Below are 57189 nucleotides of genomic sequence, written 5' to 3'. Positions count from 1 at the left end.
TCTCTTCTTTCTTACGTTCTCTTTTCGAAAAAGTTCCATGCTCATCTTTCACATTCTTTGAAGCATAGCAATCAGTCACAGATGCGCCTAAAAAACATAAGATATGGTGAATAGCCCATCAATAAATGTTTGTTCAATGTAAAGGATGTGCCTCTAAAATGCCAGCGATTGTCGGAGCTTTTAAAGTAAATGCCGTCGGTACGAGCGGCGTTGTTCATGTCGGAGACTGCATTACGATTTCTCCTTATGCCGAAGTTAAAACATTTGCGGGCGCCGGAAGCTTCAATACCGGAGACGGATTAAGTGTATACAACCAAAACAGCATTACCAACGTCTATGACAACGATAGCATTGATCAGCCGATCGCAGGTAATCTGTAAGGGGGGCAAGGCATGAACTTTTATATTAATCAAACGATACAAATCAATTATTTAAGGGTCGACGGCATCAGCAATTCTTCCGTTCTGCAGATCGGCAGCGCCGGTTCGATCAAAACGCTTGCCAATCTCTACAATACCGGAAGCTATACGGAACCGGCGCCGCCGGTAACCGGAGCACCTATGGACGAAGCTTTCGGAGAGGGGCAGCCTTCTCAAGTCCTCGTTCCTCTTCATGCTCCATCTGTGACGATTCAATAAATGGGGTGGTTATCATGAAACAGAGCAATCCCTCTTACGGACAAAACTGGTATGCATATTTGCAGCAGCAGGCTGCGCAAATCCAGCAAATTGAAAGGCAGATGATCGCTTTACAAACTGAATTAAACCAGCTGAAAGAAAATCCCGGCACCCGGATCGACCGGATCGAATACAAATTTGATCAGTTGAAAATCGAACGGCTGGACGGAACGCTGAACATCGGACTCAATCCGGCTGACCCCGACAATTTGGAGAATTTTGAGATCAGCAAGCAGTCGCCGGATATCGGAATGGGAATGCTTCAGCAGGAATTACACAGCCAGCTGATGCAGCAAACGAGGCAAATCGTCGACGCCTACTTAAACGAAGAAGCCCCCCTTCTGCTCGAACAGCTTGAAAATCGCTATGAAAGCAAACTGGATGATACAAACCGGCAGCATATCATAGAAGACATACGAAAGCAGATCGACAGCCGCATCCGCTATTATGTGAAACATGTAAAACCGGATGATTCCCTCTCTCCAAAAGAGCATGCCGAGCGGTTGGCTGATTATGTCAAACAAGATGTCACCCGGGCAATCGAGCATTTTCTCAAAACGATACCTGAGAAAGGGGCTGATCACGAATGAATTTTACTGTTGTGAACCGCGATTTTGATGTGGGAAACATTCATATTACCGCGGTTTCAAGTTCCTCTGTTTTTCTGGTGGGAGATACCGAATGCATTTCACTGTCATCCATTTTTGATACGCCGCCGGAATCGCTGATCATCGGGCCTTTCAGGCCGCTGCCTCCTGAAACGTCATGATCAGAACGTCAAAGGTAAAGTTTTTGAAAGCGGAGTCGGTGGGGATCACCAGCACGTTGAAAATCGGAGATGTTGACGAACTGAACCTCAAGACAAAGATTCTCGCTGTTCAAAGATCGTTATCGCTTTTTTTCGGATATGAAGGTTCGTTTCGGCAGGATGACTTTCAGCTGTATCGGCAGCCAATTCCCCATTTGCTGCCTGAAACCGGCGTCCGTACAGCCTTTTTCCATGAAGTTCCGGCCATTCGTGTCAGAGCGGTTAAAATTTGGGGTGTTTCCACTTCTTCTGTTGCTCAGGTGGGCTCGACCCGCCGCATCATGGCCGATTCGAGGGTGAAGCATATTAGAAAGCTCATTCAATAAACTCACAATAGCAGGGCGGCCGACATATACTGTCTGCGAGACTTCTAAAAAGGATGTCGATCAACATGCCAGCCATTGTCGGACCTATTAAGATCAACGAAATCTCAGGAGGAGTAGTGAATTTCGGCGATTCCTTTTATCTTTCTCCAAAAAGCACGTCAAAATCTGCACTCGGTTCTGGTGCTGGTAATACTGGAGATTTCCTTATCGTCAACAGTGGTATAAACGCGACAAATTATATAGACCCCGATGTAAGCGATCAGAATGTTGTCGGAAATGCTTAAAGCAGCCTCTTCGTTAGAGAAGGAGGCTGCTTTTTACCGGCACTCTATCATGAATTTCCGATCTCATTCAAATCATTTCAAGCGATACGGCCGTTCCTTTTCCGCTCGGCTCTGCGGGATGAACGATCAATTTTTTCGGAAGCCTCGCGCGAAGCTCCTGGACATGGCTGATCACGCCGACTGAGAGATTGTCAGACTGAAGCTTTTCCAAAGCTGTGACGACCGTGTCCAGCAATTCCTGGTCAAGCGTGCCGAAGCCTTCATCCAAAAAGAAGAACTGAAGCGGATATTCCCCCCGAAGCTGGATCTGTGCTGACAGAGCGAGGGCAAGGGCCAGCGATGTCAGGAATGTTTCGCCTCCTGACAAGCTTGTGACAGGGCGTTTGACTCCGCCATTGGCGTCGTCCCTCATAACGAATCCGCCTTCTGAATCAACTTCAATCGCATACCTTTGCCTTGTCAGGCCTCCGAGTCGGGCCGATGCGTCTCTTGTCACGCTTTCAAGCTGTTCTTCCGCCAAATATTCAACAAAGCTGTTCCCTTTGAAGACGGCTTGAAGCTTATCAAGACGGTCGATATAAGTCTGCCATTCTGTCAATGATGCTTCAAGTTTTTTAAACCGTTTATGGTTTTCATGAATGACGGCGAGCGCTTTTCCGGCTGCTCCCCTTTCCTCTAATGCCGTGCTGTATGCTTCTTCCGCCTGTTCCTTTAGCTCGGCGGCCTTTTCCCATTCTGCGGGGGAAATCGATCTGGCTCCAAGTTTTTCCGCAATCCGCCTGATATTTGCTTCACACTGCTTCGTTTGATCCCAATAAGATTGAATGTCCTGTCTCAAACGGTCAAGCTCTTCATTGTCCAAAAGATGGTTTTGCACCTCGGCTGCTTCATTAAACATTGTGTTTCGGGCTTTTTCCGCCCACTCGTCCGCCGCTTTTGCAAGCCTTGCAGATGCTTCCCGCAAAGCGAGCTCACAGCCTTTTGTGTGGCCTCGTAAACGGCTGATGCGCGACTCTGTTTCCTTCAGCTGTTCATAAAGTGTTTTTTCCTTGTCGTTCAGCTGATTCAATTGTTGTTTGACGTTCTGCAGCCGTTCTTCGATTGCCGCTGTATCCGGGTAATCCTGAAGCTCTTTTTGGCAGTCGCTTAGTTCTTTTTTCAGGCTTTCAAGCGAATAATGAAGGTCGAGCTTTTCTTTGTCCAATTCATACAGGCGCACTGTCAGCTTTTCTTTCAGCAGTTCCTGCTCTTTTAGAAACGTGACGCTCTTTTCGATCCTTTTCTCATAATCTTCTGCGGCTTGGTCTTTTTCCTCAATTGATGTTTGCCATTCCTGAGCCTGTTCAGGGGTAAGTCCGGCAAAACGTTCGCCAAAGCTTTTCTTATGTTCGCTCAACGAATCATCAAGGTGCCCGACCCGCTGTTTCAGCCGTTCTTGCTCTTTTGTTTCATAAGTGATCTGATCGCGGATCTGTTCGCGTTTTTTGGCCGCTTCTTTATACGCATGAAGCAGTTTGGCCATACGGCTTTTCGCTTCATGGATATCCTGTTTGATTCCCTTCCATTCAAAACGGATTTGCCTGAAGCGTTCGGCGGCCGTTCCTTCTTCCACAGCTGCGGCGGTCTCCTGCATGCCGGAACCGGGTGCGCTTCTGATTAAAAACGGACATTCGCTGATCAAATGGTCTGACTGCTGTTCAAGAGCCACTTTGGCAGAAAGAAATTCCTGCGCCAACGCGGAAGCTTCCGAGATGATCGTTTCCGCTTCCTTTAATTCGGCTTCCGTTTCTTTGAATGAGACGGTTCCGCCGCTTGTGTGTGCAGGGTTTTCATGATGTGTGGAACCGCAGACAGGACACGGCTCACCTTCTTTGAGATGTTTGGACAGTTCTTTTGTAAGCTCCTCGATTTTAGCCTGTTCGCGTTTGGAGAGGATGTCATCCTTTTTCTGAACCGCCTGATGAACCGCTTCGGAGAGAGATCTGTCCGTTTCGCAAACAAGCGCATAAGCGCGTTCAACTGCGGCAAAAACAGATTGAATATGCTCCTCCTCTGTTCTCATCGCACGGTCGAGCTCCTGCTGTTCGCGTTGCAGCTGAGTGACTGCCGCTTTCTGTTTGTCAAGGCGTTCCTGCTCTTGTACCGCCTCATGCTGAAGCTGCCGGATTTGAAAAGCAAGCTGGCCGGCGTCGCGGCAGTTTTTCCGTTCTTCGCTTGTCACCTGAACGGATTTCAGTTCTTTTTTCAGCTGATTCTGCCTGTCGGCGCCCCTTTCCAGAAGGCTTTTTACTTTTTCCAATTCATCGGCAGCACGTTTGATTTCTTCCTCTTTTAATCTCTTCTCTTCCTGTTTCCGATCTAATTCTTTTTGAATGGCGAGCCGCTTCTTTTCAATTTCCTTCAGTGCGGTGAGCTGTTCCTCCTGCTTCAGAAGCTCAGGTTCTTGTTCCTTCTTTAGCGTTCTGAAGCTTTCATAATCCTCTTGCTCCCTCTCTAAACGATTTTCAAATGTCTTCAATTCCTCGCGGGCCTTTTTTTCTTCCTGTTCGGCCCGTTCGGCATCTGTTTGCGCTCCCAGATAGCTATCGGCATACGGTTTCAGCATACGGGCTGTTTCGGCCAGCCGCAAACGGTTTTCTTTTTCGGCAATCGCGTCTTTTTTCTTTAACAGTTCCGCCTCTTCTTTTGCATATCCTTCCTTTTCCTTTTGCAGATTCCAGATTTCCTGGCATTCCGTAAAGTGCTGCACTTTTTGTTCGCGCTCATCCCGTTTATGTTGCAATGCCTGTTCTGCTTCTTCCAGATGCTGTTGTGCTCGTTGAAGCGCTTCTTCACCGGCATCGCCCAGCCCTGCTTGTTCGGCGAGCATTTCATTTTTTTTCGCATACGCTTTTTGCGTCTGTCGTTTGAGTCTTTTCACGAGGCGGTCGCCATACTGTTCAAGGTTGAAGAGGCGCTGAAGCATCTGCCTGCGGTCCGCTCCTTTTAAGGACAGAAATTCAGCGAATTTCCCTTGCGGCAGGACGACCGCTCTTGTGAAATCATCGATCGTAAGACCAAGAAGCTCCTCGACTTTGCGGTTGACTTCATTCGCTTTGTCAGCTAAAACCGTTTGTTCCTCTTTCATTTCAATGAAACGGCAGATAGTGGTTTTCACCTTGACCGGATCTGTCCGTTTGAAAACCCGCTCGACTTTATAAGCCGTTTCATGATTTTTCTGCAGCTTGAAGGTGAAAGAGACAGCAAGCTCATCTTCGGCATGGTTCAAAATGCCGTGCGTGTTGTTTGAAGCCCGTTCGACTTTTCCGTATAAAGCCAGGGTCATGGCATCGAGAATCGATGATTTTCCGCTGCCGGTCGGTCCGAAAATACCGAAGACCCCGGCATCACACAGGCTTTCGAAGTCGATGACCTGCTCTTCCCTGAAGCTGTGCAAACCTTTGATGGACAGGGAAACCGGCTTCATCTTTCATCCCCCTCTTCTAGTTCCTCACCGGAGGCAAGCTCCATAAACAGCTTTACGGTTTCTTCATCGGGAACCGCGCCGCCGGTCTGTCTTTCATAGAATGCTTTGAACCGTTCTTCAATCGGAATACGCCGCGACTGAGCCGTTTTTTTGTCAATCGGAAGGTCTTCAAACACCGGACGGATGTGGATGATTCCCTGATGCGCTTTTCGCAAACGATGGATCTCTTCGATCGAGAGCTGGTCCGTCAGATGGATGTCAAGATCGATCCATGCGTTCTTATCCCGTTCTTCCTCGAGCCAGCTGTACACTTGCGAGATCCCTTCGGTCGCCTTCCATTTCACAAGCGGTTTGCCGCTCGACAGAAACACTTCCTTCCATTCGGCCGGTTTGCCCGGTTCGGCTTCAACGACCGTGACCGATTTGGCGTATCCGGCTTCCGAAAAGCTGTAAGCGAGCGGTGAGCCGGAATATCTGGCAAGCGTACGGGCGCGTTTGATCGTCTGCGGACGGTGAAGGTGGCCGAGCGCCACATATGCGGCTGTTTCAGGGAGGCTTTCGGCCGCAACCGTATATGCGCCCCCGACTTCGATCGGCCGCTCTGAATCCGTCTGGCTGCCGCCCGCCACATAGATGTGGCTTGCCGCAATCTGGACGGCATCCTTTCTGAACTTCTGACACATATGCTGAAAAGTCTGCCTGATTTTCTCGTCATACTGGTCGCGAAGCAACTTTTCATCAAAAGTCTCTGACAGCACTTGATTCAATCTCGATTCTGAAGGATAGGCAAGCGCCGCAACAGACAGGATATCCCCGGAAGACGAGACTTCGATATCAACCGGCTCACTTTGCGGGTATCCGATCAGGTGGATACCGTGATCTGTCGTCAACGGTGAGGCAGCGGAAAGGCGGTCCGGGTTGTCATGGTTTCCGGCAATGACGACGACCGGACGCTTTCCTTTATCAGATAAGGCGGAGAGGCTTTCGTAAAATAGCTGTTCGGCAAGCGCAGGCGGGTTTACTGTGTCAAAAGCATCCCCTGCCATGACAACGGCATCGATTTTCTCGTCTTTTACGATCTCGGCAAGTTCTTCAAGAAAATCCTCCTGCTCCTTCAAGCGGCTTCTTCCTTCAAGCGTCTTTCCCAGATGCCAGTCAGCTGTATGTAAAATTCTCAATATGGGTCCACCTCTCTTTGATCAACACTTCCCCCTGATAAAGGGGGAAGCAGATTGTTAAAACTTGAGTACATGCCCGCCGTCAAAAAAGTACAGGGCGCGGCCTGCAAGCGGGGTCTTGAGCATTGTTTCAACAGCGCGTGAATAAAGTTGAATCTGAGTTTCATAGCGTTTCCTTAAAGCCGGCTCGGCGTCGGCCATGCCGTTTGCGTATTTCCCTTGTATCCGGTCTGTTTTGTAATCGAGCAAATAAAACCCGTCAGCCGTCTCAAACAAACAGTCGATTATTCCCTGAATCAACACGGGTTCGTCCGCTGTCTGCAATTCGGGATAAACCTCTCCGGCCGGAAGCGTCATATTAAAGGGAACTTCACGCTCCACCCGGCGGGCGCCGAGGAGCTTTTCACCGATCTCCGTTTCGAAAAACGCGAGAATATCGTCTTCATCGATTGCAGCGCGCTGCTCTTCTGTTAAAAGCTCATGTTGAACAAGCCTGTCGAGAAAGAGGCTGAGCTCGTCTTGTTCCGGAGCTTTCGAAAGCGGGATGTGCTGCATGACGGTGTGCATCGCCGTTCCGCGTTCGGCCGCGGTTAGTCCCTTCGCCATCATAAAGGATGGCCGTCTGAACAGGTGTGACTCATTTGTCTGGCGGATCAATGAACGGTCACCGTACTCGTCCTCATATTCCTTTTGCCTCTTGATTTCGGAAACAGACTGTTTGGTGCGGATTTTCGCTGCGTCTTGATGTGGATATGACCATGTCAGCCGTTCTCCGACTTCTTTTTGATAGTCAAACCGGGCATTGATCGGCTGTCCCATTTGAATTTGGGCCAGCCTTTCCTGTTTTTCGTCCCCGGCTTGTTTACCGTTTTCGGCTTGAAGGTCAGCGGCGGAGAGCCAGCTGATCTGAAAGCGGGACGGGTGATGCCGGATTTCGTCATCCGCCGAATCGAGGCCAACACCTGCCATATCCCTGTGACGCACTACGGCCGGACCGACAAAATCCAAGTAAGATTTGGCCTGAAAGCGGTCAAAGTCCGGCAGCAGCCATCCCGGCCGCGCAGCCGAAGTTCGCCATTTCGCCAAGAGCTTTTCCTTATCTTTTGCCGATCCGAGTAAATAAAGCTTTTCCTTCGCACGTGTCAGTGCGACGTACAAGACGCGCAGTTCCTCTGACAAAAGTTCGCGGCGCATTTTTTTCTTCATCGCCACAAGAGGCAGCGTCGGATAGCTGATCCGCCATTTTGGATGGATGAATTTCGTGCCGAAGCCGAGCTCTTTATCGAGCAGATACGGTTTGTTCAGATCCATCATATTAAAGCTCCGGCCGATCCCTGCCGTGAACACGACAGGAAATTCCAGCCCTTTGCTTGAATGGATCGTCATCAGCCGCACGACATCCTCCTGTTCGCTGAGAGCTCTTGCCGTTCCGAGGTCATCGCCGCGCTCCTGCATCCGCTCAATAAATCTTAAAAAGCGGAACAGGCCGCGGAATGAAGTCGCTTCATATGATCTCGCCCGGTCGTAAAGCGCGCGCAGGTTGGCCTGCCGCTGTTTTCCGCCCGGCATTCCGCCAACATAATCCAAGTATTTCGTATCGCGGTAAATTTCCCAAATCAGCTCAGCTACCGAGTGGTTTTTCGCAAACACTCTCCATTTTTTCAGAAGCCCTTCAAAGCGGCGGAGCTTATCGTAAAGGCTGTCATTGCGGTCGGCAAGCGCGAGGTAAGCCTTCATCGCTTCGTAGAACGTCGCTTTCTTGTCCTGAATCCTGATCAGGGAAAGCTCATTTTCATCAAGGCCGACGACAGGAGATCTGAGCACAGAGGCGAGCGGGATGTCCTGGTACGCATTGTCAATGACTTTTAATAATGAAAGCGTGACGGAAACTTCAGCCGCTTCAAAATAGCCTGTCGACAAATTCGCATAAACGGGAATCCCCTGCTGTTTGAACTCGTCCATAATCTGCGGCGCCCATGGCATGGACCGCAGCAAAACAACAATATCGCGGTATTGGATATTGCGGGTCGTTTTCGTTTTGCCGTCATAGACCTGAAATTTCTCCGCAATCAGTTTGCGGATCTGTCCGGCCATGGCCCGCGCTTCCAGCTGAACCGTTTCAAGCTCCTCCGCTTCTTCATCGGCGGCTTGTTCCTGTTGTTCGATGATCACAAGCTCTGTTTTTGTTTCTTCATTCGGAGGGTAAGATGCGCCGAGCTTCAATTCGGCTTGTTCGTCATATTCCACTTCACCGACTTTTTCCCCCATCAGCTGCTTAAACAAGAAATTGGTGCTGTCCAATATGTCTGAACGGCTGCGGAAGTTTTTGTTCAAATCGATTTTTTGGCCCGGGCCTGAGCCGTCCTCTGTAAACCGTTTATATTTCGAGAGAAACAAAAGCGGTTCTGCGAGGCGAAAGCGGTAAATCGACTGTTTGACATCGCCCACCATAAACAGGTTCCCCTCATGCTCCTCTTTGGCGACCAGCTTTAAAATCGCTTCCTGCACAAGGTTGGTGTCTTGGTACTCATCGACAAGCACCTCATGGAACTGGTGCCGGTAATGCTTCGCCGCTTCACTCGGCACTGTTTCGCCGGCTTCGTTTTTTTGCGCCAAAATCGCCAGGCAATCGTGCTCAAGATCAGAGAAATCCACGATCGCCTTTTCCTGCTTCGCCGCCTTATAGCGCTTTCCATATTCCAGAACAAGCTTGACAAGCGTATCAATGACAGGCTTCATCGCCTTCAGGTCAGTCAAATGCTGATCAGGGGTCCGGGCAAAATAATCGCTTTTCAGTTTTTCCAGCTGTTTTTTCGCACCGTTGCGGAGCTCTGTCGCTTCATCGATTAATGCGGGCTCAAACTCGTCTCCTTTGCACGGTTTTGCCCTTTTGAACGATACAGCGGGAACAAGCTCATAAAGGGCGGAAAAGTCATCCTTGTGCTCGATCAGCCTATCGATCTGCGCCAAATCGTCCGCGAAGTTTTCGGCGCGGGGAGCGGGTCCGCCCGGCTGTTTGGCCAGCTCCAGCGCACGCGCAAGCTTTTCCCGCGCCCCTTCAAGTACGAGCGCGATATCTTCCTTAATATAAGGATAGAACGGCAGTGACTCCACACCCGTGTCTTGACCGGCGTCATAAAGGTCGGCAAATGTTATAAGCCAGCCTTCCGGATCGGGATGTGACCGTGAAAATTCATAGACGCGCTTCACAAGATACTGCAAATCAAGATCATGGCGGTCTGTCGTATATCGATCCACAAGTTCGAAAAAGGCGGGATCTCCTTTTTTATATTCATCTTCAAACAGCTCATCAAGCACCTCATCGCCAAGCAGTTCGCCTTCGGTCTGATCGGCGATCCGAAAAGCCGGATCGATGTCGATCAGATAATAATATTTGCGAATGACCTGCAGGCAGAATGAATGCAGTGTTGAGATGCTGGCCCTGTTCAATAAAGCGAGCTGTCTGCGCAAGTGAAGGGAGCCGGGGTTTTCGGCAATCTCTTTTTCAAGCGCTTCACCGATCCGATGCTTCATCTCTGCCGCCGATGCATTCGTAAAGGTCACGACAAGCAGCCTGTCCACATCAATCGGGTTTTCCTTTTTCGTAATTTTTCGGATGATCCGTTCGACAAGAACGGCCGTTTTTCCGGACCCCGCCGCTGCGGCAACTAATATGTCCCGGCCGGATGAGACAATCGCCTTCCATTGATCATCTGTCCATGTGCTGCCCTTTGGCTTCGTCATGTCCACTCGTCTCACCCTCCTTTTTCAACCGCTCCAATATCACATTGTCTTTTTCCTGCTTCAGCATACGGTATTCATTCTCCTCAAGCGATTCGTCAAACTGGCAGAACGATTTAAAAGCGCAGTATGTGCACGGTGTTTTGTCTTTTAATTTATACGGTTCAATCGACACGTTGCCGTCTGTGATCTCCTCGCCGGCTTCTTGAAACGTCCGGCGAATGTGGCGCCTCAATAAATGAAAGTCATCCTCTGTGACGACAGCGGAATCCGAACGGAGCGAACCGTCTTTTTTCAGGCCGGCGCTGATGATGTCTGATCGGCCCTGTTCAAGGGTCGTATCCATCAAGCGGATCGCTTCCTGGTCGCCTAAAAGCAGACCTTTCATCTTAAATTGCTTGAAGATTTCCTTTTCAATCTCATCAAGGCCCAGCGGCACGGAAGCCTGAATCATCGGATCATGTACATGAAAATAAAGAACTCCAGCAGGTGTCGCCTTCATCCCGAGCCAGTCCGCCGAATGGGTGATGGACAAATCAAGATATGTCAGCATTTGCAGGGCGAGACCGTAATAGACTTCTGCTAAATCAAGCCCTTTATCACTCGATTTGTAATCAACGATCCGAAGCAGCAGACCTTTTGAACTTTCCGCTTTGTCGACCCTGTCAATTCGGCCGACAAGCTCCATTGTGCATCCGTTTTTCAAGGTAAACCGCATCGGCGGAAGCGGGCCGTTCCCGCCGAATCCAAGCTCGAGACCGACGGGAGCGAAGCCGCTCGCTTTCGCATGTTCGCTTAAAATGCCGGAAACCCTGGAAATGATTTTTTGCAGCTTCTGCTTCACATAATGATGGCGGTTTGAGCTCAGCAGAATCTCTTTTTGCAATTTTGGGGCGAGCCGTTCCACGGCATCGGTGGACAATGTGTCACATTGTTCCTTCGTCAGATCGCGCCACTCCAGTTTCAGCTCATGAAGCCGGTCTGAGATCAGCTTCAACGCCGAGTGGAACAGCTGGCCGATGTCGGGCGCTTCAAGTTTGAAAAACTGCCGTTCCTTCAGCTTTAAGCCGTGTGAAGCAAAGTGTGAAAACGGACACGCTTTGTACGTTTCCATCCGTGAAACGCTCCCCTGAATGTTCTCCCCGTACAAATCGCGGCTCACTTGCTGATTCAGCTTTTGCACTTGATTTCGGAAAAACAAGCTCGACAAAATGTTTCGGGAAAAGAGCCGGTCAGGCTCATTCATCAAAAAGTTGTATGTACTCCACCATACGTCGCTGATCGAATATTGTCTTGTCCAAAGCCTGAGCTGTCCTGCCAAATAGCTTAAAGCCGCGCTTTTATTGACAAGAAATTCAAGCTGCGCTTCATCGCTTACTTGTTCCGGCTCATTGACCAGCATCTTTTCTCCGTGATCGGGAAACAGCTCGTGCAGCTGCTTCACAACCGTTGAAGGCAGGAGTGTCTTTCCTTCGGGATCGGCGATCGGATATGAAACGTAAAGCTTTTCAGACGGGCTTGAAAGCGCCATATAGATCAGAAAGGTCTCATCCAGAAGCTGTTCCCTGCCCGTCGCCGCAAACTCGGCTCCGTTTCGTTTCAGCCATTCTCTGTCGTCATCAGACAAAACCCCGTCATCAGCGGGCCGGGCCGGCAATACGCCATCGTTTGCGCCGATGAGAAATGCGCAGCTCGTCTTATACATTCTGGAAAGGTCCATATTGCCGATAAACACCTGATCGAGTGCTGGCGGAATCAGCGCGAATTTCAAAGACTCCAACCCGGTATCGATCATTTGCTGAAACAGGGAAAAGGAAATATGTTCCTCTCCCATCATCTCGACGAACTCGTCCAATAACTGGATAACGGCGTCCCATACCTGGTCATGCTGCCGCGATTCCGCGATCCGGCCGTCTTCTTCGGCCATCCGCCTTTCCTGTTCAAGCTTCATCGGAACATCGGCTTCTTCAAGGTAAAGGTATAGCGCTTCTGCCATCTCCCTGACTGTTCCGGCTTTTTTCAAGCGCTTTTGCAGCGTGTGAATAGGCGGGACAATCCAGCCTTTCAATTCGTTGAGCATCCGCTCAGTCTCTATTTCCTGATCTGTCTTGGCAAAGTCCTCGTCCAAGGAGGCATATCTTCGATAGGTGAACGGATCCTTGCTTGTCCACCTTTCTCCTTTTATGCCGTAGGCGATGCAGTAGTTCTCGAGCTGGTCAATCTGCTCCCTGAGCCGTTCAGCCGGCTGATCCTGCGGAAATAACAGCTCTGTTTTGATGCAGCGGAAAACCGCTTCATATCTCCAGTTGCCCTTGATGATATCAAGGGTTGAACGGATCAATTCGATCAGCGGATGATTCTGCATCGATTCCTTGCCGTCTATGAAAAAAGGAATATCGTAATCGGTAAAGACTTCTTTTATCGTATCCTTATAGTCTTCGACATTGCGGGCGATGACGGCGATATCTCTCAGTCGATGCGTTCCTTTGCGGACAAGGGAATGAATTTCGCGCGCGATCCCCTCGATTTCGGTTCTTCTGCCGGCCGCCTGCATGATCGAGAGCGCCTCCATTTTTCCTGTATACGCTTTTATCGGCCGTTCATCAAAATGCCGTTCCAAATGCCGGAGTTCCGGAGCGTCCTTATGCCGCTTATCATCTTCAAGACGAACTTCTGTCAGGTCAAGGCCTAACGCCTGCGCTTTTTGATAGAGATCATAATACGCCTTGCCCGTCATCCGAAATAGATGCAGTTCATGGGGAATGTTGTTTGTAAACGGCTTGTCCGCTGTCAAAGAAAACGTCATCTCCCCGGCATGCGCCATCAGCTGTTCAAGCACCTCCATCTCCTGCGGTGTGAATTGATGAAAGCCGTCCACATAGACGGAAGCGTTTTTGATCTCTTCGGCATACGGGATCTGCTCGGCCAGGAGCGTCAAGTAATCTTCCGACTGAACGTACCGGTTCTCGAGATGTTCTTCCAGTTTGCTGTACAAAATATATAAATCGTGCAGCTTATCGGCAAGAATCCGTTCATCCTCATATTCCGACACCCCGCTTCCCTGCATCATCCCGCGGATGGTTTCAGGTGTGAGGCAATGCCGTTTGAATTCGGTCAGCATCCGTTCCACCTGCTCCGTAAATCCGCTCTTATCGCTCGCATTTTGATAGACCTTGAATTCCTCCTTATGCTCTTCGATCAGTTTGCGAAGCAGCATTTGAATCCCTGTTCCCGTCAAAAACGGGCGGTTTGCGCCTCCGGTGTGCTGGAGAATTCGCCAGGCAAGCCTTGAAAAACTGTAGACCTGGGCGCGGATGGTGCCGCCCAAATCATGTGTTTTGCTAAGCTCGTATTCCATTAAAAACGTCATTTGATCCGGGACTAGAAAAATGATCGGTTTTCCGAGCGGTTCATGGCGGAGTTTTTCTCTGATTTCATTTAAAATAAAGGTCGTTTTTCCACTCCCGGACCTGCCTGATAAAAATACTGCTCCCACTTTGTCCGCCTCCTTTTATGTTTTTTCTCATCTCTTTATTCTATCGAATCATTCGTAAAATAACCATTCTCTAAAACTGGCAAAAACCGTATGAGCTCTGCCCCATACGGTTATTTTTGCTTAAACTGCACAAAAAACAGCATCAAAAACGAAATCAACGCAATCGAAGCGACCCACAGCCATGCCAGCGTCATGTTTCCGGAGTCGATCGCCACATAGATCGCCGTCGGGACCGTCTGCGTAACACCCGGTATTATGCCGGCGAACATCAGCGTTGCCCCGAATTCGCCAAGCGCCCTGGCAAAGCTGAGCACACTGCCTGTGATGATTGCATTTGAGGCAAGCGGAATCGTGACGAACAAAAAAACCTGCCATTCGTTTGCCCCGTCAACTCGTGCAGCATCTTCAATTTCCCGGTCAACTCCCAAAAAACCCGACTTGGCCGACTGATACATTAAAGGGAACGCGACGACTGCCGCTGCGATCACCGCGGCCCACCAGGTGAAAATGAGCGGGGCCTGAAAAACGGTTTCAATCATCCGGCCGATCACGCTCTGCCGGCCGAAGATCACGATTAAAAAGAAACCGACAACAGTCGGCGGCAGGACGAGCGGCAGCATCATGACGGTCTCAATGACGGATTTTCCTTTAAACGTTTTTTTGGCCAAGAGCCTGGCCGCAGCCGTTCCAAGGACAACGGCGATGGTGCCGGCCGCAACTGACACTTCAACGGAAATTTTGATGGGAGAAAGAAATTCTTCGAGCATTTCAGCGCTTAGCCTTTCTTAAATCCGTACTTTTCCATCACTTGAATCGCACTGTCACTTTGCAGAAATTTGTAGAAATCCTCAGCCTGCGCTCTGTGCTTCGTATTTTTCACAATCCCGAGCGGATAAATGATCGGAGTGTGCAGGCCGCTATCGGCGGTTTCCACCGTCTTCACCTGATCTGAAGAAAGGGCATCCGTCTTATATACGATGCCTGCAGCAGTATTGCCCGTTTCAACATATGATAGCACTTGCCGAACATCTTTGCCGTAAATGAGTTTAGGACGAACTTTAGACCATAAATGGAGATTCGTCAACGTTTCTTTTCCATATTTTCCGGCCGGAACAGAGTCGGGGGTGCCGATCGCGATATTTTCGACTTTATCTTTCTGTAAATCTTGAAAACTGTTTACTTTCTCGCTTTTCCCTTTCGGTACGATCAGCACAAGGCTGTTTTCCAAAAGCTTGACGGAGTCGCTTTTCGCAATCAATCCTTTATCAACCACTTTATTAAACTTGTCTTCAGCGGCGGAAAAAAACAAATCGGCCGGTGCGCCCTGTTCAATTTGCTGCTGGAGGGCGCCTGATGAGCCAAAGTTAAACTTGACGCTTACATTCGGATGATCTTTTTCATATTCAGCTTTGAGTTCTGTGAGCACGTCTTTGAGGCTTGCAGCCGCGGAGACTGTAAGCTGTACACTTTCAGACTTTCCGCTGCCTGATGCGCCTTTTTCCGCCTGACAGCCGATCAGTAAAAAGGCCGCCAGCAAAACGGTCATCCCCATCAACATGATCTTTTTCATTCGTCTCACTCCAATTTCATCAATATGACATTTATCAGCACTAAAATCCATTTTACGTCAAACTTGATTTTTTTAAAATAGATTCACATGATTGACACATTCTCCGCTCTTTTTCTACAGGCACGCGCTGCCATCGTCATTCATATACTGACAGCGCAAATAAACGATGAAATGTCGAGGTGAAAAAGATGTGGTATGCAGAGCCTTATCCATATGATCACGCCTTCTTTGGCAGGCAAAACACGGAGCTTGTCAAGGATATTGAAAAAGCGGTGAACGGCGAACACAGCGCTGTTGTTTGCTATCAAAAACTCGCGCAAATGGCGCCCGACTCTCGGACTAAAAAACAGATTTTAGAAATCAGACAGGATGAAATTCGCCACTTTAATACCTTCTTACAGATTTACATGTCCCTCGCCGGACAGAAGCCTGTCATCAAAACTACGGAGCCGTGCCCTTCTCAATACCGCGACGGATTGGAATTCGCCCTTAAAGATGAACAGGAAACGGTTGATTTTTATTTGGACATCGCGGACAAAGCCAAATCTCCTGCCATTAAACAGGCCTTCACAAGAGCGGCCGCTGATGAACAAAATCACGCCGTCTGGTTTTTATACTTTCTGACAAAATGACTTAAAGAAACCTCTTTATGCCCGCCAGCAAACTTGATCCATATACCCTTATAGGGTATATTTTTAAAATAGCAATCTTTTATTTTCACTATTTTTTGGTAGTAAAGAGGTGCTAAACACATTGAACGTGCTGCTTATCGATGACGAAATCCGGATGCTGGATCTGCTTGAACTTTATTTGGAAAAGTACTCGTGTACGAAAGCCGCTTCCGGAGAGGAAGCGCTGAGGCTGATTGAAAAACAAACATTTGATTTGGTCATCTTGGACATCATGATGCCGGAAATGGACGGCTGGACCTTATGCGCTGAAATCCGCAAGCTCACGAACGTCCCGATGATCATGCTCACGGCCAAAAATGGGCAGGATGACATCGTCCGCGGGCTGACGCAAGGAGCGGACGATTATTTAACGAAGCCGTTCAGCGAAAAAGTGCTGCTTGCAAGAATAGAAGCCGTCTTGCGCAGGACCGGGGGGCGCTCAGAAATCCGTTTCAACGATTTAATCTGGAATAAACAAAACCATATGGTCTACATCAAAAACAATGAAGCCGGCCTCACACCATGCGAGTTTGAACTGCTCGGCATCCTCTTAAACCATCAGGACCAGGTGCTGACAAGAGACCAATTGATCGAGCGTGTTTGGGGATTCAACTCTGACATCGACCCCCGCACCGTGGATTCACATATGAGAAATTTGCGGAACCGTTTGAAAAAAGCGGGTTTTCCCGTTCAACAATATCTTCAGACCGTCTATGGGATCGGTTATAAATGGACGAGCAAAGGAACTAAACCGAATGCAAAAAATTTCATTTAAGCTTGCAGGATCATTTTTCGTGTTAACCTTGTTCATCGAAGCGATTCTTTTTATCACGCTGTATACGTCGATCGTCAACACAAGAATAAATGAAGAGATCCACGCCCTAAAAGGAAGAGGCAACAGCCACAGAGACGTCTTGGAAAAACATTTTGACAAAAAAACGATCGAACATGTGGCTCTGATGGAAACGGAGGCAGATACAAACGTCATCATCACCGATCATAAACGAAATGTGCTGGCTCAGTCTGTCTCCGGAGATATGACGGCACACCTTCATTTCGAAGAAAAAAACATTCCCGCTTCAGGCACCGTTCTGGAGTCCCATTGGAAAACGTCGAAATACATCTGTACAATCAGTCCGATTATAAAAGGCAGGGATACGATCGGTTATGTTTTCATGTATTTGGATACGTCCTCCATCCAGACGCTGGTAAAGGATATCACCCATCGTTTTTTCATCAGCTTTGGCTTAACCGGCATCTTAACGATCGCCGCCATCTATGTGTTCAGCCGTTTATTGACGAGGCCGATCATCATGATGAAAGCGAAAACCGAAAAAATAGCAGAAGGCCGGGACAATATTTCGCTGAATATTAAACGGAATGATGAGCTGGGAGAGCTTGCCGCTTCGATCGAAAACCTTTCTTCAGATCTGAACCGGCTGCAAAAAGAACGGAACGACTTTCTCTCAAGCGTAGCCCATGAACTGCGGACACCGATCACATACATTAAAGGTTATGCTGACATCGCGATGAGAGATAAGCTTGATCCAGCCGCAAGAAATCATTATTTGTCGATTATTCAAGAAGAATCTGATAACATGACCCGCCTTGTCGATGATCTATTTTTACTGACAAGATTGAAGCAGCCCGGCTTTCAGATCAAGAAGAAACCGATTCACCTTCAAACCTTTGTGGAAAAGGAAGTTCAGAAATCGCAAATCGCCTTTGCGGAAAAGCGAATCGGACTTTTCTCTCACATTCCCGCAGACTTGTATGTTTCGATTGATGAAACGCGGTTTTCCCAAGTGATCACAAACCTGCTGAATAATGCCCGCCATTATTCTGAACATGATACAAATGTGACTGTCACGGCTGCGGTTTCAAATGACCGTATCATGATCACGGTTGCCGATGAAGGCTGCGGAATTCCGGAGGGCGAACGGGACTATATTTTTGACCGCTTTTACCGCATCGATAAATCGAGGTCGAGACAAACAGGCGGCACCGGAATGGGACTTGCCATCGTCAAAGAAATTGTCGAACACCACGGCGGCGAGATTACGGTAAACGGCAGACATCCGAAAGGAAGCGAATTTGTCATTTCCCTGCCTGCTGAAGCTTAATACAATTTCTGCATCAGTTTTGCACATTTTACAGGTATACTATGCGGCAAAACCACGAAGGAGGAAAACACCGTGAAAATGAAATCCGGCTTTCTTTTTGTCATGCTTCTGTTTGTTCTCGTCTTGGCGGCATGCCAAAATTCAGGCTCTAACCAAGGGAATGGACATGATGACCATCAAATGAAAGAGCATTCGGATGCAGAAAAGAAAACAACCGCTTCACTCCCGTCTGATTTCAACAAACAAGCGGCCGAAGGCTTGATCGTCAAAAACACGAAAAACACAACAAGGCTTGATGCCAAAACTCCTGAAGAGCTGAGCATTAAAACCTCGCAAACGATATGGCCAGCCACCCATAAACAAAACAGACCCGGAGCCGTCATTTTGGTTTCCAAAGATTCGTGGCAAACAGCACTGGCCGCAGCGGATCTGATCCATCACCCGAATAACGGACCGGTTTTGTTCACTGATACGGACCAACTCTCTCTTAACGTCCAGAACGAAATCAAGCGCTTAAGTCCATTGGGAACCTCCGACGGCACGCAAATCCTGGCTGTCGGAAATTTTGACAAACAGGCACTCAAGGTCTTGAAATCGTATAAAGTCAAACAGCTGACCGGCGAAAAGCCGGCGGAGATCGCCGAAAAAATAGATGAGGAATATGCAAGCTCAGCGGGTGAATATCCGAAAAGCGTCATCATCGGGTCCTCCGAGGATCGTGCGGAGCTTTACACTTTGCCTAGTGTCAATTGGATCGCACACATGCCTGAGCCACTCCTTTACATCGACAATCAAGGCATTCCCGAAGCAACAGCTCAAGCATTAAAGAAAAGAGACGGCAAAGCGAACATTTATATACTCGGCCCTGCAGCAGCAGTTTCTGAAAAAACGGAAAAAGCTTTAAAGGAATATGGAACCGTCAAAAGAATATCCGGAAACGATCCTGTGACAAACTCGATCGCATTTGCAAAATTCAAAGATCAAGACACCGATTTCGGCTGGGGCGTCACAGATCCGGGACACGGCTTATCCTTTGCATCAACTGCAAAGCCTGAGCTCGCTCTCGCGGGAGCGCCATTTTCCCATTTAGGAAAACACGCGCCTCTGCTTTTGCTGAAAGACGGACAGGCTGACCAAAGCGTGTACTCCTATTTAGCCGATATCGAACCTTTTTTTGAGAAGCATCCGCAGGACGGGCCTTACAATCATGGGTTTATCCTCGGCTCAGAAGATGACATTTCGTTTCAGACGCAAGGCATTCTTGACGATATTCTCGAGATCAAATCGAAAGACGGAGGACATTCCGGTCATTAAGTGAAGAGAGGCTCTGATCAAGAGCCTCTTTCTTATTGCAAGCGCACGAGCAACAGATTCGAACAATCCCAGCTGTATTCAAAGAACAGCTCACCTTTTGAACCAGATGCTCTATAAATTGATCCGCCCTTCATCATTGAGGGCAATCCCCTTTATGGCGCCGCCCGCTTTGACGCGAATTTTATTTTAAAAAGGGGCAGCGCGCAAACCTCTTCTGCTAATTCGGCATCCACCTTACCAAGAAAGCTGATTCTCCTGTCTGCTTCAGCAATCGCGCGCAGGGTTTCTCTCACCCGTACGGCCTTTTCCCTTCCATTTCGGGGATAACTTGTACGTGCAGAAAGCTGTTTTCTGTTAAAAGCAGATGAAGCCAGCTCATCTCTGTTGAATGGCCGAAAGTGGCATTGTCATGAATCAGATCGGCTTTTGCCATAACAGGTTTTTTCATCAGCTCTTCGGCTTCAAACGAACACTTTATAGTACCTGGTACTAGAACAAAGTGCTATAATAAAAACAACATGGCCCCCAGGAGGTAAAAGGCACTATGAAAACATTAAAGAAAGAAACCATCGGTACTTTATTAAAATCAGCCGCTGACAGGTTTCCGCATCATGAAGCGGTTGTGTATGCCGAACTCGGCTTGCGTTATTCGTATCGGGAGCTTGCTGAAGAAACCGCTAAAATAGCAAAAGGCTTAATGGCGCTCGGTATTCAAAAAGGGGAGCATGTGGCCATCTGGGCAACGAACATTCCCGAATGGATCCTGCTTCAGTTCGCAACCGCGAGAATCGGCGCCGTGCTGGTGACCGTCAACACCAGCTATCAGGCGAGAGAGCTTGAATACTTATTGGATCATTCGGATTCCACCACCCTTTTTCTGATGGACGGCTATAAGGGCACATCATATATCGAGATGATTCAGTCGATCAAGAAGGACGGAAAACTGTCAAAGCTGACAAGGCTCGTCTATCTTGGAAAGGGAGAAACGCCGGAACATTTGATGCCGTTTGCCGACATCGCGAAAAAAGGCGAAACCGTTTCTGATGACGCTCTCTGGACCAGAGAACAGTCCCTCACACACGATGATGTCATCAACATGCAATATACGTCAGGAACGACAGGATTTCCAAAAGGTGTCATGCTGACACACCATAACATCGTCAACAATGCGGCGATTGTCGCTGAGAGAATGGGGCTTGGGAGCGAAGATCGATTGTGCATCCCCGTACCGCTCTTTCATTGTTTCGGCTGTGTGCTCAGCACGCTTGCTTGTGTGTCGGTCGGTGCGGCCATGCTGCCGATCATCGAATTTAAGCCTGAAACGGTTTTACAAACGGTCGAACAAGAAAGGTGCACGGGACTGCAGGGCGTGCCGACGATGTTTATCGCAGAGCTCACCCATCCCAACTTTGCAAAATATGACCTTTCTTCACTGCGAACCGGCATCATGGCGGGATCTCCGTGCCCGAAAGAAGTGATGAAAAAAGTGATGAAACAGATGAATATGACAGACATCACGATCGCATACGGACAGACGGAGTCATCGCCTGTGATTACACAGACGACCGTCACCGACACGATCGAACGCCGCGTCGAAACAGTCGGAAAGGTGCACCCGCATGTCGAGATGAAAATCATCGATCCTGATACGGGCGAAACGCTCGGGCCTGATCAGCAAGGCGAATTGTGCACAAGAGGGTATCTTGTCATGAAGGGATACTATAAGATGGATGAGGCGACAAACAAGGCGATTGATGAGGATGGCTGGCTTCACACCGGCGATCTCGCCGAAATGGACCGGGATGGTTATGTCAGAATCACCGGCCGTTTAAAAGATATGATTGTCCGCGGCGGGGAAAATATTTATCCGCGGGAAATTGAAGAGTTCCTTTATGGACACGAAGATATCGTCGATGTTCAGGTCGTCGGCGTCCCCGATGAAAAATACGGAGAAAAAACGGCGGCCTTTATCAAGTGCAAACCGGGCAAAACGCTGACGCTTGAAGACGTGAGGACATTTTGCAAAGGGCAGCTTTCCTATTATAAAATTCCTGAATACGTATTTCTGATTGATGAATATCCGCTGACGGCTTCGGGAAAAGTGCAAAAATACATTTTAAGAGACCGCGCCCAAGCGTTATTGGCAGGGGCGGCAACAATATAGGACATCAAAAAGCCGAACATACCGTGATAAAGGATGTTCGGCTTTTTTACACATGTTTAAAACACTTTTTTGCGATCCCGCTCTTCTTTTAAAATTTCGACTGCTTCACGGAAGCGCTGCGAGTGAACGATTTCCCTTTCTCTTAAAAACGCCAGCCCGTCGTTTAAATCGGGATCATCAGACATATCGATCAGCCACTGATACGTCGCCCTCGCTTTTTCTTCCGCCGCGATGTCTTCATATAAATCGGCAATCGGATCTCCTTTTGCCTGGATATATGTAGCTGTGAACGGAACACCGGCCGCATTGTGATAAAACAGGGCTTTGTCATGATCAGCGTAATGAGCGCCGAGCCCGGCTTCCTTCAGCTGTTCCGGTGTCGCGTCTTTTGTTAATTTGTATACCATTGTCGCGATCATTTCCAAATGGGCGAATTCTTCAGTGCCGATATCTGTGAGGAGGCCGACGACTTTGTCAGGAATGCTGTAGCGCTGGTTCAAATAACGCAGCGCTGCCGCCAATTCACCGTCCGCTCCGCCGTACTGTTCAATTAAATATTTTGCAAGCCTTGGGTTGCATTCCCTCACTCTCACGGGGTATTGCAGTTTTTTCTCATACAGCCACATGAACCTGACTCCCTTCCTTCTTTAAACTTGCCATGGCCAAGGACTTCGTTTCCAGCTCCAATATGATTCCGTCTGATCGGGACTTCCCTGTGTGAGCGGTCCGAACCTTGATTCAAACGCCGCTTTCAGCTTTCTGGCATACCGGGCGTACTGATTGTATTGCTGGATCGCATCCGTATCATCAGGATGTGTGTCAAGGTACAGCATCAACTCGATCAGGACAAAGTCGACGGCCTGAATCTCATGAAGCTTTTGATAGTAGTCTTCCGATAATGAGTTCTTCACCCCCCTGACCTCCCATCTTCATACGGATTCTCATAATGATCATAGAAAACGGGCCAAAGCGTCCCTCTTTTTAAAGCCTCCATCGGCGAAAACTGCGGGAGACCGCGGGGCTGGAAGCCTAAATACAGATTGGGAGGGGTTCTGTAATACCTTTTGCCAAGCGGCGGACACGGGTCAAAAGGGCCGCGGAACGGGACGTATGATTTGACCTTGGTGAATGATTCCTTCGAATGTTTCACATCGGTTCACCTCTATTTGTGATGGAATCTAATTCAATGTATTCAAATCGGCTGTCTGATATGTTTTGCCAAGCTCGGTTTTTCAGTGATCAGCTTTTCTTATCAATCTTTTAAATAAATTCGTATTTTACCAATCACTAAAATTATATTATAGTTATATATAGAAAATACTTTACCTAGTGAACAAAATCATATCGCAGCATACAGGAAGAAGGGTTTTAATTTGAGGGAACAACATGAATTCCTTCGGGATCTTTTATTGATATTGATCAGCGGCCTTGGGGGATTTCTTCTCTCATTGACCGGGATGACGATCGGCTGGATGGTCGGCACGATGGCCGCTGCCTCATGTTTATCCTTACTTCGGCCGGACCCTCTGAAAACAGCGATCAGACCAAATGGAATTGCTAAAGGATGGCTCAATTTAGGGCAAATGCTATTGGGAATAGAGCTTGGCCAAAAAATCAACATGTCTGTGATGTCAATTTTCAAGGAAAATTGGCTGATCGTCAGTGTCATGCTGCTCCTTTCCGTTGTTTTCGCAATGCTTTCCGGATTTGTCTTATGGAGATTCAGCAAGGCGGATATGCTGACGAGTTTTGTAGGGACGGCTCCGGGCGGCCTTTCCGCCATGCCCGGAATCGCCCAGGAAGTGGGAGCGAATACGGCAATCGTCAGCCTCGTCCAGATGATACGGGTGCTTTTGGTTGTGATGACGATCCCCTTTTTCGTTTTTTTCATTAATTCAAAACAGCCCGCGTCTCAGGGCACCGTTCATCAGATTGCCGCAGGCGGAACCTCGGCATTTGCACCATCCCACATCATCTGGACGGCGCTTTTGGTTCTGGCCGCGTTTTGGGCATGCAAAGCATTAAGAGTGTTAAGGTTTCCGGCGCCCTGGCTGCTCGGAAGCATGATTTCCGCAGCCGTGGTGCAGATCGCCTGTGGTCCATTGACCGGATTCACCCCGACGGCATGGTGGCCCCACGGTTTTTCTGTGCTGTCACAAGTTTGCCTCGGAGCAACGATCGGGTCCAAGATCAAAAAAGAGATGTTTATCGGCGCCAGGCAGACGCTCATCGTTGCGCTTGCCGGCTCTGTCGGCCTGATCATCGCCATGATCTTAAGCGCCGCCGTGACCGCAAAGGCTGCGGGCATTTCCCTAACGACAGCCATCTTGGCGTTTGCTCCGGGAGGAATCGCGGAGATGGCGACGACTTCCGTTTCCCTCCATGCCGATTCGACTTTTGTTGTGGCCGTCCAAGTGTTAAGAGTCGTGCTCGTTATTGCGATGCTGCCGCCGTTTTTTCGCCTTTTGCACCAAAGATCGGAAAAATCGGCGCATCCGCATATGAAAAAAGCCAGAGCCGAAGGCTGATCCTTCTGCTCTGGCTTTTTTATTCCCCTATTGAAATGCAGGGAGCCATTCGCCATGTGCTTCTATCAGTTCATCACACATCTTGACGATGTCATCCATCGACAATTCCGCCGATGTATGCGGATCAAGCAATGCAGCTTGGTATATGTGCTCTTTCTTTTTCGTGATGGCTGCTTCTATCGTCAAAAGCTGTGTATTGATATTGGTCCGGTTTAAAGCGGCCAGCTGTTCGGGCAGTTCTCCGGCAATACATGGGGTAATTCGGTTCCGCTCGGCCACACAGGTGACTTCAACAACGGCTTTTTCCGGAAGGTTTGTGATCAGCCCCCGATTCAGCACATTTCCGCCGAATGTGAAAGGCTGATTCGTTTCCATCGCTTCGATGATTCGCGATCCGTATTCCTTTGACCGATCATGCGTCAAATGCTGGTTGCCAACGATTTCATCGCGCATGTCTTCCCAGTTTTGGATCTGCTCTTCACACCTTCTCAAATACTCATCAATCGGAATATTCAGCCCCTCGATCAGTTCGGGATACCGGCTTTTAATGAAATAAGGGTGGTATTCAGCGTTGTGTTCGGAGGATTCGGTCACATAGTAGCCGAATTTATCCATCAGTTCAAACCTGACCATATCATGATGCTTTGTTTTCTGCTTTTCTTTCGCCCTTTTTTTAATTTCCGGATATAAATCTCTGCCATCCCTTTTCACTTCCAACAACCAGGCCATATGATTGATGCCGGCGATTTTTTCCTCGATTCCTTGATGTTCCATACCGAGCGTCTCAAAGAGGTCTTGCGTGCACACCTGGACACTGTGGCAAAGGCCGACCGTTTTCACACCGGTATAGCGAAGCAACGCCCCTGTCAAAGAAGCCATCGGATTTGAGTAATTTAAAAACCATGCGTCGCCTGCAACGCTTTCGATATCCTTTGCCATATCCAATAAAACGGGAATTGTGCGAAGCGCTCTGAAAATCCCGCCGATTCCGACCGTATCTCCGATCGTCTGCTTGAGCCCGTATTTCTTCGGAATCGCAAAATCGATAACCGTGCTCGGTTTATACCCGCCGACCTGAATCGCATTGATGATATATTTCGCTCCCTGCAAGGCTTTTTTCCGATCATCATACGCGCGGGTCGAAATGCTTTCATTATAGCGATTTTTCAAGTGTTCAAGCATCTCCTTCGATTCTTTCAGACGCTTCGGATCGATGTCGTATAAAGCAAATTCAAATCCTTCAAGCGCCGGAACCATCAGACAGTCCCCCAATACATTTTTCGCAAAAATGGTGCTCCCCGCTCCGATAAAAGCGATTTTAGACATTCACATCTTCCTTCCTGTCTTCAATTTTGCTCAGCCTTTCAGTGCTCCTGATGACAATCCCTTGATAAAGTATTTTTGCAGAAACAAAAATAGAATGGTCATTGGCAGCATCGCCATCAGTGAAGCAGCGGCCACCAGATGCAGATTGTTCGCGTTTTGCCCAAAGAAGCCGGCGATCGCCACCGTCAGCGTCTGCACTTCTTTATCCTGCAGGAAAAAAATCGAAAATTGATAATCGTTCCAAATGAAAACACACGCAATAATGCAGATTGTCGCCGTCACCGGCTTCAGCAAAGGAAAAACGATTTTGAAGAAGATCCCGGCTGTGCTCGCTCCGTCCATCCTGGCCGCTTCTTCAAGCTCCTGCGGGATGGTAGAGCGGATAAAACCGGCGTATAAAAAAATCGTCAAAGGCATGTAGGCAGCGGTATTATTCAATATCGCAATCTCATACGTGTTCAGCATGCCGAGCTCAACCACCATCTTGTATAAAGGAACCATGGAGGTCAGCGGCGGGATAATCATGATCGCAATAAATAAGAAATAAACGGCCTGGTTCAGTTTCGTCCGGCGCCTTGCAAGCGGGTAGGCGGCCAGTGAACCGAGCAAGACCAATAGAACAGCGGAGACACATGTAATCACAGCGGTGTTGTAGAATGCATTGGCCAGACCGGCTTTTTCCCAAGCCTCCGTAAAATTGGCAAGGCTGAATTCGCCGGGAAACTTCCATTTCGAGCTGAAATCCCCCTTTTCCTTAAGCGCTGTCGTCAGCAGAATATAGAAAGGAACAAGGTGAAAAACGGTAATGATAACAGAGAGCCCCGTCCATACAGCCCGTCTCTTTTTGTACGAACAATTCACCTATGCTTCCACCTCCTTGCGTTTAAAATAAATAAGGGCGCTGAAGCTGATCAACAGAATCATCGCCGCCATCAGCACGCCTTGTGCGGCTGCATACCCGGCATCCTGTCTCTTAAAATACAAATCATACATAAACGTCGACATCGATTGTGATGCATTTCCCGGCCCCCCGCCGGTGAGCGCCAAAATGACATCAAACAGCTTTAACCCGCCGATGATGTTGATCACCATGTTAATCGTCACAGACGGCATCAACAGCGGCAGCGTAATTTTCCAAAACTGCTGAAAAGCGCTTGCTCCGTCGATCTGCGCCGCTTCATAACAATCTTTTGGAATGCTTCCAAGCCCTGCTAAATAGATGACCATCGCAATTCCGACAAATTGATAGGAATTGACGAAAACAATAATCCAGGGGTTGATCTCCGGACTGCTCAAAACATTGACAGGTCCTGTGCCAAACAGCTTGAGCAGATCATTCAATGCCCCGCCTTCATAAGAGAAGAAAAAATACCAGATGTATCCCATAATCAGCGGGCTGATGATGACCGGCAGATAAACAACCGTTCTTGTCACCGCTTTCATTTTAATGCTTTGAAACAGAAGAAGAGCGTAGAGAAGTCCGATGACGTTTTGCAAAATCGTGCTGCCCAAGCCGTACAGCAGTGTATTTCTGACGACAAGCCATGTTGCGGGGTCGAAAAGCATCCGTTTATATTGGCCAAAACCGATCCAGTCATAGGTTTGCGAAAAGCCGTTCCAGTTCGTAAATGTGATTTTGATTCCGTTTAGAAACGGGTAGATCATAAAGACTGACACAAGCAGCAAAGCGGGAAGATACATCCACCATAACGGGATGCTGACTTTTAATAAAGATTTCCTCTTCCTTTTTGCCATCGCAAGGTTTTTTTCTTTAGCTAATTCGCTCATCATGTCCCCCCTTCTATTTTTCACTGTTTCTTCAATCTGCTGTATTCCTCTTTCATTTTTTCCGACACTTGCTTCGGTGTCAGCGTGCCGGCCAGCAGCTCCTGTCCGGTCGTCCCCATCACGTCCCACATTCCGCTCGGCAGATAGACACGGTCAAAATAGGGCTCGGTTTTAATATCCCGATACTGCTCATAATACTTGGCATAGTCGTTTTCAGCTTGTGTGTTGGTTAAAGCTTGAGGAAATGAAGTGGCTTCAGCGATCATTTTCACATATTTGGGCTGTGCGGCAAATTCGATAAACCGCTTCGCTTCATCGAGATGTTCAGAATCTTTCCAGGCGGCAACCGTGTGGCGTTCTCCTCCGATCCAGCTCGGTTTGTCACCTTCATGTACGGCCGGTGTCGGGATGACGCCCAATTGGATATCTGGATTCACCTCTTTCGTATCAGCCCCGATCGATGTCACCGACAGTGTAAAGGCGATTTTTCCCTGCGCCATCAATTCAACCAGCTGTGAGGATTTTGCCGTCAAAATATCTTGATTGATCAGTTGTTTGTCCTGCATTTTTTTGAATGTATCCGCCAGCAGGGTGTATTTCGACCAGTCGAATGTCCCTTCCAGCAGGGCTTTTTCTTCATTGTGGTGTTGATCTGTGATGAGCAGTGGTGTAGCAAGCTGATCATAAAACTGGGCCAGGGCACCTTTATCAGAACCGGCGAACCAAAAAGGAATGACATCGCCGCCGCTTTTTTCTTTGACTGCCTCCAGCGCCTTCAACAGTTCGTCAAGTGTCTCCGGAGGCTTGATATTGTATTTCTTGAGAAGGTCTGCGTTATAGACGATACCGTCTTTCGCCTGATTAAATGGATAGGCGTATACTTTGCCGTCCTCGTCCTTTAAAATCGGATCAAGGTTGGGATCAAGCTGTTTGACCCAGTCCATATCCTTTAAGTCGGCCGTATATTCGCCGTAGCGGATTTTCGCCCATCCATGGGTGTCGAACAAGTCGGGCATATCATTCGCCGCCATTTTGACGCGCAGCATATTTTCGTAGTCGGCCCCCGGGAAATTGATATCAACCTTAACCCCCTTGTTCTCTTTTTCAAAATCATCGGCAAGTCTTCTGAGGGCCTTTTTTTCACTGTCATTTGTCATTGTTGAAAACATGGTCAAGGTGATGTCGCCGTCTTGCTTCCCAGCGGTTTTTCCGGAACAGCCGGCTGCCAAAGAGGCCAATAAAAAAAGGAGAGTAAAAGAGAAAATCAACTTTTTCATCATTTCACCTCAGCTTATGATTTTTGAATGCCGCAAAACATATCTTCACTAAAGTTTAGTGAACAAATTGGAATCACCTCCTTTTAGGCTTATTCAACTTAGTCAATCTCTTCTGCCGGATCCGCAGCTCTCACGGATGATGAGCTCTGAGGGGACCGTCACTTGCAGCGGCAGACTTCTGCCGCTGATCCGGTCCAGCAGCAGTTTGACACCGGTTCGCCCCATTTCTTCCGTATGGACCTTCACGGTCGAAAGAGGCGGATTTGCAAATTCGGCTGCTTCAATGCCGTTAAAGCTGACGAGCGCGACATCCTCCGGAACCTTGATACCTGATTCCCGCAAGGCTCTTAATGCGCCGATCGCCATCGAATCGCTGGCGATAAAGAAAGCTTCAGGCACATGTTTTGCAAGAAGCGCCTGTTTCATCAGCTCGTAGCCTTGCTGCATCGTATATTCTCCGATATAGACATTGTCCGCATTCTCCGCACCCGCCATCTCCAAAAATGTTGTCAGCCGCTTGTCTTCAATTTCAACCGTTTCTGTCTTTTGATCGCTGATTCTAAAATGTTCCTTCTCCCGTCCGCCGATATAGCCTATCCGCTTGCAGCCGAGCGATTTCAGATGATTTACCGCCCTGGCCGCCGCTTTCTGAAAATCGACGACGACGGAGTCGTGCTGTTCTTCACTGTCAGTATGATTAATATAAACGACCTTTGCCGCCTCACCGACGATTTGCCTCAATCCGGCAAAATTGATTCTGCCGATCACGATCAAGCCGTCGACATCGCCGACAGGCTGGCTGGAGCGGATGCTGCTGAGTTGAATGAACTTCGTAATAAAGACTCCTTTTTCAAAACACTCGCTTTCAATCCCCTGTCTGATCGAATAAAAATACGGATCATTCAATTCCTCTTCCTGCGTCTGGCAGACGACGATGCCGATCCGCGGGCTTCCTCCTTCGGCTGCTGGATCCTGCTCATCGCGGCGTTTCCTGGAGTTCTTGTATCCGAGCTGATGGGCAATATCCAAAATCCGCTGCCTTGTTTCAGGTGCTACCGACAGTGTTTGATCATGATTCAGCACTCTGGAAACGGTTGTGCTTGATACTTTTGCTTGAAGCGCTATATCCTTAATGGTTGCCATGTTCATCCCCGCCTGTCTATAGAATCCATATTCACTAAAAGTTTACTGAAAATATCGTAACAGATCGAGAAAATGTTTTCAATATTAAAAATATTTAGATTTTAATTAGCAGTAAAATACACCCGGCTTAACCGGGTGCTTTTACTGAATATAACGGCCGATGAGTGACAGAAGGTTTTTTTTGCTGTTCCATCCGCAATGATCCTTCTCCCATTTTCACCGGCCGCTGATTCGTTATGTTCAGCCACGCGTAAAATACAGTAAACATGCAAAAAATCCGCCTTGATCTCCAAGACGGATTTTCCCCCGCGCTTTTATCCGACCATCTTTTCGGCAACATGCATGCCTCCTGCTTCAGCATGATGTTCAGCCATAAACCATCCTGAACATAGAGCAACACCGATTGCGGTCACAATGAAAAGCTTTTTCATGACATTCCCTCCACTTTTTTCATCTCTTCTTCTGCTTTAATGGCTTCCAAAAAGAAATAGGCGGCCTCTTTATAAAGAGACTTTTGCCTGTAGACATTGGCCGTTAAGAGTGAAAGTTCGCGCACACTGTCATACTGCTTTGATTTGAATAAGACCTCGAGACAGTTTTTGCAGTCATCGATCGCCTTCTCACCACCTCCTGCATAGGTTGCATAGAGAATATCGATTTTCGCGTCAAATATATCATTCTGCATGCCTTTCGACCTTTCCTTCCCCTCTTCGTAAAAAGCGACGGCCCGGTCATGCTCCCCTATTTTAAACAGTTCCTTAATCATTAAAAATACAGCGTTGAAATAATAGTCTGAAGCGGCATATGCGCGATCGGCCAATACGGTTTCCAGAAAGCTGATGCTCTTTTCTGACTGATCCATCGCTGCATATAGAAGACCGAAATTATGCAAAAGCTGCATTTCTTTGAAATGGTCACCGGCGGCTCTTGCCGTATTGATGGCCTCGGTTAAATATTCTTCCGCTTCTTTATACTTTCCCATTTCCGTATAATTGCCCGCCATCGTGATATATGTAGAGACAAGATTCAAATGATGGTCTTCATAACATCTAAATATCTCCATCGCTTGCCGTGTATGATTTAATGAAACGATATTCTGCCCCAGGTAATAGTAAAGTTTTCCGACTTTGTCGTGGAATTGCGCCACTTCGATTTGATCATGGACATTGGCAAGCTTTTTTTCAGCGATCTTGTAAAAACTGATCGCCTCTTCGTAATTTTTTTTATACACTTCGTATGCTCCCGAAAACAGGTAGTAGTAATACGAAGTCATATGTGATGCAGCGCTGTCGCCGTTTGTTAAATCCTCTTGCTGCTCAATCTTTTCTCCCCTCGTATCATACAGCATGATTTTATGTCTCAGCTCCAGCAAGGAATAGTAGATTAAAACCTCCTGATCCTCCGCCATCTCTGCCAGCATCGGTTTGATTTCTTCAAATAAGCGGATCGACTGTTCCGTATCATTTCTTCTGATGGCGCGGTACCATGAGTTGAGGGTATTGGCGACTTCTTCCGCGGCGATCTTGTTCATTTGGAGCTCCTTTCTTCCAGTCTTCTATTTTTTTGTATTTTTCTTTATTCATATCATACTATAATTTCCCCTTTAGTATTAGTTCATTTTTCACACTTTGCCAATTTCACCTCTCTATTCTCAATTCATTTCTGTTACTTTCAGGTCTTTTGACTCTAACCAACATGAAAATAAGGGTCTGTTGACGCATCAAAAAACACCCTTGCCTTCAGGTATCCAAAAGAGCTTATGCAGGCATAGTTAAGGCGCCTGTTGATGTATGATAGTGTTTCCCCATTCCATAGATGTGCACATCTCCGTTTCCTCCGGCTGAACTGGAGCCTCAAGTTTTTTCCCTGCGCTCCCAGCTCTAAGTGCACAGCCTTATCAAGCGTAATTTTGCCTCATCCCGCTTTGCGCTTTTTTCATCCTTTTATTTTAGAAATGCGCGCTTTCTTAGCTTTGAAAAATCAAAAATGCTCCGATATATAAAGAAAACGCCGCACAAATCAGGAGGAGAGCTGAATGAAAAAGATTGGAAAAACCGCGCTTTCCGGCGTATTGTTTTTTAGCTTCTTCGCGATGACACCGCATGTTCAAGCAGAAGGCCGTGACAAAGAAAAAGAGGTTATCGTCGTCTATAAAAACAACAGCGGCAAAGAAGCGGTCATGGAGCAGGCCGATTCAGTCGAACACGTTTACCGCAAGCTTCCCGCAGCAGCCGTCACCGCTGATGAAAAAACGGTGCGCAAATTGGAACATGACCCGGATGTGCTGTATGTCGAAAACAATGCTCCGGTTAAGGCTGCCGACGCTACAGCATTCAAAGCCGTTTCCAGCGGAACAGAGCAAAACACCGGCTCATTTGCGCAATGGAATATCAAGCCGATTCAAGCTGACCTTGCCTGGCACAAAGGTTTAACCGGAAAACATGTGAGAACCGCAGTTCTAGACAGCGGCATTTCACCTCATGATGAGCTGTCAATCGCCGGCGGAGTCTCAATGGTGGACTATACCGCTTCATACCGTGATGACAACGGCCATGGCACACATGTTGCCGGAATTATCGGTGCGAAGCATAACGGCTTTGGAATCGACGGCATCGCCCCCGGCGCTGAGCTGTATGCGGTAAAAGTGCTTGATAAAACCGGCTCAGGCGATCTTAAAAGCATATTAAAAGCCATCGACTGGTCGATCCAGCACAACATCGACATCATCAATATGAGCCTTGTCGTATCAGGTGACAGCCAAATTTTGCACGATGCCGCAGACCGGGCCTACAAAAAAGGCATCCTTCTTGTGGCGGCCAGCGGCAATGACGGAAACAAAACATCCGTCTATTATCCGGCGGCCTACAGCAGTGTGATTGCCGTTTCAGCTACAAATGAAAAGAATCAGCTCGCATCGTTTTCCAATACAGGTACGGCCGTCGAGTTTTCCGCTCCGGGAACATCCATTATCAGCACATATGTAAACCGCAAATACGCGAGCTCAAGTGGAACTTCCCAAGCCGTTCCGCACGTTGCGGGCATGTTCGCTCTGTTAAAACAGATGTATCCGGCGAGTACAAATAGCGAGCTCCGCAGAAAAATGCAGTTTTTCACGAGCGATTTAGGCGCACCGGGTCGCGATTCGCTGTTTGGCTACGGGCTGATCCGTTTTAAAGAGGCGGACGCTCAATTGGAAAAAGCGCAGAAAGCCGTCGCAAAAGCGGAAAAGAGCAAGAAAAGAGCCGACATCGACAAGGCGCAAAACACGATCAATCCGCTCCCTGCGAACGTTGACAAAACCAATTTGCGCAAAAGGCTGAACAGCGTGGAAAATCAGCTCAAAAAAACGGCCGAAAACAAAGTAAAGCTCGCTGAAAAACAGAAAAAGAAAGCCCATGCCGACGCCGCCCAAACAGCGGTCAATGAGCTCGTCAAAGGGCCTGTCAAAACAAACTTGCAAAAACGGATCAATGCGGTCCGCTCAAACTTGCTTACAACCGCCCGGAATGCCGTTGCCAGAGCGGAAAAAACAGCGAGCGACACAAAGATCAGCAAAGCGCAAAAAGCGATCAATGAACTGCTTGCTGGGAATGATAAAACAAAGCTGCAAAAACGGCTGGACAACGTAAAAAAGAAAGCCGCCGCATACACACAAAAAGTGAAAACAGCAAAAGCCAAAGTCAAAACGGCTGAACAAAGAAGAACGAAAAAAACAAAATCAGCCGCACAATCAGCGGTCAACAAGCTGAAAGCATCGGCTGAAAAAACGAAACTGCAAAAACGGCTGAACGCGATTAAGCTGAAGTAAGACGAAAAAACCTTTAAGGAGCCGCCTTAAAGGTTTTTCATCTGTCTGAATTTTCACTTCTCATCGATTTTTTCCGCGACAATACCGACAATGTCCTTATCTGATACAAAGCCGAAATGGCGGCTGTCATTGCTGTGGATTCTGTTGTCTCCGAGCACGAAGTAATGGTTTGCCGGAATTTTCTCCTCTCCCGTCACTTCCTTGAGCGTAAAATCCCCGGTCAGGTCTCCGCCTGCCGTAACAGCTTTCAAGTCGTCCAGATAGGGCTCTTTGATCTTTTTTTCATTAATGTAAAGCTGATCATCTTCATATCTGAGCGTTTCTCCGGGAAGTCCGATGACCCGTTTGATGAATATATCTTTTTCAGGTCCTTTAAACAGCACGATATCAAACCTGCCGATCGTTTGAAAATGATGGGCGAACCGGTTGATCAAAAGCTTGTTGCCCTCCTGAAACGTTGGGTTCATGCTGACTCCCTCGACCTTATACTCAATAAAGACGGCATTTTTCACCTGAATTCCAATGATGATGAAAAGGACTCCGGCTATGACCCAAAAACGTTTTTTCAATACTATGTCCCCCTAGTCATTCTCTCTCTGGCTGAATTTCACATTCAGACGATGTTCAATCCGTTTTCCGGCGTACCATAAAATCAAAATCACGATCATGACCCCGGCTGTTCTTAAAGGCTGTGTAAACAGCGCCTTCAGGTCATGCCCAACGAAGCTCACCATAAAAATCATCACGGACTTTCCGCACAGCACCGCAAGCGAAAAGGGCAGCAGGCTGATTCTCGAAAGCCCGGCCACAACATTCACCGCGGCAGAAGGTGTGAACGGAAAACAGAGCAGCAGAAACAAAGGACCGAAGCCCCGTTTTTCCACCCAGATCATCAGCTTTTTCACAGACGGATGCCTGCGGATAAATCCAAGAGCTTTTTGCTGGCCGAAATGGCGGATGAAGAGGAAAACGGCGATCGAGCCCGCAGATGCTCCGATCCAAGTCAAGATGAATCCCTGCCATAAACCGAACGAATTGACATTGGCAACCACAAACACAATCAGCGGCAAAAACGGAAGAAGCGCTTCAATGAACGGCAGCAGTATGGCAACAAAAGGACCAAAAGCCCGATAGCTCTGAAAAAAGTCTGCTAAATTCTCTTCTGTAAAATAACTAAAAAATTGCTCCACCATTTATTCTCCTCGAGACGGTTGTCTACTTCTATTCTACACGTTAACAGAAAAACTTTAAATCATCTGTCTTCAGCAGTTTCTGTATTAGTCTGATTCAACCATAACATTTTAGTCATTTTTTCCCGTTCTTGAAAAAAGAACAGCTTTTCGTGTAAAATAAAAACAAGAACAAACGTTCCTAACACAAGAAAGAGGAGAAATGCCATGACAAGAATTCCCGCCGACATCAGGGACACGATTGAAAAGGCGATTTACCTTCCGATGGCCATCAGCATATTAAATCGGGATTTCAGCATCATCCAGCAGGGGCCGTTCAAGCTGAAAGATCCTTATCTGCGCCTGATTGAGCAGGCGCTGAAGCTGGCTCAGCGCGATTTACACGATGTCAAAAACGATTTGCGAAAACGAAACGTCAAAGTTCATGAAGTGTCCCGGGACGAAGCGTTTACGATGTATTCCTTCATCTATGAAGGATACGAGGAGGAGCACAATTACTTCAACCCCCGCATTCGCAATCAGGTCGCCGCGCTTTTGGAGCACTATTTATTCGCGGCTGAACCCGGTCAGTAGCGCTTTTTCAGCTCTCTGAGGATGAACTCGTAGATCAGCTGGTTTCGGTCTTCTTTCGGATAAAGCATAAATTCCTGCTTTTTCTGCATGGCTCCGCCTTCAATCCTGTCCTGAAATTTGGTTCTCAGCCATGCCGTTCGGTAAACCTGATTCTCGAAAGATGTGATGGACACGGGCAGCTCCAACGTTTCCCCGTTCACAAACGTGACGCATGTATTGTCATATTTCGCCGCGCAAAATTCGTGAACATGTGCATGGGAAAGCCACCCGCACTGAGGCCTCGTTGAGGAGAATGTGGGAAAAAGAAAAATGTTGTTTGAATGGTCCACCATGATCGGCGGCTTGTGGGAAACCTTAATCACTTCATACGTGCCGGCTTTTCTTCCGGCATAGCTTGAGCCGAAATAACGGCAGCTTCTTTCTATGATTTGAAAAGGTCTCATATTGACCCTGAATGTCCTTTCGGTTTCAAGTACTTTTGAAGCGGGTATTTCCCCCTCTCCCAGAGGCAGAACGGCCATTGTCGAACGGTTTACTTCATACGAATCCATTGTCATATCCTCTGTGCTCATCAGCATGATCCTCCTAAACATTAGTAAATTTATACTATTAATCTAACATTATCCTCTAAAAAACGACAGGATTTTTTCCAATTAATTTGAAAATATGTTTTTACAATTCCATTTTTATTTTTTATTCTGCCAAACTTGCTTTTTTGTGTCCGAATTTACAAACTTTTATTATCATAAAACATGCTTTCTCAAATAATTTTCTAAAAATTATAAATACTTATTGATTTTTTGATGTGTAATCCATATACTATAAAAAAGGCATCAGGGGGAATCTTTATGAAAGAGAAAAAATCGTACGCTGAGCTCATGAAGTCCCGCAACACCCAAAAGGTAAAAGAACTTGATGTAACCATCATGGATATCTACATCCAAATGGTCCTTGATGAATCGTTGTTTAAACGTCGGTTGAACATGCTGAAAGAGAAGATCGACGAGGCATTAGACAAAGGAGACGAACAATCTTTCCTTGAACTTTCAAGAGAATATACAGCGTTGACATTACACGCATAACAGCCAATCCCGCCAGGATTGGCTTTTTTATGGAAAAAAGGTCAAGTGCGTCCGCATTGACCTTTTTATCCGTTTATAATGGTTCCGCCGTTGACATGAAGAACCTGACCGGTCATGTAAGAGGAATCATCACTGGCCAAAAACAGATAGCTCGGCGCTACCTCAACCGGCTGTCCCGGGCGCCCCATCGGCGTCGTCGAACCGAACACCTCGACTTCCCTTTCGGTAAATGTCGACGGAATGAGCGGCGTCCAAATCGGTCCCGGAGCAACCCCGTTGACGCGGATGCCCCGATCAACGAGCGACAATGCGAGAGAACGGGTAAATGATGTAATCGCCCCTTTTGTCGACGAATAATCGATCAGCCTTTCATTTCCGGCATACGCCGTAATAGACGTCGTATTGATAATCGAGCTGCCTTTTTTCAAATGGGGCAGGACGGCTTTTGTCAAATAAAACATCGAAAAAATATTCGTTTGAAACGTCCTGATCAGCTGATGGCTTGTGATTTTGTCGATTCCCTTCTGCGGATGCTGTTCAGCCGCATTATTGACCAAAATATCGATCGTCGGAAACGCTTCTTTCGCATGACGGACGACCTCATTGCAAAAGGCTTCGTCCCCGATGTCTCCGGCAATCAGTAAACACCCGACACCTTCTTGTTCGACATAGCCTTTTGTTTCCTCTGCATCACGGTGCTCATTGAAATAAACGATGACCACATTTGCGCCTTCCTTTGCAAACAAAACGGACACCGCCCGGCCGATTCCGCTGTCTCCCCCAGTAATGATCGCGGTTTTCCCAGCAAGTTTTTTGGCCGGTTTCGGGCGGTCAAAAACAGGGCGGGGATTCATCAAATACTCCAGCCCGGGCTGCTGGGTCTGGTGCTGGGGAGGCAGTACTTTTTTCGGCTGTTTACTCAAAACAATTCCTCCTTCACATCAATGTAACCTTACTATTTTATGAACTATATCATGTTTTATCCAATTCATTTTCATGCATGAATGTTTTGTAATTGGAAAATTTAAGAACAACTTAAATTTTGGAGGGACCCCTTGTGAATCAAGAAAAACTGCCGGACTCACCCGAATCGTTTTGGAGAGACAGCACAGTGTTTCCCGAATTTCCGTGCCTCTCAGAAGATGTGAAAACAGATGTCGCAATCATCGGGGGCGGGATGACCGGAATCACAACGGCTTATATGCTGACAAAAAAAGGGTATAGCGTCGTTTTGATTGATGCAGACCGCATATTGAATGGAACGACGGGACATACGACGGCGAAAATCACCGCCCAGCACGACCTGATTTATGATGAGCTGATCAACCATATCGGAATGCCGAATGCCAGGGTCTATTATGAAGCAAATCTCCAGGCGCTTTCATACATTAAAAACCTTGTGCTTGAGCAGAACATCCCCTGTGATTTTGAAGAACAAGACGCCTGCATTTATACGACGGAAGAGCAATCGGCAGAAAAAATCAAAAAAGAGTATGAGGCTTACAAAAAGCTCGGAATCGACCGCGATTTCATCAAAGACCTTCCCGTCGCCATCGATATTAAGGCCGGTCTTGTCATGAAAAATCAAGCCCAGTTTCATCCGCTTTATTACTTAAAACATCTTGTCGAGAACATCCAGCAAGCCGGGGGAAAAATTTTTGAAAACACGGCCGCCAAGGAAATCAAAGAAGGCGACCGCCCAAAAGTGCTGACCAGAAGCGGACAGCAGATCTTCAGCGACTATGTCGTGTGCTGCACGCATTTTCCGTTTCATGATAAAAAAGGCTTCTATTTTGCAAGGCTTGAGCCGAGCCGCTCCTACGTCCTGGCTGTCAAACCTAAACAACCGTACCCGGGCGGCATGTATTTAAGCATTGACCAGCCTTCCCGCTCCCTGCGTTCGGTTGTGATCGGCGGCGAGAAAATGGTTCTCGTCGGCGGCGAAAGCCATAAAACCGGCCAGGGAAAAGACACAATCGAACATTATCAGGCATTGGAATCATTTGCAGAAGGTGTTCTCGGCATCGAAGACATCCCCTACCGCTGGTCGACACAGGATTTAATCAGCCTTGATAAAATCCCTTATATCGGGCCGATTTATCCGAAGGAAAAGCGGATTCTTGTCGCAACAGGATTTAAGAAGTGGGGCATGACGTCAAGCACGCTCGCCGCGCAAATCATGACCGACCATATCACAAACGAAAGCAATCCTTATCAGGAGGTCTTTACACCTGCCCGTTTTCATCCTGATCCGGGCATAAAAAAAGCGATGTCCTACAACGCGGATGTCGCAAAGCATTTTGTTGAAGGAAAGCTCGAACAGCCGATCCGGAAGCCGGAAGACCTCGCCCCCGGAGAAGGAGCGGTCGTGGCGATCGGCGGCAAGCGGGCCGGCGCCTATCGCGATGACGACGGACAGCTTCATACGGTCGATACGACCTGCACCCACATGGGCTGCGAGGTCGAATGGAATGACGGGGAACGGACATGGGACTGCCCGTGCCACGGGTCAAGGTTTTCCATCAGCGGCGATGTCATTGAAGGACCGGCTGTTCTGCCGTTAAAGCCCTCTGAAAGCAATACCTAAGCTTAAAAAACGGAAAAAAAAGCCGATAAGAAAATAAAGCGGGATATTTTCAAAAAACCGGTAATTTCATTGCCGTTTACAGGGGGATACGATTGTGTTATTCAAAAAGGACAGAAAAACGGAAGGATCATTATTTGCTGGTACAAGCGATGATCAAACGAGTCGCATCAGGCTTAAACAGCACGCGGAATTTAAAAAACAGCTGGCCATGGTTAATTTAACAGATGAAGACCTTTGGGTGCTGAGCAAGCTGAAACCCTTGATTTCAGAACATATAGAGACGATCGTCAGCCGGTTCTATCAAAACCTTGAACATGAAAGCTCACTGATGGAGATCATTCATGAAAACAGCTCTGTCGACCGCTTAAAAAAGACATTATCCATTCATATACAGGAAATGTTTTCAGGCGTGATTGACGAGGCATTTTTAGAAAAAAGAATTCGGATCGCACATGTTCATTTGAAGATCGGTCTTTTGCCAAAGTGGTATTTGGCCGCTTTCCAAGACATTCTTTTATCACTGCTCAAGATATTTGAAAACGGCTTAAACAATGAAGACTATCAACGGGCCGTCACGGCGGCGACAAAGATTCTCAACATTGAACAGCAGATCGTTCTGGAAGCCTTTGAAGATGAGCACGCGAGACTCCGCGCACAGGAAGAAAACAGAAAAACCGAACTTCACAAGCAAATCAAAGAGACCTCCGGCTCATTAGCCGCCTTATTTGCAGAAACGACAGGCGCGGTGCAGGAACTGGTCGATAAATCAGCAGAAATCGTCGAGACGTCCAGAGCGGGTACGAAGACGGCCGTATCTGTGGAGGAAAAATCGATCGGCGGCAAAAAAGAGCTCGAGGAGCAGGAACAGCAGCTGAATCAAATGGGGAGCAGCATGACCCAAATTGAGTGTGAAATCAAAAAACTGGAAGAAATCGCCCGGCAAATCGAAAAGATTTTTGGGATTGTGACAGGCATCGCCGAACAAACGAATTTGCTGTCTCTCAACGCCTCGATCGAATCGGCGAGAGCCGGGGAGCATGGCAAAGGATTCGCGGTTGTCGCAAACGAAGTCAGAAAGCTTTCCGACGACACGAAAAAAACGGTCTCAACCGTCTCCGAGCTCGTCAATAATACAAACGCCCAAATCGGCATCGTGACCAAACACATTACAGATGTGAATCAGCTTGTTAATGAAAGCAAGAATAAAATGTCAGAGATCAATCACCTGTTCGACGATATTGTCAGCAGTATGAAAACTAGCAAAAACCATAGCGGGCAAATCGAAGGCGATTTGCAGGCCTTTTTAAGCGGACTAGAGGAAGTCAATGGAGCCGTATCCCAAGTCGCTTCTTCAGTTGACGCTCTCGTTGAACTGACAAAAAAATAACCCTTTACACTACACAGGTCATGACATGATCTGTGTTTTTTCCGCCCCTTTATGTAAACCTATATAAAATTATAGTTGACATTACAAAAGTCTCAATGATAATTTGATTCTATTCATATATTTGAAAGGAATCGAAGTCTACTATGCATGTAAAAGATATGGTTTTCATTTCACTTAGCACGGCGATTATGGCGGTTCTCGGTTTTCTTCCCCCGGTCGTGCTGCCGTTTACACCCGTCCCGATCACAATGCAGACGATCGGTGTCATGCTTAGCGGCGGCATCAACAAACCGAAAAACGCCGGGCTCAGTCTCATCGTCTTTTTGCTGCTTGTTGCAAGCGGTATGCCGATTCTTGCGGGAGGCCGGGGCGGAATCGGTGTCTTTACAAGTCCGAGCGCAGGCTTCCTGCTGGCCTATCCCGCCGCAGCTTTCTTCATCGCTTTAGCCGTCGGGAGGCTGTCTGTTCTGCATTTCAGACACCTTTTTTTGATTCACCTTTTATTTGGCATTCTCTTTATCTATGCAGTTGGTGTACCTGTTCAGGCCTTTCTGATGAACATTTCTCTTCAAAAAGCGCTGACGTTCTGCCTGGTCTATGTTCCCGGTGATCTGTTAAAGTCGGCCATTGCGGCTTATCTCGTGCTAAAATTAAGAAAAGCGATGCAGATCAAGAGACAAGGAATATAGTTTGGAGGAATTTCACCATGCCGATCACCGAAACCTATCAACGCCACGCACAGCAGCACCCTGAAAAAACGGCCATCCAGACCGGAACGGAATCAATCCAATACAAAGACTGGCATCGGCTCGTCTGCCGGACGGCCGCCTGGCTGAACAGCCAAAAACGGACAAATAAAAGGATCGCGTTCATGCTGCCGAACGGCCTTCCTTTTTTGCAGCTGTTCGCCGGGGCTGCAGCAGCCGGCTGGACGGCCGTTCCCTTTGATCCGAGGTGGAGCCGCGCCGAGTGCATCGAAAGGCTGTTACTTTGCAAGCCCGACCTTTTCATCACAGAGCGGCCCTTTCCTGAATATGAAGATGCTCTTGCTTTGGAAGAATGCCTCGCGGACATCAGGAAGAGACCGGTTGCTGATGAACCAGACATCGATGATGAAGAACCCTTTTACATCGGGTTCACATCAGGTTCAACAGGCGCGCCGAAAGCATTCATCAGATCTCAACGTTCCTGGATTGAGAGCTTCCGCATCAGCAGCAGAGACTTTCAATTATCCGCTGAAGACAGGGCTGTCATTCCAGGTCCGCTCTTTTTTTCTCACTTTTTATATGGCGCAATGAACACATTATTTCTTGGGGGAACAGTCGACCTTTTGCACAAATTTTCAACGCACCGGCTCGAAAAAACGATCGACAGCCTGCCTGTCACAGCGTTATATACAGTGCCGACAATGACGGAAGCGATGTCGTCGGAAAACAGGCGGATCGAAAGACCCCTTAAAATTATTTCTTCCGGCGCCAATTGGAGCCAACACGCCAAAAACGCGTTCCAAAAAGCCTATCCTAATCTTTTGTTATATGATTTCTACGGGACATCAGAATTAAGCTTCGTCTCCGTTTCCGCTCCCCGCGATTTTCAGGTGAAGCCCGCTTCAGTCGGACGCCCCTTTCAAAACGTTGACGTCTCCATCCGCCGGAACTCAGGGGATATTGCCGATACCGGCGAGGTCGGCAAAATCTATGTGAAAAGCCCGATGGTGTTTTCAGGCTATTTGCAGGAACAAGCCGGCTTCCCCCGCCCTGACGAAAGCGGGTGGATGACGGTCGGTGACATGGGCTGGATGGATGATGACGGATACTTGTACATCTCCGGAAGAGAGAACAGCATGATCGTCTACGGAGGCATTAATATTTTCCCTGAAGAGATCGAAGCTGTCCTCACCTCGCATCCTGAGGTCGAAGAAGCGGCGGTCGTCGGTATCGCCGATGATTATTGGGGAGAAAAAGCGGCAGCCGTCATTAAGGGCGGAGCCTCCGTCAAAGAGCTGAAAGCGTTATGCAGACGCAGGCTCGCCCCCTACAAAATCCCGAGAAGCTGGCATGTTGTCGAAGAGCTTCCGCATACTGCCGGAGGAAAAATCGCCCGCAGCCTCGTGAGAAAACAGCTGAAGGAGCTGATCAAATGAGAGCGGTCATCACAGCCGCCAAACGAACGGTCATCGCAAGACAAAACGGCTCTTTGAAAACAGCAGAGCCGCACGAATTGGCCGCCGCCCTCATTCAATATTTAGAGAAACCGCTGAACGGCCATTTAAATGAAGTCATTCTCGGAAATGTCGTCGGACCCGGAGGCAATATTGCCCGTTTAGCGGCGCTTTCCGCCGGGCTTCCCGCTTCTGTAACCGGAATGACGATCGACCGCCAATGCAGCGCAGGTCTTGAAGCGATCCGCACCGCCTGCTGTTTCGTCCAGGCCGGGGCAGGAAGCTGCTACATCGCCGGAGGAACGGAAAGTGCGAGCCTCTCCCCTTTTCCGCAAAGAGCGCGCTTTTCTCCAGATGAATGGGGGGATCCGGATATGGGCGAAGCGGCAGAAATGACGGCGCAAGCTTATTACATCACCCGCCAAATGCAGGACGATTATACACTGTTAAGCTATCAAAGAAGCATAAGGGCGTTTGAAAACGGTTATTATGAAGATGAAATCCTGCCGTTTCAAGATTTGACGGCTGATGAAAGTATGCTCAGCAAGCGGCAGATCGAAAAAATCGTCCAAAGGGCTCAGCCGGCTTTTAAAAAGCAAGGCACCGTGACAGCCGCCAACAGCTGCGGAATTCACGACGGCGCAAGCGCCGTCGTCGTCATGGACGAACAAAAAGCAATAGCGCTCGGCTTAAAGCCCGTTCTGCGATTCGTCGACAGTGAAGTCAGCGGCGTCAATCCAAATTTCCCGCAAATCTCGCCCGTGCCCGCGATTCAAAAACTGTTACGGAGAAGAGGTCTGTCCGTTCAAGATATCGATCTGTTTGAAATCAATGAAGCATTCGCCGTCAAAATCGCGGCGTGCGCCCAAGAACTTGGAATCGGCTATCATAAACTGAATGTCAGGGGAGGCGCCTTGGCACTCGGTCATCCCTACGGCGCTTCTGGGGCCATTTTGGTGACCCGTTTATTTCATGAGACGAAGAGAAGACCTGATCTGAAGTATGTCATCGCAGCGATCGGCAGCGGGGGCGGCATCGGAACAGCCGTGTTGTTCGAAACCGTATCCGGTCATCATGCGTGAGTTCTCGTTTTGACATTAGTATAATGACCTTATCACCAAAAAACGTGCACTCGTGCTCGAAAGGAGATTTTTGCAAAATGACTGCGATTTGTTTAATCCGGCACGGAGAAACCGACTGGAATGCTTTTGGAAAACTGCAGGGACGAACAGATATCCCTTTAAATGAAACCGGAAAAAGACAGGCGAAAGAAACCGGAGAATTTTTAAAAGATACAGACTGGGACGTCATCATTACAAGTCCTTTAAAAAGAGCTCGGGAAACAGCGGACATCATCAATCAATATTTAGGGCTTGATATTGTGGAAATGGAGGATTTCATCGAAAGAAATTACGGAGATGCCGAGGGAATGCCATTTGAAGAAAGAATGAGGCTCTATCCTGATAAAAACTATCCGAATCAAGAATCGAAAGAAGCATTGGCTGAACGCCTGATGGCCGGTGTTCAAAAGGTCAATGAACAATATCCCGATCAAAAGGTGCTCATCGTCGCGCACGGAGCAGCGATCCATACGCTGTTGTCCAAGATTTCAAACGGAGACATCAATCTTGAAAACACGAAGCTTGTCAACGCCTGTCTGAGCAATATCAGCTTTCAGGACAACAAATGGCATGTCAACGACTATAATCTGCGCGATCATTTGTCAGTATGATATGAATAACGGACGGCCCGAATGGATGCCGTCCGTTGTCGTTTTACTTCCTGCCCCGTTTTGCCTCACGGCGCAGCAAATAGATAAAATAAGGCCCGCCGACAACTGCGGCGATCAAGCCCGCCGGAATTTCCAGCGGCGGGATCAGCCCCCTTCCGACAGCATCGGCCGCAAGCAGGATGATCCCCCCGATCAAGCCGGAAGCAGGAAGCAAAATCCGCGATTCATGGCCCGCCAGCTTTCTTCCGATATGCGGTGCCATCAAGCCGATAAAACCGATCGTCCCCACGGCCGTCACAGCCGCCGCTGTCAGCGTGACGGCTGCGGCGAGCAAAAGCCCCCTTGTTCTTTCAAGGGAAATGCCGAGGCTTGCGGCTACCCCGTCCCCGGATTTCATAATATCAAGCGGTTTTGCCGCCAGCCAAACGGGCGGAATCAAAAGACAGCACCAAATGAAAAGAGCCAGCACATGATCCCAGCTTCTCCCCCATAAACTGCCGTTCAGCCATATTAATGCACTGCTCACATTCGGACTGGATCTTGAAATCAACAGCTGAATCCCCGAATGGCAAAAAGCGTTGACAGCGATGCCGACCAATGCCAGCCTTACCGGGGCGATTCCGTTTCGGTAAGCCAATACATAAACGAGAACGGCGGCCAGGATGCTGCCAAGGAAAGCGGCGCCTGTCAAAAAAAGCGGTGTTTGCTGGGCAAACAGCACGGTGACGATCACCGCGCCGAGCCCCGCTCCCCCGATAATGCCAAGCGTGTCTGATGCTGCGAGCGGGTTTCTCAGCAGCGACTGAACGATCGCTCCGGCAATGGCTAAAGCGGCGCCTGCCAGGACGGCCAGGATGATTCTCGGCATTCTGAATTCCATTACCATAAACCGAACGCCGGGATCGCCTTGCCCAACCAATGCTTTAAGCACGGCGAAAAGCGGGATGTTCTCATCGCCGATCGCCAAATTCAACACAGTGAGCACAACCAGACAAATCAAAAGGAAGAGCAGGACCGCCGCCGGTTTCCCCCGGTGTTTTTTTGTGTGGTCTGTCCTTTTGTTCATGAAGCCGCCCCCTTTTTTCTTCTTCGCGCCAAATAGATGAAAAAGGGCGTTCCGATCAATGCCGTGACAACGCCGACCGGTGTTTGGTACGGATAATAAACAAAGCGTGACGCGATATCAGCCAGCTGAAGCAGGATGGCTCCTAATACGGCTGAATACGGAATCACAGCGCGGTAGTCGGCGCCCGCGACATACCGGATCATATGAGGAACCATCAAACCGATGAAACCGATCGGACCGGCTGCTGCTACAGAAGCACCGGCTAACGCGACAACGGTGACGGCAATGAGCACCCGGACCACCCAGACTTTTTGTCCCAAGCCTTGGGAAATGTCGTCACCGAGACTGAGAACGGAAGCCGCTCTTCCCAGGGCCGCCGCAATCAATAAACCGATGATGCTGACCGGAAGCAACAAATGCAGCTTTTCCCACGAACTTCCGGCCAGAGAGCCGGAAAGCCAAAATAAGATGGTTTCCGTCGATTCTTCATTGAAAATCAGCATCATCTGTGTCAGTGAAGCAAGGATCGCCTGAATGACAACGCCGATTAAAGCAAAACTGATATCCTTGTCATGCTCGCTGAAAACCGATGCGGTCACATAAACGATCATGGCGGCAAAAGCGCCCCCCGTAAATGCGGCGCCCATCGTCATTTGAGGAGCCGCGGCTGCCGGCAGCATCACCGTCAGAAAGACAACAGCCGCGGAAGCGCCCGCATTTATGCCGAAAATCCCCGGCGATGCCAGCGGATTTCTTGTCACCGCCTGCATGAGCGCACCGGCTGCGCCCAGATTCGCTCCGATCAATGCCCCTTCCAGAGCGCGCGGTATGCGAATCGTCTGAATGACTGCGTGCAGCTTCGAACCGTCACCTGAAAAAATGGCCGCCCAAATATCGGAAAGCGCGATATTTGTTGAACCGATCGAAATCGAAAGCGTAAAGCTCGCAAGCAAAAGAATGAAAAATAAGAGCGGAACGAACCGGTTCACCTTCATCAAAGCAGCTCACCTCCCAAAGAAAAAACAAGCGCATGCTTTTTTGACAAAAAGCATGCGTTGAATAGATAAGCCGGCATCAGGATTTCTTTTGAACAGCCGGAAGAATATGTTGATCAATTTCGTCAATCACGGCATTCGCCCCGTCTATGCTGCGGCGAAGCGACCATGCGAATCTGTCAACCTCATACACATTGCCGGTTTTGACGGCATTGAGCTTTTTCCAGAGCGGATCTTTTTCAATCGGCCTTTTTCCATCTTGATCGACTTGATCCTTTTCTCCTGTCATCAGGATCATGACATCAGGATCTTTTTCCAGAAGCTGTTCAAGCGTCATTTTAATATTGACGGACTCACCGTTGTCAGCATCGCTTTTTTGGCTGTCTCCCACACCGTATGTGTAGCCGATTTTTGCTAAAAGCTGAGAGGTGAAGAAGTTTTCGTCACGGACGGTGACAGCCTCATTTGTATTCCCGATTAAGAGGATGCTTTGCTTTTGACCAGCAAATTTCTTTTGCAGCTGATCTAGTTTTTCTTGATGTTCGGTCAGTTTTTTCTCCATTTCGTCTTCTTTGCCGACCGCTTTTGCGATCGTCTTTGAGACGTCAAGTGTATCCTCGTAATCAGCGTTTAAATTTTTCAAAGCGATCGTCGGCGCGATTTTTGACAGTTTATCGTAAACACCGCTGTGTCTGCTTGAATCGGCAATGATTAAATCGGGCTTTAACGCGGCAATTTTTTCAAAACTTGGCTGGGCGCGTGTCCCTACCGATGTGTAGCCTTTGATTTCTTCCCTGACTTTTTCATTGATAAATTTCGGTTTTCCGTCATCTGTGACACCGACAGGCTTGATTCCGACGTCAACGAGCGCATCGATGAAGCCAAGCTCAAGGACAACGACCTTTTTCGGATGCTTCGGCACCTTTGTTTCGCCAAGGTCATGTTTGACTGTCACAGTATCCTGTGCGGACGTTTTTTCGCTTTCGCCTGCCCCCGAGCAGGCCGCTAAGACTGAAATAAGCAGACATAGAATGACAAAAGATTTAAGCTTCATATGTATCTCCTTTTTTCTTAATAGACGAAACTATTATAGCAACAGCAGAAACAAATGACAACGATAATCATTATCATTATCAAAAAGGAGATTCGAAATCTGTGATGTCCGTTTTTGTTTTGCCTTCTCTGCTTAAAGAAAGCCAGATGACCGTCATGATGATCATGATCGTGCCCGCTCCTTGAACCGCATTGAACGGAACATCCAGCCAAACCGCCGATGACAGAACAGCCGCAAGCGGTTCGGCACAGCTCAGGCAGCTCGTTTCCTTCGGCGATAGATAAGAAAGGCTGCCAATATAGAGGGCAAATGCAAGGGCAGTGCCGCATAAAACGACAAACAAAACAGCCATCCCCTCCCCGATGCCGATTGCAGACGGATCAAACTGAAACGGGGGGAACACGACGGAAATGCCGAGACCTCCGATCAGCATCCCCCACCCCGTGACCGTCAGTGCACCGAACGCTTGAATTAAAGCTCCGGCATAAACCGTATAAAAGGCAAGCGCTGCGCCTGACAGCACACCCCAGATGACCGATGGCAGCGGCACATACAGGCTGTCGGGCCTGCCTCCGGTCAACAGCAAAAACACGCCCGCCAGCGCAGCAAACGCGAGCATTACATCTTTCAGCTTAGGTGAAGCCTCTTTTTTGATATAGATGTAAATCAGCACAAAAAAAGGCGCTAAATACTGAAGAACGGCAGCGGCCGCCGCATTTCCCCCTTCTATCGAAGAAAAGAATGTATATTGGACGGCGAGCATCCCAAAGATTGAAAAGATGAGAATCGAGGAGGCCGACGATTTTTTCTTCCAAATCCGAAAGACATGCGAGCTTGAGTTTTTCACAGCAACATATAATAAAAGAATCACGCCTGATGCGAGAAGCCTCACCGAAACGAGAGCCCCGGCACCTACTGCTCCCTGCTCAAATAAATACTGGGCCGCACTGCCCGACAATCCCCACAATGTCGCGCCGGCAAGGACCATCATGATTCCTTTGAAATGCTTTGCTTTCATATCATCCACTCTCTCCCATATGCGATATATTGCATATTCTAATGCAAGAAACATTGATCTGCAACCCCCCCCTCTAAAAAATATTATGTTATGAAATGATCGATTGGTATTTTCATAAAATGAAGTAACGGTCGGAGCTATTGGCGCCGTTGAAGGGCGGGACGTCTTTCACACGTAGAAACGGCGGGAACTATATACTGAAGGTATTGGTTATTTTTCTAAAACAGTCATTTATGACCAAAAAATGGTTATATATTTTCGGGAAATTTGGTCCTACCCGACAATTCATTTTTTTTCTATAATAAATTAACAGAATAATTCGAATAGAATATATTATCCATCTATTTCAATTATTCTGAATAAAAAAGAGGAGAGTGAGTAACGATGAGAAAAAGAAGTCTATGGCTTAGTGTGCTGACGGCCCTTCTGCTCATTTTTTCAATGGCTTTCAGCGGGTCGGCTTCTGCTGCCCAGCCGGCGAAAAATGTAGAAAAGGACTATATTGTCGGATTTAAGTCAAGAGCAAAAACAGCAGCCGTCAAAAAAGATATCATCAAAGAAAGCGGCGGAAAAGTGGACAAGCAGTTTAAAATCATCAACGCCGCAAAAGCATCGCTTGATCAAAAAGCGCTGAAGAAAGTGAAAAACGACCCGAGCGTCGCTTATGTCGAAGAGGACCATGTCGCACATGCACTGGCACAAACCGTCCCTTACGGCATTCCGCTCATCAAAGCTGATAAAGTGCAGGCTCAAGGCTTTAAGGGAGCCAATGTCAAAGTCGGTGTCATTGATACCGGAATCCAATCCTCTCATTCAGATTTAAATGTTTCCGGCGGAGCGAGCTTTGTATCCGGTGATTCCAATCCTTTTATTGACGGAAATGGACACGGTACACATGTTGCCGGTACAGTAGCAGCGCTCGATAATTCAATCGGCGTTTTAGGCGTGGCACCAAATGTGTCCCTCTACGCCATTAAAGTGTTGAATTCAAGCGGAAGCGGAACTTACAGCGCGATCGTAAGCGGAATCGAGTGGGCGACGTCAAATGGAATGGATGTCATCAACATGAGCCTTGGCGGATCATCGGGTTCAACCGCCTTGAAACAGGCTGTTGACAATGCGTATGCAAGAGGAGTTGTCGTTGTGGCAGCAGCGGGAAACAGCGGATCATCAGGAAGCAGCAATACAATCGGCTATCCTGCCAAATATGATTCGGTTATCGCTGTCGGTGCAGTGGACTCTAACAGCAACAGAGCTTCTTACTCAAGCGTCGGCTCAGAGCTTGAAGTCATGGCTCCAGGCTCAGGCGTGTACAGCACATATCCTTCCAACACTTATGCGACATTGAACGGCACTTCAATGGCGTCACCTCATGTTGCAGGAGCAGCAGCTTTGATCTTGTCAAAATACCCAACGCTTTCAGCTTCACAAGTCCGCAACCGTCTCTCCAGTACGGCGACTTATTTGGGAAGCTCCTTCTACTACGGCAATGGGCTGATCAATGTCGAAGCTGCCGCCCAATAACATATTTTAGCAAAACCTCGATAGAAAAAGCTAGTGTTTTATCACATTAGCTTTTTCTTCGTTATTTGGAGCCCTGTTCAACGTTTTGAATCCGCTCCATGATGGTCGGGTGACCGTATTTAAAAATTTTGACGAGAAACGGCGGATTCGCTTCACTCAATCCCGCCTTTGACAGCTCTTGGAAAGTGGAAACAGCAGCCTTTTTGTTTTTCGTCAATTCAATCGCATACTGGTCGGCGGCTTTTTCCTGATGTCTTGATACCGCATTTGTAAAAGGGGAAGAAGCGAATGAAACGACGCCGATCAAGAGCAGCAAAAGCGGGAGCGCTGCAAGATCCGCTTTGCTTTTGATGTTGAACCTTCTTCCATGGCGGCGGATGATCCATTTATATATTTTGTCGATCACAAACAAGCCGGCGAGGGACAAAAGCAAATAACCGCCGAGGCCGATGTAGACATGCTTCATGACATAGTGCCCCATTTCATGCGCCATGATGAATAAAATTTCAGGCTCGTCAAGCTTGTTCAGCGTCGTATCCCATAAAACGATCCTTTTATTAGCACCGATCCCTGTCACATAGGCGTTTAACGCATTCGTTTTTTCAGACATGTTGACTTCATACACGTGGTTCGCGGGTATGTCGGCCTGATCGGCAAGCTTCAAAATGTGGTGTTCCAGCTCTTTATTTTTCAGCGGGTAAAAGTCGTTATATAAAGGATCGATCACAACAGGCTGAAGAAAAAACAAAAACAGTGTAACCGGGACAGTCAAACACCATGCATAAAACCACCACCGTTTTTCATGCTTTTTGATCAGCCAGAAAAACACCAGCACCGCTCCGAGCGTCAAAGGAAAGCTGATCCAAAAATCGATCACCTGATCCTTGATCCAGCTCGCAGTCGTCTGGGTTGAAATGCCGTAGTCAAGCGAGTATTGGTAGCTGATCCAGTCAAGCGGCAAAGAAGCGAGCGCAACGATCAGAAACAGGCAAAAAACATAAGCCGCAATCTGAATAAACCTGCGCCTTGACGTCTGCTCCGCCCAATCCTTCATTTTCTTGGATAAGCCGGCTGTCAAAAGAATAAAAAACAAAAACCATTCAAACGGAATCCGGAAAAAAAACAGAAAATCTTTGATTTTCGAATACTCTTCCGACAGGATAAGCTCCCGTTGATTCATAAATGTCGCCGGATCGGCACTTGTCCCTTTCAGCGCCTCGGGAACGGAAGACTCGCCGGTCATAAAGAGGTACCAGTAGAAAAAAAGGCCGTACAGTACATATAAGAGACCGGCGCCTGCGATCCATTTCCCCATCAACAATCACTTCCTCTCACTAAACGGTTACTCCTATTGTAAGCTTTTTAGCAAAAAGTTAGAACCAAGCCTTACAATGAGAGGAACAATCCCGTTCCGGCAAGCGTCAAAATCGTACCTGTGACGACAATGATGACGCTCGCTCCCAAATAGGCGAATAAAAAAGCGATGAGAGCGCCGGCAAGTCCGTAAAGCATGCCGCTTTGGACAAAAAAAACGCCCGGAAAAATCAATGCGCCGAGCACCGCATACGGCACGTTCTTGAGGACGCGCTCTAAAAATCCGGGAAGCTTCAGATTTTCAAGTGCGACTAAAGGGATCATCCGCGGCACATATGTAACAAGAGCCATCCCGAGAATCATCCAGATGATGTGATGACTAGACATATTTTCTCTTCCCCTCTGTTCTCATTTGATCAAGCCATTCAATCAGAACGGCCGATAAAAGCGTAGCACATACAATCGACCAGCCCGAGGACAATAAGCCGTTCAACTGGATAGCGGTGTTGAGCACCCCTGCCGAACCGGCCAAAAAAAGCACTTTTCTCTGTTTTTTTAATGCGGGCACAAGAAGCCCGATGAACATCGCATAAAGGGCAATGCTCATGCTCTCCTGCAATACTGCCGGCATGGCCGCGCCAAGTGCATGGCCGGCGGCACTCCAAACAACCCAGCTTACATAGCCGATCGAACCAAGCCCCATCATGTATGACGTCGTCAGTCTTTCATTTCTTAAAGCAGCGACCGTAAACGATTCGTCCGTCACCGCAAAAAAGGCGTAGAACGCTTTTTTCCAGGATGAATCCTTTTCCACGAGCTGGTTTAAAGAAGCGGAGAATAAAAAGTGCCTAATGTTGACAATAAAAGTCGTCATGATAATTTCAATGATTCCGGTTTGAACGGCGAGCATGCTCAGTGACATGTACTGGGACGCCCCGCCGAAAACAAGCGCGCTCATTAAAAACGTCTCGAAAATCGACAAGCCCGTTGTTTTTGCCAAAAGCCCGAATGTCAGGGCAACCGGAATGTAGCCGACTGCAAGCGAAACCCCTGATCGCAGTCCGTCCATAAATGTGAGTGAACGCTTTGTTCCCATCTTGACACCTCTTACGGATAATAAATTAATGTATAGCATGATGCGGTCTGTTCCGTATGGTTCTGATAGCTGTGGACAGTATTGGCGGTAAAATGCATGGCATCGCCTTCATGTAATTCACAGCTGTAGCCTCCCGCATCCACGGCGACCGTCCCTTTGGAGACGAGCACATATTCTTCGATTCCTCCGTGATGAGGCTCAGACTCATGCATGCAGCCCGGCAGCAGTTCAATGTAAAAGATTTCGAATTTCTTTTTTTGATCGAACGGAAAATGCGGGTAAGCCGCATATTTGTCTTCACCGGCCATCACAGGCGTTTTCTCGAGCCTGCGAACGATTGTCGGTTCCCCGGCCGGTTTTTCGGCCAACGACGTAAAAGAAACTTGCAGGCCGTTGGCGATTTTCCACAGCGTGGTGATCGTCGGGCTTGAAGCGCCTTTTTCGATTTGCGCGAGCATTCCTTTGCTGACACCGGTTAGATTTGATAATTGATCAAGGCTGTAGTTGCGGATTTTTCGAAGCCTTTTGATATTTTCGGCAACCTGCTGTTCGATGGAATTCATCTTTCATCTCCTTATAATAAATTGAACATTTGTATAATTTAATGAACATTATAGCATAATTTTTCAGGATGAAAAGATATGTGCGCGGAAAAACTTGAGACATGAGGTGATCATTCTGAAAAAAATAATGGGCATCGTGCTTTTTTTCGGTATTTTATCACTTAGTGTTTTTTATATATTCAGCCTGATGGCAGATCCTTTTGATGCAAGAAATGCCGAAGAAATCACGCTCGTGCCGGCAGAAAAAAACGGAAAAACGATCAGGATTGAAGAAAGGCGAGAAATAAATGAGATGCTGGATGTGTTCAACAAAGGGAAAAGAATGAAGAAAACCACGGCTCATGAACTGTCCGCCCCGGATTACCGCGGCGATATCAAAATGAACGATACCCACAGGGTGCGTTTCACGGTCTGGCTGAAGGAAGATGAAGCTGTGATTTTGAAGAACGAAGATGCAACTTACTTTCACCTCAATAGGAAAGACAAAGCCGTTCTCATCAAAAGATTGCAAAAAGGGACGCAGGCTCGCGTCCCTTTTTCTGCTAAGATTGCTTTGTCAGCATGTCCTTTAAAGCGCGTCTTAAAATTTTCCCCGTCGAATTTTTCGGAATTTCTTCCATGAAAACGATTGCTGACGGCCGTTTGTATTTGGCAAGATGCTTCTTGCAATGTAAAAAAACCTCATCTTCTGTCAGCGTCTTCGTTCTAGGAACGACATAGCATTGCACGGCTTCCCCTGTATTCGGGTCAGGAACGCCGATGACCACCGCTTCCGCAACTTCCGGATGCCGGTAAAGCACTTCTTCGACTTCCCGCGGATAAACATTGTAGCCGCCGACGATAATCATGTCTTTTTTTCGGTCGACAATATAGAAATAGCCGTCCTCATCCCGTTTAGCCAAATCTCCCGTATACAGCCAACCGTCTTTAATCGTATGCGCCGTTTCTTCCGGCATTTTGTAGTAGCCTTTCATGACGTTCGGCCCCTTGACGATCAGTTCGCCGACCTGGCCTGGTGGAAGCTCCTCTCCCAGCTCATTGACCACCTTGTTTCTCACATTCAGAATGTTGGTGCCGATCGAGCCGGGTTTGCGGCCTGTGCTGAACGGATTAAAACATGTTACAGGCGATGCTTCAGAGAGCCCGTAGCCTTCCAAAACGAGGACGTTGAACTTCTCCTCAAAGCTTTTCAAAAGGGCTACAGGCATGGCCGCACCTCCGGAAATGCAAAGCCTGACAGAGGCAAACCCGTTCCCATCGGCCTCCTCATACTGATACAGATAGTTGTACATCGTCGGAACACCGGAGAATATTGTTGCCTGATGCTTCTTGACTAGTTTAAAAACAGCCGCCGGACTGAACTTCGGTACGATTAAAATCGCGGCGCCGTTCATCAGCGGCGCATTCATGCAGACCGTCAAACAGAACACGTGGAACATCGGCAGAGCGGCGACGACAAGATCGGCTTCATTCATCGTCAAGTATTGCGCCGTATCATTCGCATTTGAAAACAGATTTTGATGGGACAGCATCGCGCCCTTCGGTTTCCCCGTCGTTCCAGACGTATAGAGAATCGCGGCTGTATCTTCACTTTGGATGTCAGGAAAAGACTTTTCGGATGGCTTCATCATATTTGCAAACGATTTCAATTTCATGCGGACTTCTATGTTGGCCGATTCTTGAAGAGGCTCTCCCGTTTCACACAGTACGACATGCTCGACCTTTTGGAGGGATTCGTGCATCTTTTCATACAATGGAAGAAGCTGCCCTGCAGCCACAATCACTTTTGCATCACCATTGGTGAGCATATAGCCGATTTCCGTCGGCGTATAGGCCGGATTAATCGGAATGACAACGGCTCCGGCTTTCAGCGCTCCATAAAATGAAATCACAAAGTGCGGTGTATTGCCGAGAAGCAGTGCGACATGATCTCCTTTTTCAACCCCTATTTCCTGCAAACCCCCTGCGAAACAATCGATCTTTTGCTGCAATCCTCCGTAGGTTTCCGTCTGTTCCCCAAAAATATAAGCGGTTCGGTCAGGCTTTGACCGGGCTGTTTCCCCTAGCTTTGAAACTAAATTCATTCTCCCACCCCTTAAAAATGAATGAATAACCATTCATTTTGTGATAATCAAAATCTATTCCCATTATAGTAAATGACGAGAAAACACTCAAGAGCCGAAGGGAAATATCTTCCATAACTCCTGTGTTTAAAAGAAGGAAGCATGCCCAAGGGTATGGGCGCGCTCCCTCTAGTATACGAGATCGAAAAATTCTTCTTTTTGAATGTTTCCGAAGTAATGTTGAATATCAACACCCTGCAGGGCTTCTTCAATCGCTTTTCTTTCATATTGAATGCCTGTCAGCTTGTCTTCGATTTCTCCGACATCGCCGACACCGAAAAAGTCGCCGTAAATGTTGCATTCATGGATGACGCCTTTGTGCACTTCAAGGCGGATGTCAATCGATCCGGCTGTAAAACGCTTTGAATGCTGGAGGTTGAACTTCGGCGATTTTCCGTAGTTCCAATCCCAGTTTTGATAGCGTTCTTTTGAGATTTGCTGAATGATTTCCCAATCTTTTTCCGTCAACTTGTACTCCGGAATTTCATCCTCCGTATCGAAAATGTAGCGAAGCAGGAGGCTCCTGAATTCCTCTGTCGTCATCTTCTGCTCGAGAAACTCGCTGATGTTGGCCACGCGGCTTCTAATCGATTTAATGCCCTTTGATTCGATTTTATCTTTCTTTACCTTCAATGCGGAGACAACGTTCTCTATTTCTGAATCAAATAAAAGCGTGCCATGGCTGAACATTCTGCCTTTCGTTGAAAATTGCGCATTGCCGGAAATTTTCCGGCCGTTTGCCATCAGATCGTTCCGCCCGCTCAGCTCAGCGTCGACGCCAAGGCGCTTTAAGGCTGCGACAACGGGCTCGGTGAACTTTTTGAAGTTATGAAAGCTGTTGCCGTCATCCTTCGTAATAAAGCTGAAGTTCAAGTTTCCGAGATCATGGTAGACGGCTCCGCCGCCTGAAAGTCTGCGGACAACGATGATCCCGTTTTCATCGACATACTTCGTATTGATTTCCTCGATTGTATTTTGATTTTTGCCGATGATGATCGACGGCTGATTGATATAAAACAGCAGATAAGTCTCTTCCGGATCAAGATGCTTTAAGCAATATTCCTCAATGGCCAGATTGATCCGCGGATCTGTGATATGTTGATTATCGATAAACAGCATGTTTTCCTTCCTCCTTCTCATCTCCCCACACATAGCCGGTGTGTGCCAGATCAACGCCGCCCTTGTATACGGTTTTGGCCTCTTCCACAAGCATCCGATGCTCACCGAAATGCGGAAGGTGTGTCAACAAAAGATGCCCCGCTCCGGCTTCCGCTGCGATCCGGCCCGCTTCAAGGCTGTTCATATGCCCGGCTGATGCGCCATCCTGTCCGGCATAAAAATTGCACTCGCTGATGACGAGATCCGCCCCTTCGCTAAAAGGAATGAACGCTTCCTGAAAGCTCGAATCCGCGGTATAAACGACCGAGTGGACACCGTCGGTAATCCGCATCGCAAAACAGTCGACAGGATGGACCGTTTTCAAAAATGTGAATGTAAACGGACCGATTGTCAAGGGCTGATCGGGATCATATGACAAGCCCGCAGTATGCGTTTTATATGTAAGCCTTGAAAACTGTTCTTCATCAAAAGGATGTCCGTAAATCGGAAGCGCATTCTCCCCTTTTCCAAGGAATGAACCGACGAGTTTGGCAAATTGCAATGGCCCGATGTCTGCAATATGGTCGTGGTGATAATGGGATAACACAACGGAATCAAGCTTTTCAACAGGCAAAAACTGCTGCAGCTTCGATAACACCGCGCTGCCGCAATCGATTAAGACCGAACGATTCCCTGATTGAAGCAAATAACCTGAAGTCGCTTCATTTGCGGCCGGAAACCCTCCATAGCACCCGATAACAGTGATCTTCATCCTGCTTACACCTCATTGTTTATGAGTTTAGTCCCCCTATTCAATATACCCATTTTTCTTAAAAATTGCATGTTTTATGTTTTGTCATAAAACAGACATTGATTTTTCGCACACTGTTATAATACAATGTAATCAACAAACGAATTGGAGGAATTGAAATGCTGGG

The 57189-nt window shown here is 47.9% G+C and carries 56 protein-coding genes and 1 pseudogene (1 of these 57 running past the window's edge); 25 read left to right on the top strand and 32 right to left on the bottom strand.

Translation table 11 applies throughout. The features are described from left to right. Positions 1–158: 158 nt before the first annotated feature. The 6 genes from ACINLD_RS01235 to ACINLD_RS01210 all read left to right on the top strand — a co-directional run bounded on the left by ACINLD_RS01235 (position 159) and on the right by ACINLD_RS01210 (position 2095). The gene (locus tag ACINLD_RS01235; protein ID WP_026586336.1) at positions 159–380 is read left to right on the top strand and encodes a spore germination protein; all 222 of its coding nucleotides are present in this window, start codon (positions 159–161) and stop codon (positions 378–380) included. Positions 381–392: 12 nt separating this feature from the next. Then, complete coding sequence (locus ACINLD_RS01230) at positions 393–638, top strand: spore germination protein GerPB (RefSeq protein WP_026586335.1); 246 nt, start codon at positions 393–395, stop codon at positions 636–638. A gap of 14 nt (positions 639–652) precedes the next feature. After that, positions 653–1267 (top strand): spore germination protein GerPC, encoded by a 615-nt coding sequence (locus ACINLD_RS01225; RefSeq protein ID WP_026586334.1) that lies wholly within the window; start codon positions 653–655, stop codon positions 1265–1267. Further along, a complete protein-coding gene (locus tag ACINLD_RS01220) occupies positions 1264–1446 on the top strand; it encodes a hypothetical protein (RefSeq protein ID WP_026586333.1) in 183 nt (60 codons plus the stop codon). Before ACINLD_RS01225 ends, ACINLD_RS01220 begins: the two co-directional genes overlap by 4 nt. Further along, a complete protein-coding gene (locus ACINLD_RS01215; protein ID WP_026586332.1) occupies positions 1443–1811 on the top strand; it encodes a spore germination protein GerPE in 369 nt (122 codons plus the stop codon). Before ACINLD_RS01220 ends, ACINLD_RS01215 begins: the two co-directional genes overlap by 4 nt. Positions 1812–1876: 65 nt before the next feature. Beyond that, positions 1877–2095, top strand: a complete 219-nt coding sequence (locus tag ACINLD_RS01210; protein ID WP_026586331.1) for a spore germination protein — start codon at positions 1877–1879, stop codon at positions 2093–2095. Positions 2096–2162: 67 nt separating this feature from the next. On the opposite strand, the gene sbcC is transcribed toward ACINLD_RS01210, so the two are convergent. From sbcC to modA, 6 genes are all read right to left on the bottom strand, one after another. After that, the gene (gene sbcC, locus ACINLD_RS01205; RefSeq protein ID WP_077737080.1) at positions 2163–5561 is read right to left on the bottom strand and encodes an exonuclease subunit SbcC; all 3399 of its coding nucleotides are present in this window, start codon (positions 5559–5561) and stop codon (positions 2163–2165) included. Then, positions 5558–6739: an exonuclease subunit SbcD gene (gene sbcD / locus ACINLD_RS01200; protein WP_077737081.1), complete on the bottom strand. Its 1182-nt coding sequence runs from the start codon at positions 6737–6739 to the stop codon at positions 5558–5560. The genes sbcC and sbcD overlap by 4 nt, the downstream gene beginning before the upstream one ends. 57 nt (positions 6740–6796) lie before the next feature. Beyond that, a complete protein-coding gene (gene addA, locus ACINLD_RS01195) occupies positions 6797–10489 on the bottom strand; it encodes a helicase-exonuclease AddAB subunit AddA (RefSeq protein ID WP_077737082.1) in 3693 nt (1230 codons plus the stop codon). Beyond that, positions 10449–13976, bottom strand: coding sequence for a helicase-exonuclease AddAB subunit AddB (gene addB / locus ACINLD_RS01190; protein ID WP_410206876.1), 3528 nt, complete (start codon positions 13974–13976; stop codon positions 10449–10451). The genes addA and addB overlap by 41 nt, the downstream gene beginning before the upstream one ends. A 110-nt stretch (positions 13977–14086) precedes the next feature. Beyond that, the gene (gene modB, locus ACINLD_RS01185; protein ID WP_026586327.1) at positions 14087–14743 is read right to left on the bottom strand and encodes a molybdate ABC transporter permease subunit; all 657 of its coding nucleotides are present in this window, start codon (positions 14741–14743) and stop codon (positions 14087–14089) included. An 8-nt stretch (positions 14744–14751) separates the two neighbouring features. Beyond that, positions 14752–15546 carry a molybdate ABC transporter substrate-binding protein gene (gene modA / locus ACINLD_RS01180; protein WP_026586326.1) on the bottom strand — a complete coding sequence of 265 codons (795 nt, stop codon included), beginning with the start codon at positions 15544–15546 and terminating at the stop codon, positions 14752–14754. A gap of 188 nt (positions 15547–15734) precedes the next feature. On the opposite strand from modA, the gene ACINLD_RS01175 reads away from it, so the two are divergent. The 4 genes from ACINLD_RS01175 (at position 15735) to ACINLD_RS01160 (ending at position 19654) form a co-directional block, all read left to right on the top strand. Further along, positions 15735–16178 carry a ferritin-like domain-containing protein gene (locus tag ACINLD_RS01175; RefSeq protein ID WP_026586325.1) on the top strand — a complete coding sequence of 148 codons (444 nt, stop codon included), beginning with the start codon at positions 15735–15737 and terminating at the stop codon, positions 16176–16178. A 121-nt stretch (positions 16179–16299) separates the two neighbouring features. Next, a complete protein-coding gene (locus tag ACINLD_RS01170) occupies positions 16300–16992 on the top strand; it encodes a response regulator transcription factor (protein ID WP_077737083.1) in 693 nt (230 codons plus the stop codon). After that, the gene (locus ACINLD_RS01165) at positions 16973–18340 is read left to right on the top strand and encodes a sensor histidine kinase (RefSeq protein WP_026586323.1); all 1368 of its coding nucleotides are present in this window, start codon (positions 16973–16975) and stop codon (positions 18338–18340) included. Before ACINLD_RS01170 ends, ACINLD_RS01165 begins: the two co-directional genes overlap by 20 nt. Before the next feature lie 72 nt (positions 18341–18412). After that, positions 18413–19654 (top strand): hypothetical protein, encoded by a 1242-nt coding sequence (locus tag ACINLD_RS01160; RefSeq protein WP_026586322.1) that lies wholly within the window; start codon positions 18413–18415, stop codon positions 19652–19654. Positions 19655–19943: 289 nt separating this feature from the next. On the opposite strand, the gene ACINLD_RS01155 is transcribed toward ACINLD_RS01160, so the two are convergent. Beyond that, entirely contained in the window at positions 19944–20102 is a 159-nt protein-coding gene (locus ACINLD_RS01155) for a hypothetical protein (RefSeq protein ID WP_163170554.1), read from the bottom strand. 96 nt (positions 20103–20198) lie between these two features. Between ACINLD_RS01155 and ACINLD_RS01150 the strand changes: the two genes are divergently transcribed. Further along, positions 20199–21818, top strand: a complete 1620-nt coding sequence (locus ACINLD_RS01150) for an AMP-binding protein (RefSeq protein WP_409444904.1) — start codon at positions 20199–20201, stop codon at positions 21816–21818. Between the two features lie 56 nt (positions 21819–21874). On the opposite strand, the gene ACINLD_RS01145 is transcribed toward ACINLD_RS01150, so the two are convergent. The 3 genes from ACINLD_RS01145 to ACINLD_RS01135 are packed head-to-tail and all read right to left on the bottom strand — an operon-like array spanning position 21875 to position 22968. Then, positions 21875–22444, bottom strand: coding sequence for a manganese catalase family protein (locus ACINLD_RS01145; protein WP_026586320.1), 570 nt, complete (start codon positions 22442–22444; stop codon positions 21875–21877). A gap of 21 nt (positions 22445–22465) precedes the next feature. Beyond that, positions 22466–22729 carry a spore coat protein CotJB gene (locus ACINLD_RS01140; protein WP_026586319.1) on the bottom strand — a complete coding sequence of 88 codons (264 nt, stop codon included), beginning with the start codon at positions 22727–22729 and terminating at the stop codon, positions 22466–22468. Further along, positions 22726–22968: a spore coat associated protein CotJA gene (locus ACINLD_RS01135; RefSeq protein ID WP_026586318.1), complete on the bottom strand. Its 243-nt coding sequence runs from the start codon at positions 22966–22968 to the stop codon at positions 22726–22728. Before ACINLD_RS01135 ends, ACINLD_RS01140 begins: the two co-directional genes overlap by 4 nt. Positions 22969–23191: 223 nt before the next feature. Here ACINLD_RS01135 and ACINLD_RS01130 point away from each other — a divergent pair, with 223 nt between their 5' ends. Further along, a complete protein-coding gene (locus ACINLD_RS01130; RefSeq protein ID WP_409444905.1) occupies positions 23192–24346 on the top strand; it encodes an AbrB family transcriptional regulator in 1155 nt (384 codons plus the stop codon). Between the two features lie 27 nt (positions 24347–24373). On the opposite strand, the gene ACINLD_RS01125 is transcribed toward ACINLD_RS01130, so the two are convergent. The 7 genes from ACINLD_RS01125 to ACINLD_RS01095 form a co-directional block, all read right to left on the bottom strand. Beyond that, positions 24374–25672: an alpha-glucosidase/alpha-galactosidase gene (locus ACINLD_RS01125; RefSeq protein WP_409444906.1), complete on the bottom strand. Its 1299-nt coding sequence runs from the start codon at positions 25670–25672 to the stop codon at positions 24374–24376. Between the two features lie 30 nt (positions 25673–25702). Then, positions 25703–26482 (bottom strand): carbohydrate ABC transporter permease, encoded by a 780-nt coding sequence (locus ACINLD_RS01120; protein ID WP_409445083.1) that lies wholly within the window; start codon positions 26480–26482, stop codon positions 25703–25705. A 51-nt stretch (positions 26483–26533) separates the two neighbouring features. Continuing rightward, entirely contained in the window at positions 26534–27460 is a 927-nt protein-coding gene (locus ACINLD_RS01115; protein ID WP_026586314.1) for a carbohydrate ABC transporter permease, read from the bottom strand. A gap of 20 nt (positions 27461–27480) precedes the next feature. Further along, positions 27481–28737, bottom strand: coding sequence for an ABC transporter substrate-binding protein (locus ACINLD_RS01110; RefSeq protein ID WP_026586313.1), 1257 nt, complete (start codon positions 28735–28737; stop codon positions 27481–27483). Positions 28738–28839: 102 nt separating this feature from the next. Beyond that, a complete protein-coding gene (locus ACINLD_RS01105; protein ID WP_409444907.1) occupies positions 28840–29880 on the bottom strand; it encodes a LacI family DNA-binding transcriptional regulator in 1041 nt (346 codons plus the stop codon). A gap of 314 nt (positions 29881–30194) precedes the next feature. After that, the gene (locus ACINLD_RS01100) at positions 30195–30311 is read right to left on the bottom strand and encodes a hypothetical protein (protein ID WP_026586310.1); all 117 of its coding nucleotides are present in this window, start codon (positions 30309–30311) and stop codon (positions 30195–30197) included. After that, positions 30308–31411, bottom strand: coding sequence for a Rap family tetratricopeptide repeat protein (locus ACINLD_RS01095; RefSeq protein ID WP_026586309.1), 1104 nt, complete (start codon positions 31409–31411; stop codon positions 30308–30310). The genes ACINLD_RS01100 and ACINLD_RS01095 overlap by 4 nt, the downstream gene beginning before the upstream one ends. A gap of 504 nt (positions 31412–31915) precedes the next feature. Here ACINLD_RS01095 and ACINLD_RS01090 point away from each other — a divergent pair. Then, on the top strand, positions 31916–33688 hold the full coding sequence (locus tag ACINLD_RS01090; protein ID WP_077737089.1) for a S8 family peptidase: 1773 nt from the start codon (positions 31916–31918) through the stop codon (positions 33686–33688). A 53-nt stretch (positions 33689–33741) separates the two neighbouring features. On the opposite strand, the gene lepB is transcribed toward ACINLD_RS01090, so the two are convergent. Continuing rightward, positions 33742–34257 carry a signal peptidase I gene (gene lepB / locus ACINLD_RS01085; RefSeq protein ID WP_026586307.1) on the bottom strand — a complete coding sequence of 172 codons (516 nt, stop codon included), beginning with the start codon at positions 34255–34257 and terminating at the stop codon, positions 33742–33744. Between the two features lie 12 nt (positions 34258–34269). Then, a complete protein-coding gene (locus ACINLD_RS01080; protein WP_077737090.1) occupies positions 34270–34881 on the bottom strand; it encodes a TVP38/TMEM64 family protein in 612 nt (203 codons plus the stop codon). A gap of 204 nt (positions 34882–35085) precedes the next feature. Between ACINLD_RS01080 and ACINLD_RS01075 the strand changes: the two genes are divergently transcribed. Further along, positions 35086–35451 carry a hypothetical protein gene (locus tag ACINLD_RS01075; RefSeq protein WP_026586305.1) on the top strand — a complete coding sequence of 122 codons (366 nt, stop codon included), beginning with the start codon at positions 35086–35088 and terminating at the stop codon, positions 35449–35451. On the opposite strand, the gene ACINLD_RS01070 is transcribed toward ACINLD_RS01075, so the two are convergent. Beyond that, the gene (locus tag ACINLD_RS01070) at positions 35445–36023 is read right to left on the bottom strand and encodes a competence protein ComK (protein WP_026586304.1); all 579 of its coding nucleotides are present in this window, start codon (positions 36021–36023) and stop codon (positions 35445–35447) included. The two genes, ACINLD_RS01075 and ACINLD_RS01070, sit on opposite strands and share 7 nt — an antisense overlap. A gap of 276 nt (positions 36024–36299) precedes the next feature. On the opposite strand from ACINLD_RS01070, the gene ACINLD_RS01065 reads away from it, so the two are divergent. Beyond that, positions 36300–36533, top strand: a complete 234-nt coding sequence (locus ACINLD_RS01065; protein ID WP_026586303.1) for an IDEAL domain-containing protein — start codon at positions 36300–36302, stop codon at positions 36531–36533. Between the two features lie 65 nt (positions 36534–36598). Here ACINLD_RS01065 and ACINLD_RS01060 read toward each other — a convergent pair whose 3' ends face one another. Beyond that, positions 36599–37456 carry an SDR family oxidoreductase gene (locus ACINLD_RS01060; RefSeq protein ID WP_410206875.1) on the bottom strand — a complete coding sequence of 286 codons (858 nt, stop codon included), beginning with the start codon at positions 37454–37456 and terminating at the stop codon, positions 36599–36601. Positions 37457–37590: 134 nt separating this feature from the next. On the opposite strand from ACINLD_RS01060, the gene ACINLD_RS01055 reads away from it, so the two are divergent. From ACINLD_RS01055 to ACINLD_RS01025, 7 genes and pseudogenes are all read left to right on the top strand, one after another. Next, complete coding sequence (locus ACINLD_RS01055; protein ID WP_409444909.1) at positions 37591–39120, top strand: FAD-dependent oxidoreductase; 1530 nt, start codon at positions 37591–37593, stop codon at positions 39118–39120. A gap of 94 nt (positions 39121–39214) precedes the next feature. Continuing rightward, a pseudogene (locus ACINLD_RS01050) lies at positions 39215–39748 on the top strand (protoglobin family protein); the annotation flags it as partial. Positions 39749–40000: 252 nt separating this feature from the next. Continuing rightward, positions 40001–40507, top strand: a complete 507-nt coding sequence (locus tag ACINLD_RS01045) for a methyl-accepting chemotaxis protein (RefSeq protein ID WP_409446677.1) — start codon at positions 40001–40003, stop codon at positions 40505–40507. Between the two features lie 143 nt (positions 40508–40650). After that, positions 40651–41196: a biotin transporter BioY gene (locus ACINLD_RS01040; RefSeq protein WP_026586299.1), complete on the top strand. Its 546-nt coding sequence runs from the start codon at positions 40651–40653 to the stop codon at positions 41194–41196. A 17-nt stretch (positions 41197–41213) separates the two neighbouring features. Further along, entirely contained in the window at positions 41214–42650 is a 1437-nt protein-coding gene (locus tag ACINLD_RS01035; protein WP_409444910.1) for an AMP-binding protein, read from the top strand. After that, positions 42647–43750: an acetyl-CoA C-acyltransferase gene (locus ACINLD_RS01030; RefSeq protein ID WP_026586297.1), complete on the top strand. Its 1104-nt coding sequence runs from the start codon at positions 42647–42649 to the stop codon at positions 43748–43750. The genes ACINLD_RS01035 and ACINLD_RS01030 overlap by 4 nt, the downstream gene beginning before the upstream one ends. 77 nt (positions 43751–43827) lie before the next feature. Further along, on the top strand, positions 43828–44400 hold the full coding sequence (locus tag ACINLD_RS01025) for a histidine phosphatase family protein (RefSeq protein WP_026586296.1): 573 nt from the start codon (positions 43828–43830) through the stop codon (positions 44398–44400). A 43-nt stretch (positions 44401–44443) separates the two neighbouring features. Here the strand turns inward: ACINLD_RS01025 and ACINLD_RS01020 are convergent, their stop codons facing one another. From ACINLD_RS01020 to ACINLD_RS01005, 4 genes are all read right to left on the bottom strand, one after another. Then, positions 44444–45466, bottom strand: coding sequence for a FecCD family ABC transporter permease (locus tag ACINLD_RS01020; RefSeq protein ID WP_409444912.1), 1023 nt, complete (start codon positions 45464–45466; stop codon positions 44444–44446). Then, complete coding sequence (locus tag ACINLD_RS01015) at positions 45463–46461, bottom strand: iron ABC transporter permease (RefSeq protein ID WP_236251250.1); 999 nt, start codon at positions 46459–46461, stop codon at positions 45463–45465. The genes ACINLD_RS01020 and ACINLD_RS01015 overlap by 4 nt, the downstream gene beginning before the upstream one ends. Before the next feature lie 79 nt (positions 46462–46540). Next, positions 46541–47515 carry an ABC transporter substrate-binding protein gene (locus ACINLD_RS01010; RefSeq protein ID WP_409444913.1) on the bottom strand — a complete coding sequence of 325 codons (975 nt, stop codon included), beginning with the start codon at positions 47513–47515 and terminating at the stop codon, positions 46541–46543. 79 nt (positions 47516–47594) lie between these two features. Further along, complete coding sequence (locus ACINLD_RS01005) at positions 47595–48533, bottom strand: EamA family transporter (RefSeq protein WP_026586292.1); 939 nt, start codon at positions 48531–48533, stop codon at positions 47595–47597. 384 nt (positions 48534–48917) lie between these two features. Here ACINLD_RS01005 and ACINLD_RS01000 point away from each other — a divergent pair, with 384 nt between their 5' ends. Further along, entirely contained in the window at positions 48918–50057 is a 1140-nt protein-coding gene (locus ACINLD_RS01000) for a S8 family peptidase (RefSeq protein ID WP_026586291.1), read from the top strand. A 61-nt stretch (positions 50058–50118) separates the two neighbouring features. On the opposite strand, the gene ACINLD_RS00995 is transcribed toward ACINLD_RS01000, so the two are convergent. The 4 genes from ACINLD_RS00995 to ACINLD_RS00980 all read right to left on the bottom strand — a co-directional run bounded on the left by ACINLD_RS00995 (position 50119) and on the right by ACINLD_RS00980 (position 53030). Then, positions 50119–51372 (bottom strand): M48 family metallopeptidase, encoded by a 1254-nt coding sequence (locus tag ACINLD_RS00995; protein WP_026586290.1) that lies wholly within the window; start codon positions 51370–51372, stop codon positions 50119–50121. A gap of 71 nt (positions 51373–51443) precedes the next feature. Then, positions 51444–51758 (bottom strand): AzlD domain-containing protein, encoded by a 315-nt coding sequence (locus ACINLD_RS00990; protein WP_026586289.1) that lies wholly within the window; start codon positions 51756–51758, stop codon positions 51444–51446. Beyond that, complete coding sequence (locus tag ACINLD_RS00985) at positions 51751–52467, bottom strand: AzlC family ABC transporter permease (protein ID WP_026586288.1); 717 nt, start codon at positions 52465–52467, stop codon at positions 51751–51753. Before ACINLD_RS00985 ends, ACINLD_RS00990 begins: the two co-directional genes overlap by 8 nt. An 11-nt stretch (positions 52468–52478) precedes the next feature. After that, complete coding sequence (locus ACINLD_RS00980; protein ID WP_077737100.1) at positions 52479–53030, bottom strand: helix-turn-helix domain-containing protein; 552 nt, start codon at positions 53028–53030, stop codon at positions 52479–52481. Positions 53031–53136: 106 nt separating this feature from the next. On the opposite strand from ACINLD_RS00980, the gene ACINLD_RS00975 reads away from it, so the two are divergent. Continuing rightward, positions 53137–53652, top strand: coding sequence for a hypothetical protein (locus tag ACINLD_RS00975; RefSeq protein ID WP_277692597.1), 516 nt, complete (start codon positions 53137–53139; stop codon positions 53650–53652). Here the strand turns inward: ACINLD_RS00975 and ACINLD_RS00970 are convergent. The 3 genes from ACINLD_RS00970 to ACINLD_RS00960 form a co-directional block, all read right to left on the bottom strand. After that, a complete protein-coding gene (locus ACINLD_RS00970; RefSeq protein WP_026586286.1) occupies positions 53573–55114 on the bottom strand; it encodes a fatty acid--CoA ligase family protein in 1542 nt (513 codons plus the stop codon). The two genes, ACINLD_RS00975 and ACINLD_RS00970, sit on opposite strands and share 80 nt — an antisense overlap. Positions 55115–55282: 168 nt before the next feature. Next, on the bottom strand, positions 55283–56272 hold the full coding sequence (gene lplJ, locus ACINLD_RS00965) for a lipoate--protein ligase LplJ (RefSeq protein ID WP_026586285.1): 990 nt from the start codon (positions 56270–56272) through the stop codon (positions 55283–55285). Beyond that, entirely contained in the window at positions 56256–57023 is a 768-nt protein-coding gene (locus tag ACINLD_RS00960) for an MBL fold metallo-hydrolase (protein WP_410206874.1), read from the bottom strand. The genes lplJ and ACINLD_RS00960 overlap by 17 nt, the downstream gene beginning before the upstream one ends. 158 nt (positions 57024–57181) lie before the next feature. Here ACINLD_RS00960 and yhfH point away from each other — a divergent pair, with 158 nt between their 5' ends. Next, on the top strand, positions 57182–57189 hold the beginning of the coding sequence (yhfH, locus tag ACINLD_RS00955) for a protein YhfH (protein ID WP_077737102.1). Its footprint extends 127 nt past the window's final position; the window shows 8 of its 135 coding nt (coding positions 1–8); it begins with the start codon at positions 57182–57184; its stop codon lies beyond the right edge, outside the window.

This window comes from Bacillus sp. z60-11 (assembly GCF_046464135.1).
In the GTDB taxonomy this organism is placed as follows: Bacteria; Bacillota; Bacilli; order Bacillales; family Bacillaceae; genus Bacillus; species Bacillus sonorensis_A.
This window is presented reverse-complemented; position numbering and strand designations above follow the sequence as displayed.

Bases quoted from the DNA above. Each gene is read 5' to 3' on its own strand.
- ACINLD_RS01235 (WP_026586336.1), top strand. From the start codon at position 159: ATGCCAGCGATTGTCGGAGCTTTTAAAGTAAATGCCGTCGGTACGAGC.
- ACINLD_RS01230 (WP_026586335.1), top strand. From the start codon at position 393: ATGAACTTTTATATTAATCAAACGATACAAATCAATTATTTAAGGGTC.
- ACINLD_RS01225 (WP_026586334.1), top strand. From the start codon at position 653: ATGAAACAGAGCAATCCCTCTTACGGACAAAACTGGTATGCATATTTG.
- ACINLD_RS01220 (WP_026586333.1), top strand. From the start codon at position 1,264: ATGAATTTTACTGTTGTGAACCGCGATTTTGATGTGGGAAACATTCAT.
- ACINLD_RS01215 (WP_026586332.1), top strand. From the start codon at position 1,443: ATGATCAGAACGTCAAAGGTAAAGTTTTTGAAAGCGGAGTCGGTGGGG.
- ACINLD_RS01210 (WP_026586331.1), top strand. From the start codon at position 1,877: ATGCCAGCCATTGTCGGACCTATTAAGATCAACGAAATCTCAGGAGGA.
- sbcC (WP_077737080.1), bottom strand. From the start codon at position 5,561: ATGAAGCCGGTTTCCCTGTCCATCAAAGGTTTGCACAGCTTCAGGGAA.
- modB (WP_026586327.1), bottom strand. From the start codon at position 14,743: ATGCTCGAAGAATTTCTTTCTCCCATCAAAATTTCCGTTGAAGTGTCA.
- modA (WP_026586326.1), bottom strand. From the start codon at position 15,546: ATGAAAAAGATCATGTTGATGGGGATGACCGTTTTGCTGGCGGCCTTT.
- ACINLD_RS01175 (WP_026586325.1), top strand. From the start codon at position 15,735: ATGTGGTATGCAGAGCCTTATCCATATGATCACGCCTTCTTTGGCAGG.
- ACINLD_RS01165 (WP_026586323.1), top strand. From the start codon at position 16,973: ATGCAAAAAATTTCATTTAAGCTTGCAGGATCATTTTTCGTGTTAACC.
- ACINLD_RS01155 (WP_163170554.1), bottom strand. From the start codon at position 20,102: ATGAAAAAACCTGTTATGGCAAAAGCCGATCTGATTCATGACAATGCC.
- ACINLD_RS01150 (WP_409444904.1), top strand. From the start codon at position 20,199: ATGAAAACATTAAAGAAAGAAACCATCGGTACTTTATTAAAATCAGCC.
- ACINLD_RS01145 (WP_026586320.1), bottom strand. From the start codon at position 22,444: ATGTGGCTGTATGAGAAAAAACTGCAATACCCCGTGAGAGTGAGGGAA.
- ACINLD_RS01125 (WP_409444906.1), bottom strand. From the start codon at position 25,672: ATGTCTAAAATCGCTTTTATCGGAGCGGGGAGCACCATTTTTGCGAAA.
- ACINLD_RS01115 (WP_026586314.1), bottom strand. From the start codon at position 27,460: ATGAGCGAATTAGCTAAAGAAAAAAACCTTGCGATGGCAAAAAGGAAG.
- ACINLD_RS01110 (WP_026586313.1), bottom strand. From the start codon at position 28,737: ATGAAAAAGTTGATTTTCTCTTTTACTCTCCTTTTTTTATTGGCCTCT.
- ACINLD_RS01105 (WP_409444907.1), bottom strand. From the start codon at position 29,880: ATGGCAACCATTAAGGATATAGCGCTTCAAGCAAAAGTATCAAGCACA.
- ACINLD_RS01100 (WP_026586310.1), bottom strand. From the start codon at position 30,311: ATGAAAAAGCTTTTCATTGTGACCGCAATCGGTGTTGCTCTATGTTCA.
- ACINLD_RS01095 (WP_026586309.1), bottom strand. From the start codon at position 31,411: ATGAACAAGATCGCCGCGGAAGAAGTCGCCAATACCCTCAACTCATGG.
- ACINLD_RS01090 (WP_077737089.1), top strand. From the start codon at position 31,916: ATGAAAAAGATTGGAAAAACCGCGCTTTCCGGCGTATTGTTTTTTAGC.
- ACINLD_RS01080 (WP_077737090.1), bottom strand. From the start codon at position 34,881: ATGGTGGAGCAATTTTTTAGTTATTTTACAGAAGAGAATTTAGCAGAC.
- ACINLD_RS01075 (WP_026586305.1), top strand. From the start codon at position 35,086: ATGACAAGAATTCCCGCCGACATCAGGGACACGATTGAAAAGGCGATT.
- ACINLD_RS01070 (WP_026586304.1), bottom strand. From the start codon at position 36,023: ATGAGCACAGAGGATATGACAATGGATTCGTATGAAGTAAACCGTTCG.
- ACINLD_RS01065 (WP_026586303.1), top strand. From the start codon at position 36,300: ATGAAAGAGAAAAAATCGTACGCTGAGCTCATGAAGTCCCGCAACACC.
- ACINLD_RS01045 (WP_409446677.1), top strand. From the start codon at position 40,001: ATGGGGAGCAGCATGACCCAAATTGAGTGTGAAATCAAAAAACTGGAA.
- ACINLD_RS01040 (WP_026586299.1), top strand. From the start codon at position 40,651: ATGCATGTAAAAGATATGGTTTTCATTTCACTTAGCACGGCGATTATG.
- ACINLD_RS01035 (WP_409444910.1), top strand. From the start codon at position 41,214: ATGCCGATCACCGAAACCTATCAACGCCACGCACAGCAGCACCCTGAA.
- ACINLD_RS01030 (WP_026586297.1), top strand. From the start codon at position 42,647: ATGAGAGCGGTCATCACAGCCGCCAAACGAACGGTCATCGCAAGACAA.
- ACINLD_RS01025 (WP_026586296.1), top strand. From the start codon at position 43,828: ATGACTGCGATTTGTTTAATCCGGCACGGAGAAACCGACTGGAATGCT.
- ACINLD_RS01020 (WP_409444912.1), bottom strand. From the start codon at position 45,466: ATGAACAAAAGGACAGACCACACAAAAAAACACCGGGGGAAACCGGCG.
- ACINLD_RS01015 (WP_236251250.1), bottom strand. From the start codon at position 46,461: ATGAAGGTGAACCGGTTCGTTCCGCTCTTATTTTTCATTCTTTTGCTT.
- ACINLD_RS01010 (WP_409444913.1), bottom strand. From the start codon at position 47,515: ATGAAGCTTAAATCTTTTGTCATTCTATGTCTGCTTATTTCAGTCTTA.
- ACINLD_RS01005 (WP_026586292.1), bottom strand. From the start codon at position 48,533: ATGAAAGCAAAGCATTTCAAAGGAATCATGATGGTCCTTGCCGGCGCG.
- ACINLD_RS01000 (WP_026586291.1), top strand. From the start codon at position 48,918: ATGAGAAAAAGAAGTCTATGGCTTAGTGTGCTGACGGCCCTTCTGCTC.
- ACINLD_RS00995 (WP_026586290.1), bottom strand. From the start codon at position 51,372: ATGGGGAAATGGATCGCAGGCGCCGGTCTCTTATATGTACTGTACGGC.
- ACINLD_RS00990 (WP_026586289.1), bottom strand. From the start codon at position 51,758: ATGTCTAGTCATCACATCATCTGGATGATTCTCGGGATGGCTCTTGTT.
- ACINLD_RS00985 (WP_026586288.1), bottom strand. From the start codon at position 52,467: ATGGGAACAAAGCGTTCACTCACATTTATGGACGGACTGCGATCAGGG.
- ACINLD_RS00980 (WP_077737100.1), bottom strand. From the start codon at position 53,030: ATGAATTCCATCGAACAGCAGGTTGCCGAAAATATCAAAAGGCTTCGA.
- ACINLD_RS00970 (WP_026586286.1), bottom strand. From the start codon at position 55,114: ATGAATTTAGTTTCAAAGCTAGGGGAAACAGCCCGGTCAAAGCCTGAC.
- lplJ (WP_026586285.1), bottom strand. From the start codon at position 56,272: ATGCTGTTTATCGATAATCAACATATCACAGATCCGCGGATCAATCTG.
- ACINLD_RS00960 (WP_410206874.1), bottom strand. From the start codon at position 57,023: ATGAAGATCACTGTTATCGGGTGCTATGGAGGGTTTCCGGCCGCAAAT.